The following is a 57671-nucleotide window of genomic DNA, read 5'->3' on the forward strand; positions in this document are numbered from 1 at the left end:
ACACCAGGAATTCCAGTCTCCCCTGCAGTACTCAAGTCTGCCCGTATCGCCTGCAGGCTCACAGTTGAGCTGTGAGTTTTCACAAACGACGCGACAAACCGCCTACGAACTCTTTACGCCCAGTAATTCCGGACAACGCTTGCACCCTACGTATTACCGCGGCTGCTGGCACGTAGTTAGCCGGTGCTTCTTCTGCAGGTACCGTCACTTTCGCTTCGTCCCTGCTGAAAGAGGTTTACAACCCGAAGGCCGTCATCCCTCACGCGGCGTCGCTGCATCAGGCTTTCGCCCATTGTGCAATATTCCCCACTGCTGCCTCCCGTAGGAGTCTGGGCCGTGTCTCAGTCCCAGTGTGGCCGGTCACCCTCTCAGGTCGGCTACCCGTCGTCGCCTTGGTAGGCCATTACCCCACCAACAAGCTGATAGGCCGCGGGCCCATCCTGCACCAGTAAACCTTTCCACCCTCAGCCATGCAGCCGAAGGTCATATCCGGTATTAGACCCAGTTTCCCAGGCTTATCCCGAAGTGCAGGGCAGATCACCCACGTGTTACTCACCCGTTCGCCGCTCGTGTACCCCGAAGGGCCTTACCGCTCGACTTGCATGTGTTAAGCACGCCGCCAGCGTTCGTCCTGAGCCAGGATCAAACTCTCCGTTGAAGACTCTAGATTTCACAGGCGAACCTGCTAATCAGTCATAGACATCGAGTCAAATCACTAGCAATCAAAAACTCAAACTAGCATTTTCAAACACTGACCCCCCTCCGACGGAAGAAGGAGAAGAGCCAGCAAATACCCACACCACAACTCACAACCAAACCCGAAGGGCCAGTTGATCATCCGTGATGCGGAGTACCAAAAACATTTGGCACTGACATTCATCGACACACTGTTGAGTTCTCAAAGAACACGCACACACCATCACTTCTGACGCACTCGCCAGCCGCTCCGGGGCAACCGCTCCAACTTATCTCCTGCCGCTTCCCGGCGCAAACCGGGGCGATCAGGACATCTCGAAAACATCGAACCAAGTTCGGTATTCTCGGGAAGTTCAGGCGCCTGCGTCCAACCTCGTGTCCCCGGCCTCTCGGTCGGGGTTGGTGTCCGTGTCGCTCTGACCTGGAATAAGTTACGCGACGGGAAACGGAGCGTCAAATCCCCAGGTCACACGCATCCGGCAGGTAAAATCCGCTGGTGGCCCGCGCTGCGCGCGGGCCACCGGACCGGAGTCCGCCGAATTACGCCGGTGTGACCCGCCGCACGCTAGTTCGACAGCACCTTGATGCCGGCGAAGTTGCGCTTTCCCCGGCGAATCACGAGCCACGTTCCGTGCAGCAGATCGGTCGGTGCCGGGGTCCAGTCCTCACTCGAGATCTTCTGGTTGTTCACCGACGCGCCGCCTTCCTTGACAGTGCGGCGGGCTGCACCCTTGCTCTCGCACAATCCGCTGAGAACCAGAAGGTCGACGATGCCCGCGGGCTCCCCCGGCGCAAGTTCCGCGACGGACGCCTCGCGGAGGGCGGCACCGAGGGTCGGCTCGTCCAGGTCCTGCAGTTCCGCGCGACCGAACAGTGCCTGGCTCGCGAGCTCCACCGCGCGAGTGTTGGCTTCGCCGTGCACGAGCGTCGTCATCTCGGCGGCGAGCCTTCGCTGTGCCTCGCGTGCATGCGGCCGCTCGGCCGTCGCCGTCTCCAGTTCCGCCAACTCCTCGGCCGTGAGGAAGGTGAACCACCGCAGGTACTTGATCACGTCGGCGTCGCCGGTGTTCACGAAGTACTGGTACCACGCGTAGGGACTCGTCATCTCCGGGTCGAGCCACAGGCTTCCGCCGCCGGTCGACTTCCCGAACTTCTTGCCGTCCGCCGACGTGACGAGCGGGACGGTCAGCCCGTGCACCGACTCGGCGTCGATGCGACGGTTCAGTTCGACGCCCGCGATGATGTTGCCCCACTGGTCGGAGCCGCCGACCTGCAGCGAGCAGCCGTGACTGCGCCGCAGGTGCAGGTAGTCGTTGGCCTGGAGCAGCATGTAGCTGAACTCGGTGTAGGACATGCCGTCGGATTCGAGGCGCCGCTTGACGGTGTCTCTCGCGAGCATCACGTTGACGGAGAAGTGCTTGCCCACGTCGCGCAGGAAGTCGATGGCCGACAGCTTGCCGGTCCAGTTCATGTTGTTCTCGATAATCGCGCCGCTCGCCGAGTCGTCGAAGTCGACGAAACGTTCGAGCTGCCCCCGGATCCGATCGGCCCATTCGGCCACGGTGTCGGCGGAGTTCATCGTCCGCTCACCGACGTCGCGGGGATCGCCGATCAGACCGGTCGCTCCACCGGCCAGCACGATGGGGCGGTTGCCCGCACGCTGGAATCGCTTCAGCGCGAGCAGGGGCACGAGATGACCGGCGTGCAAACTCGGTCCGGTCGGATCGAAACCGGCATAGAGCGTGACCGGTCCGGCGTCGAGATCACGGCGCAGCGCGTCCAGATCGGTTGATTGGGCGATGAGCCCGCGCCAGGTCAGTTCATCGATGATGTTCTCAGTCACGGCTCCGATCATCCCATCTGCTCGTCGGCGGGCATCGCACGCGGGCTTCTCCGGTACGCGGACACGGCCGGCGACTCGGGAATCCAGAAGCGCCACGGCCGGTCGGCGGCCGTGCTGACACCGACCCGGGGGCCACTCACCCAGCCGTCCGACTCCCCGACCTCCAGTCGAACCGGTGAATCGGACTCGAAGAGTGCCGCACCGTTCTCCGCGAGGGTCACGCCGGTCGCGGACCCCAGGTTGCCGGGACCGCGCGCCCACTCCGCGGGTCGCGCGACGCGGGGCCTGCGCGCCTGGACCGTCGAGCAACCGTCGAGCACTTCGCCCGCCCGGAGCAGCACCCCGCCCGCGATTCCGACGGGCCCATACGACACGTTCATACAGAAGTGCATTCCGTAGCTGCGGTAGACGTACAGATGCCCGGCCGGTCCGAACATCACCTCGTTGCGCGGCGTCCTTCCCCGGTACGAGTGCGATGCCGGGTCGGGCCACGGGCCGTCCTTCTCCCCGCCGTACGCCTCCACTTCGACGATGCGGATGCGGACGTCTCCGACGATCAGCGTGGATCCGAGGACGATTCGCGCGGCGTCGACGGGTTCGGCCCGGTCAAGTCGATCGATGGTCACGTCCCGATTCTCCACAACCGTTGACGTCGCCACCCCGGCGGTCGCATAATTCATCAAGCAATGAATTCACCCAGTGATGAATTGAGGCCCGCCATGACCGGCAGCCCGGCGATCGACATCCGAGATCTGCACGTGCGAAGAGGCAAGAACGAAGTGCTGCACGGCATCGACGTCCAGGTGCCGAGCGGATCCATCACCGGCCTCCTCGGACCCTCCGGCTGCGGAAAGACCACGCTGATGCGGTGCGTGGTCGGCACGCAGATCGTGGAATCAGGGACGGTCACGGTGCTGGGCTCCCCCGCAGGCTCGGTCTCGTTACGAAGCCGCGTCGGATACGTCACCCAGTCCCCCAGCGTGTACGCCGACCTCTCGGTCAAGAAGAACGTGGCCTACTTCGCCGCGCTCTACGGCCAGCCCTCGGACGCGGTCACCGACGCCGTCGACGCGGTGGGGTTGACCCGCTTCGCAACCCAGAAGGCCGCGGATCTGTCGGGAGGACAGCTGGGACGGGTCAGCCTCGCCTGCGCGCTGGTGGCACGCCCCGAGATCCTCGTCCTCGACGAGCCGACCGTCGGACTGGACCCACTCCTGCGCGTCGAATTGTGGGAACGGTTCGAAGCCCTCGCCGACGCCGGTACCACCCTGCTCGTGTCGAGCCACGTCATGGACGAGGCCGAACATTGCGCTTCGCTGCTCCTCATGCGCGACGGCTACGTTCTCGCGCAGGTCTCCCCCGGCGAACTCCGGGAGCAGACCGGTGAGACGAGCCTCGAAGACGCCTTCCTGAACCTCATTCGCGCATCACATGTCGGGAGCGAGAACTGATGAACGTCACGATCTTCGCGGCCACTGCAGGACGGATCCTCGCGCAACTGCGAACGGATCACCGCACTGTCGCCATGATTCTGGTGGTACCCAGTCTGCTGATGGTGTTGCTGTACTTCCTGTATCAGAACGTTCCGGCGCCGCCCGGTCAGCAGTCGCTGTTCGAGCGCGTCGCGATCACGATGCTCGGCATCCTTCCGTTCGTCGTGATGTTCCTCGTCACGTCGATCGCGATGCAGCGCGAACGGACGTCGGGAACACTCGAACGCCTGCTCACGACCCCGATGGGCAAACTCGACCTGCTCGGCGGCTACGCTGCCGCGTTCTCCACGGCCGCTGCCGCGCAGGCGGCGCTGGCCTGCGTCGTCTCGTTCGGATTCCTCGGCCTCACCACCGAGGGCAGCGTGACGTGGGTGCTGCTGATCGCCGTGCTGAACGCGATACTCGGCGTCGCCCTCGGCCTGTTGTGCAGCGCCTTCGCACGCACCGAGTTCCAGGCGGTGCAGTTCATGCCGGTGGTCGTGGTGCCCCAGCTCTTCCTGTGCGGTCTGCTCGTTCCGCGAGATCAGCTCCCCACGTGGCTCGAGTGGATCAGCAACGTCCTCCCGCTGAGCTACGCGGTCGAGGCGCTGCAACAGGTCGCCACCCATCCCGGGGCGACGGGGCTCATGTGGCGCGACCTGGCGGTGGTCGCCGCCTTCGCGCTCCTCGCACTGTCGCTGGGCGCCGCGACCCTGAGGCGTCGCACACCATGACCGGCCCCGCGACACGCGCGGACGCCACCCCGGGTCTGCGCACTGGACGACGCCCGGGCAACCCGGACACACGGTCACGAATCCTGGCGAGTGCACGGAAACTGTTTGCACAGAACGGCTTCGACAAAACCAGCGTGCGCTCCGTGGCCACCGGGGCCGGCGTCGACTCCGCCCTGATCCACCACTACTTCGGAACGAAACGAGATCTGTTCCTCGCCTCGGTGGACATTCCCGTGGATCCGACGCAAGTGATCGCTCCGGTGCTCGACCTTCCGACGGGCGAGGTCGGTAGGCACCTCGCCCGGGCCGTCTTCTCCATCTGGGAGTCGCCCCACAAGCCCGCCGTGGTCGCGGCGTTCCGGTCCGCGATGGCGGGAAACGAACCCAATCTCATTCGCACGTTCCTGCTGGAGGTCGTGCTCCGAGACCTCGGACCGCGCGTCGACGAGCCGCCGGGAACCGGGATGCTGCGCATGCAGCTGGTGGCATCCCAGATGGCCGGGGTTCTGGTGACGCGGTACATCCTCGAATTCGAGCCACTCGCGTCGCTGCCCGTCGACGACCTCGTCGCGATCGTCGGACCGACGTTGCAGCGCTACCTCACCGGCGCTCTGCCGGTGTGATCGGGCTCACCCGAGTCAGGTGTGATCAGGCCTCGCCGGCAGCCCGGGCGAGCAACGTCTCGTGCTCGTCCGCGCCGACGTCCCGGGCCTCGTCGATGAGGAGGACGGGAATCCCGTTCTCGATGGGATACGCCCGTCGCAGGCGAGGGTTGTAGAGCAACTCGTCGCCGACCAACAGCAGAGGACCCTTGTCCTGTGGGCACGCGAGAATGCCGAGCAACGTCGGATCAATAACCACGGAAGTCCTCTCCAACCGTTCGGGTGAGCAGTGTCAGGTTACCGCGCGCCGGCAGGCACCCCGGCCGAGCCGTTCTGAAACTCCGCGGCCACCGCCTTCGTCAGTCGCTTGTACTGCTGCGATTCCGGATCGACGTACCACACACGGGTTCCCGGCTTGGGCAGTCCGGCCGCGCTCAGCGCCTCGGCGTTCGGACGGTACGAGGACCCCAGCGGGATGTCCTCCACCACCTGGATGATGTCGGGTCGCAGCGCGGGAGGAAGCACCTCGAAGGCGTCGGAGATTTCCGCCAGCCTCGGCGCCCGCCCTTCGCGGAGGGTGAACGCGGCCACGGCCAGTGTCCGGCCTCCGACCTCCACCCCGTAGGCAACAGCGAGGTCGACGCGATCGACGGACACGAGCGCATCGACGATCGGCTGGGTGAACACGGCTCCCCTCGGAGTCGCGATGACGGTCTTCCGGTGGTCGACCAGCCAGTAGTCCCCGTCGGCGTCGCGACGGAAGAGGTTCTCCGTCGGAATCCAGGCGTCGCCCGCGGCAAAGATCCCCCGCATCGCGCCGCCGGACATCTCGGCGTGCACGCCCGCCCTGCCGAGGAGCAGACCGACCTCGTCGTCCTGGCATTCCCGGATGAACCCCTGCTCGTCCTCCAGCAGTCGGCCGGCGATCGGGTCGTAGGCCGCGAGCCGGACCTCCGCGCTCCCCGGGAGGGGGCGTCCCTTTGCCCCGACCTTCGCGCCTGCGACGTTCGCGAGAACCACGTCGCCCTCGGTGGACGCGTAGAACTCGAGGACTTTCGCCGGTGCGAACCGCTCCGTCGTGCGACGCCACAACCCCTGCGGCATTCCGGATCCGATGAAGAGCCGGACGGGGTGACTGCCGTCGAGCGCGAGGTTCTCGGCGTCGAGGATTTCTCGCATCATCGTCCACGTGTAGCTCACCACGGTCACCCCGTAGCGGTGGACTTCCTCGGCGAACCGCTCGGGATCGACTCCGCGTGAGAGCGCGATCCGGGAGCCACCTGCCACGGCACCACCGATCGCTGCCAGCAGACTCGACGAATGATGCAGGGGTGCAAGGCAATATACGGTGTCGCCACGGTCCAGATCGGCGGCCGATGCCGTTCCGAACGCCGACAGCGCCCACCGGTAATTGGTGATCTGTTTCGTCTCCCAATGGCCGTTGGACTCACTGCAGATGATGAATGCCAGTTCACGAGCCAGACCGGGATCGGGCCGGTACCAGCCCGGCAGTGTCACTGCGGCGGGGTCGATCTTCTCGAGGTCCACGACGTTCGCCGAGGGATCGACGTCGAGGTCGCGCTGGTCGCCACCGCCCAGAACCAGGACCTGCATCCCGGTCGCGATCGCCGCGTCGAGATTCTCCGGGTCGGTGACGATGCGTTCGACACCGTCGATGCGGATCGCGGTGTGGACCTCCCGGCCCGGGGGCAGGAGGACAGCCACGGCACCGAGACGGGACAGCGCCGCGATGGCGGCGAGCGCACTCGGGCGCGTCTGCATCACGACGCCGACGTGAGCGGCGGGACGGACACCGGCCTGGATCAGGCCGCGCACCACGTTGTCGATCCGCTGATTGACCGCCGCGTAGGTGTGGACGCGATTGTCGAAGAGGAAGCACTCGCCGCCCGGCGCCTTCCGCCCCTGTTCGGCCAGCAACCGGCTGAGCGAGATCTGGGTGTGGGGCTGGATCTGACCGAGCCGGGCCAGCCGTGGCAGCGCCCGCGTGGCCTCGCCGGACAGCTCCACCGTTCCCCGCAGCGCCCCCGAAGCGAAATCACTGATCCCCTTGCCGACACCGACGCCGACCTCGGCGACCGACGCCACGGTGTGAATGATGCGGTCGCTGATGGAGACTCCGGATTCGCTGCCGAAATGTTCGTCGTAGCGCATGAGCTCGATATTGGTGGGCCGTGGGCCGAGACCCTCGTTCCACAGCACCCATTTCCCGGTCGTGGGCCACGTGTGGGTCGCCGCAGCCGAACCGACGACGAGGCCGAAATGTCCTGCCCGCAAAGTTGATTCGTACACATTCGCCCGTGGGGCGGCCCGGCGGATACCGCGGACGGCCAACGGCTGACCGATGTCGTCGACTTCCCCGACGAACGCGAGGATGGGGCAGGTCAACTCCGCGAGCGACACGACCTGGTCCTTGATCACGAACCCGCCGGTCATCATGCGGTTGTGCACGATGAACTGCTTGAGCAAATCCGCAACAGCAGGACCGGACCACGCCACCCAGCCCTCCGTCGCGAGGAAGCGCCGCTGCTGCTCCCGCGGCAACAACGCTTCCCGGTCGTGCAACTGACGCAGGAAGTCGAGCCTCGACTTCAGTGTCTTGACGGGATCGAGAAGCTGAAAACCGGTGCGCGCCATCCACCCCGACACCGCGAGCCGGTTGAAGACGTGGTCCGCGAGGAAGCCGGCAGCGTCGGTGGCGAACCCCGCCGGGATGCCGAACGGCAGCCCGGCGAGCGTGTCGACCGGACTGCCGAACGTCACGAGGCCGGCGATGTTGCGACTGCGGCGATAGGCGGCGGCCTGGTAGGCGAACATGCCGCCCTGCGAGTATCCGGACAGGTAGACGTCGCGACCGGTGTGCGCCCGCACCTGGTCGATGATCTCGCTGATCGCGACGATGTGGTCGGCGAGATTCCGATCCCACCCGCCCTCTTCGGAATCCGGCGATCCGAAGTCGACCACCCACGGGTCGATCCCCATCGAGTGCAGGATGCCGACTGCGCCTTGATCCCGGGTCACGTCGTAGACGTCGGCCGACATCATCATCGGCGGGACCAGGACGATGGGGGGCCCGGCGTCGGCAGGGTCGGTGTCGGGGAAATACCTGCGGAGCCGATACATCGGTGCGCGTTCGACCACCTCGAACGGCGACGTGGTGAGGTCCGTCTCGAGTCCGCCGAGGCGAACTACCTCCAACCCGTTCTGCGCCGTCGCCACCACGCGACGGATCGGGCCCATCACCGTTTCGGTATTCAGTCCCACGAACACTCTCCCAGACTCTCGAACCGTGACGCACGTCTCACTGCCGCCCGCCCTCACCCTACTGCGCTCGACGCGTCACACAGCCCCTAATCCGGGGCGTCCGACACGGGCGTCATCGACACCACTCACGCAGCGACTCGGACAGCTGACGGACCCCGCCCAACTGTTCGGCCACACGGATACCGGCCGTACCGCCGCGGGCGTTACGCGAGGCGATCGAGCCCTCGACGGTGAGGACCTCCCGCACGTCCGGAGTGAGCGCCGGATCGACCCCGGCGAGTTCGTCGTCGGTGAGATCCTCGAGTCCGACGCCCCGCGCCTCGGCAACGCGGACGCACGCCCCCGCCGCCTCGTGCGCGACCCGGAACGGGACGCCCTGACGAACGAGCCACTCGGCGATGTCGGTGGCCAGCGTGAATCCCGCCGGTGCCAGTTCCGCCATTCGGTCCGTGTGGAATTCGAGAGTGGAGACCAGTCCGGTGATCGCCGGGAGCAGCAACTCGAGCTGCGCCACCGAATCGAAGACCGGCTCCTTGTCCTCCTGCAGATCCCGGTTGTACGCGAGCGGCTGCGCCTTCAGGGTGGCCAGCAGACCCGTCAGGTTACCGATCAGCCGCCCGGACTTGCCGCGGGTGAGCTCGGACACGTCCGGGTTCTTCTTCTGCGGCATGATCGACGAGCCGGTCGACCAGGCGTCGGCGAGCGTGATGTAGCCGAATTCCGGAGTGCTCCACAGGATCACCTCCTCGGCCATCCGCGACAGGTCGACGCCGATCATCGCGAGCACGAACGCCGCCTCGGCCGCGAAGTCCCGCGACGACGTGGCGTCGATCGAGTTCTCGGCCGACGAATCGAAGGCGAGTTCCGCGGCGATCGCCTCGGGATCGAGTCCGAGTGACGAGCCGGCCAACGCTCCGGAACCGTACGGCGACACGGCCGCCCGCACGTCGAAGTCCCGCAGCCGCTGAACGTCACGAAGCAACGGATGCGTGTGCGCCAGCAGGTGGTGCGCGAGCAGCACCGGCTGCGCGGCCTGCAGGTGGGTCTTGCCCGGCATCACCGCGGAGGGGTGCGCGGCTGCCTGCGTCGCGAGGGCATCGACGACGTCGAGAACACCCGCCGCCACCCGGCGGACGGCGTCCCGCAGCCACATCCGGAACAGCGTCGCCACCTGATCGTTGCGCGAACGCCCGGCGCGCAGGCGTCCCCCGACCTCCGGACCGACCCGATCGATCAGCCCGCGCTCGAGCGCCCCGTGCACGTCCTCGTCGGATTCGCTCGGGACGAACTCGCCGCTCGCGACGTCCGCCGCGAGCCTGCCGAGACCGTCGAGCATCGCCGCCAGGTCCTCGTCACCGAGCAGGCCGGCCTTGTGCAGCACCCGGGCATGCGCCTGGGACGCGCGCACGTCGTACGGGGCCAGCACCCAGTCGAAGTGGGTGGACTTGCTCAGCGCCGCCATGGCGGCGGCCGGTCCGGACTCGAACCGGCCGCCCCAGAGGGCTCCTTCGTTGGTGCCGTGAGCACTCATCCCTAGAGGCCCAGATCGCGCTTCGCCGCGACCTTCGAGGACAGTCCGTGGATCTGCACGAATCCCTTGGCGTAGGACTGGTCGAACGTGTCGCCCTCGTCGTAGGTCGCCAGGTTGAAGTCGTACAGCGACTCGTTGCTGCGGCGGCCGTTGACGATGATCGCACCGCCGTGCAGCACCAGCCGGATGTCGCCGGAGACGCGTTCCTGCGTCTTCTCGATGAACGTGTCCAGCGCGACCTTCAGCGGGGAGAACCAGAGGCCGTCGTACACCAGCTCGCTCCAGCGCTGCTCGGTCTGACGCTTGTAGCGGCCGAGTTCGCGTTCCTGCGTGACGTGCTCGAGTTCCTGGTGGGCGTTGATGAGGACCATCGCTCCGGGAGCCTCGTAGATCTCACGGCTCTTGATGCCGACGAGACGGTCCTCGACGACGTCGAGGCGGCCGACACCCTGAGCGCCGGCGCGGCGGTTGAGCTCCTGGATCGCTTCGAGGACGCTGACCGGCTTGCCGTCGATCGCGACGGGCCGGCCGGCCTCGAAGCTGATGATCAGCTCGTCGGGTGCCTGCCAGTTGACGGTCGGGTCCTGCGTGTAGTCGTAGACGTCCTTGGTCGGCGCGTTCCACAGGTCCTCGAGGAACCCGGTCTCGACGGCGCGGCCCCACACGTTCTGGTCGATCGAGAACGGCGACTTCTTGGAGACGTTGATCGGGATCTCGTTCTCCTCGGCGAACGCGATCGCCTTCTCCCGGGTCCACGCGTAGTCGCGGACCGGTGCGATGACGTCCAGGTCGGGGGCGAGCGATCCGAAGCCGACCTCGAACCGGACCTGGTCGTTGCCCTTGCCGGTGCAGCCGTGCGCGACCGTGGTGCCGCCGTGGGCACGCGCGGCCTCGACGAGGTGCTTGACGATCAGCGGGCGGCTGATGGCCGACACGAGCGGGTAGCGGTCCATGTAGAGGGCGTTGGCCTGGATGGTCGGCAGGCAGTATTCGTCGGCGAACTCGTCGCGCGCATCCACCACGACCGACTCGACCGCACCGCAGTCGAGTGCACGCTGACGCACGACCTCCATGTCCTCGCCGCCCTGGCCGAGATCGATGGCGACAGCAACAACTTCCTTGCCCGTCTCCTTGCCGATCCAGCTGATGGCGACTGAGGTGTCCAGCCCGCCCGAGTAGGCGAGTACGACGCGATCGGCCATGGTCCTTGTGCTCCTTAGGTTGAAGATCTGTAGAGATGATTCAGTTGTCAGGCGAGGGATTCGATCTTGGCCGCGAGTTCCGCCCCGCTCAGCGGCTCCCGTGCCACCACGAGAATGGTGTCATCCCCCGCGATGGTTCCCACGACGTCAGGTAATGATGCCCGATCGAGTGCACTCGCCAGATAGTGCGCTGCCCCCGGGGGAGTTCGCAGCACCGCCATGTTGCCACTGGCATCGGTCGACACCAGTAACTCCCCCAGCAACCGCGACAGCCGGTCGGTTCCGCCGGAGACGCCGCGGACGGGATTTCCGTCCTCGGGCACCACGTAGACCCCGGCGCCGCCGTCTGCGGCGCGAAGCTTCACGGCACCCAGTTCCTCGAGGTCCCGCGACAGCGTGGCCTGGGTGGCGTCGATGCCCTCGGCGGCGAGCAGCGCCGCGAGTTCGGTCTGGCTGCGGACCGGGTTGTTCGACAGGATCGCGACGATGCGTGCCTGCCGTCCCGCCCGTGTGGGTGCCGTCGCCGCGTTCGCGGGGCGCTGCGGCGGTGCCGCACTTGCACGCTGCGGCGGTGCCGCACCTGCACGCTGCGGCTGAGCCGCACCTGCACTCTGCGGAGGTGCCGCACTCACGGACGGTCCCCGGTTCGCTGTGCGAGCAGCCACACCAGCAGTGCCTTCTGTGCGTGCAGCCGGTTCTCCGCCTCGTCCCAGACGACGCTCTGCGGTCCGTCGAGGACGTCGTCGGTGATCTCCTCCCCGCGGTGGGCGGGCAGGCAGTGCAGGACCACCGCGTCGGCGTCGGCCTTTGCGAGCAGCGCCTCGTTGATCTGGAACGGGCGGAACGGGCCGACGCGGTCGAGCCCGTCGTTCTCCTGGCCCATCGACGTCCAGGTGTCGGTGACGAGTGCGTCCGCGCCGACGACCGCCGTCTGTGGGTCACCGGTGAGTGTGATGGTCGCGCCGGTCTCGGCCGCCCGCGCCCGGGCCGCCTCGACCACCCACGGCAGGGGCGCGAATCCCTCGGGGCTGGCGATGGTCACGTCGACTCCCGCGGTCACACCGCCCAGCATCAGCGAGTGCGCCATGTTGTTGGCGCCGTCGCCGAGGTAGGTGAGCTTCAGCCCCTTCAGCGAACCCTTCCGCTCCACGAGCGTCTGCAGATCGGCCAGGACCTGGCACGGGTGGAACTCGTCGGACAGCGCGTTGACGATCGGGACGTCGGCGCCGGACGCCATCGCCTCGAGCCGCTTCTGCCCGAACGTGCGCCACACCACGGCGTCGACGTACCGCGACAGGACACGGCCCGTGTCCTGCAGCGTCTCCTCGCGGCCGAGTTGGGTGCTGCGACCGTCGACGACGATCGCGTGACCGCCGAGCTGCGCGATGCCCATCTCGAACGAGAACCGGGTGCGCGTCGAATTCTTCTCGAAGATCACGCCGACCCCACGGGGGCCTTCGAGCGGACGCTCCGCGAACGGAGCCTTCTTCAGCCTGGCGGCGAGTTCGAGGACCTCGGCCTGCTGTGCAGGGGTGAGGTCGTCGTCCCGGAGAAAATGTTTCACCACGGTCGTCACTGCTTTCCCGGCTGAGCGGCCGATTGCGCGTTGTCGAGAATCGCGGGCAGCGCCGCGACGAAACCTTCGGCCTGATCGTCCGTGAGGACCAGGGGCGGAGCCAGCCGGACGACGCCCGGTTGCGCGGCGTTGATCAGGTATCCGGCCTCGCGCGCGCTGTTCTCCACCGCGGGGGCCACGTCCTGGGTCAGGACGATGCCGAGCAGCAGCCCGGCGCCGCGAACGTGGTCGATCAGCGGATGTCCGAGACCTTCGATGCCGGCCGACAGCGACTTGCCGAGCGTGTCGGCGCGGGAGATGAGGTCGTCCTCGGCGATCGTCCGCAGCACGGCGAGCGCCGCCGACGCGCAGACGGGGTTCCCGCCGAACGTCGTGCCGTGCTTGCCCGGCCCGAACAGGTCCGCGGCCGCGCCGGTCGCGATGCACGCGCCGATCGGCATCCCGCCACCGAGACCCTTCGCGAGGGTCATGACGTCGGGCACGATCCCGACCGCCTGGTGTGCGTAGAACCAGCCCGTGCGCCCGATCCCGGTCTGCACTTCGTCGAGCACGAGCAGGGCGCCGCGATCGGCGGTAATCCGCCGTGCGCCCGCGAGGTATCCCTCCGGCGGAACGACGACACCGCCCTCACCCATCATCGGCTCCAGGAACACGGCAGCGGTGTCAGCGTCGACGGCGCGATCGAGTGCGTCGAGATCGCCGTACGGCACGTGCTCGACACCCGGGGGCATCGGCTCGAACGGCGCGCGCTTGGCGGCCTGGCCGGTGAGCGCGAGAGCACCCATCGTCCGGCCGTGAAAGGAGTTCTCCGCGGCGATGATCTTCGATCGGCCCGTGGCCCGCGCGAGCTTGAACGCCGCCTCGTTGGCCTCGGTGCCGGAATTGCACAGGAAGACACGTCCGGGGGCGCCCAGGTGGGAAAGCAGCTTCTCGGCCAGTTCGATCGCCGGCTCGCTGGCGTACAGGTTCGACACGTGCCCGAGGGTCGACAACTGCGTCGTGACGGCCTCGATGATCGCCGGGTGCGCGTGCCCGAGGATGTTGACGGCGATGCCGGCGAGGAAGTCGACGTACTCCTTGCCGTCGGCGTCGGTCAGCACCGCTCCCTGACCACGCGTCAGTGCCACCCGGGGGACGCCGTACGTGTTCATCAGAGCGCCGGACCAGCGCTGCTGGAGTTCCGGGGTTCCGGTCATGAGGCAACTCCCTCGGTAGGTGAAGTCGGGCCGGGCGTGACCATCGTGCCGATGCCCTCGCCGGTGAACAGTTCGAGCAGAACGGAATGGGCGACGCGGCCGTCGATGACGTGCGCGGTGGGCACGCCGCCGCGGACGGCGCGCAGGCAGGCCTCCATCTTGGGCACCATGCCGGCGTCGAGGCTGGGCAGCAGTTGCGCGAGCGCGTCCACGTCGATCTCGGTGGCCAGCGAATCGCGGTCCGGCCAGTTCGTGTACAGCCCTTCGACATCCGTGAGGACCACGAGCTTCTCGGCGCCGATGGCCTCGGCGAGCGCGGCGGCGGCGGTGTCGGCGTTGATGTTGTGCACCACACCGTCCGAGTCGGGGGCGATGGTGGACACCACGGGAATTCGGCCCGCACGGATCAGATCCAGGACGGCCTCCGGGTTCACCGTCGTGACGTCGCCGACGAGACCGATGTCGGTCGGCGTGCCCTCGACCATCACGGTGCGCTTGGTGGCGGTGAACAGGTGCGCGTCCTCACCGGAGATGCCGACGGCGTACGGTCCGTGCGCGTTGATCAGTCCGACCAGTTCGCGGCCGACCTGACCGAACAGCACCATCCGGACGACGTCCATGACCTCGGGAGTGGTGACGCGGAAGCCGCCCTTGAATTCGCCTGTCATGCCGAGCTTTCCGAGCATGGCATTGATCTGGGGGCCGCCGCCGTGCACGACGACCGGATGAATTCCGACCGTCCGCAGGAACGCCATGTCGGCCGCGAACGCCGTCTTCAGCGCGTCGTCGACCATGGCGTTGCCGCCGTACTTCACGACGACGACCTTGTCACGGAACTGCTGCAGCCACGGCAGAGCCTCCGCCAGGACGTGCGCCTTCTGGTGATCGGTGACGCCGCTAAGTGCCTCGCTGGTCGCTGTCATGACGAATACGCCGAGTTCTCTTCGACATACGCGTGCGACAGGTCGGTGGTCCGGATGGTCACGGCGTGCTCGCCCAGACCGAGGTCGATGTCCAGGGAGATGTCGATGTCGCTCAGGTCCACGTCCCGCGCACCCGGTGCGCCGACGCCGTCGATGCAGACGGGGGCGCCGTTGAACGACACCGAGATCGTGTCGGGGTCCAGTTCGATCGGCGCGATGCCGATGGCGGCGAGTACCCTGCCCCAGTTGGGGTCGGATCCGAACAGCGCCGTCTTGACGAGACTGTCCCGCGCCACCGTCCGGGCGCCGATCAGGGCGTCGTCCTCGCTGACCGCGCCGCGGACCGTGATCCGCACCCGCTTGGTGACGCCCTCCGCGTCGGCCATCATCTGATCGGCCAGATCGTCGCAGACGGCCGTCACGGCCGCATTCAGTTCGTCCTGGGTCGGTGTCACGTTGCTCGCACCGGACGCCAGCAGCAGCACCGTGTCGTTGGTCGACGTGGCACCGTCGACGTCCAGCCGATCGAACGTCACCCGGGTGGCCGCCCGCAGCGCAGCGTCGAGTTGCGCCGCGGTCGCGACGGCGTCGGTCGTCACGACGCACAGCATCGTCGCCAGCGCGGGGGCCAGCATGCCTGCGCCCTTCGCCATTCCGCCCACGTTCCACTTGTCCGCATGGTGCAGGGCGGCCTGCTTCGGCACCGTGTCGGTGGTCATGATCGCGTACGCGGCGTCGGTGCCACCCAAGATTCCCCCGGCGAGTTCGTGCACCGCCTCCGTGACCCCGGCCAGGACCTTCTCCATCGGCAGGCGGTCGCCGATCAGACCAGTGGAACACACCGCGACCTCGACGGCTCCGGTCTCGGTTCCCCAGTTGCTCAGCGCGGATGCCACTTCCTCGGCCGTCTTGTGCGCGTCCTGGAACCCGCCCGCACCCGTGCACGCGTTGGCCCCACCGGAATTGAGCACGACGGCGCGCAGCCTGCCCGTGGTGAGCACCTGCTGCGACCACAGCACGGGGGCGGCCTTCACCTTGTTCGCGGTGAAGACGCCGGCCGCCGCGAGCTCGGGTCCCTCGTTGACGACGAGAGCCAGGTCGGCGTTGCCGCTCGCCTTGATACCCGCCTTGATCCCGGCCGCGCGGAAGCCCGCGGGCCCCGACACTCCCTGGGTTCGGACCAGGGTGCCGCCGGCGACCTCCCGGGTCGGGTGCGGATCGATCGTGCTGTCACTGCTCACGGGGCAACTCCCACTGTCGAGAGACCGGCGGTCTCGGGTAGTCCAAGCGCAAGATTCATCGATTGCACCGCTCCGCCGGCGGTGCCCTTCGCAAGGTTGTCGATCACCGCGACCACGACGATTTGACCGGCGTCGGCGTCGACCGTCACCGCGATCTGGACCGCGTTCGATCCGACGACGGCACCGGTCTGCGGCAGCACACCCTGGGGCAGGACGTGCACGAACGGCTCGTCCGCGTACGCCTTTTCGTAGATCGCGCGCACCTCGTCCTCGGACGCCGTGGTGGCCGCGGTGCAGGTGGCGAGGATGCCGCGCGGCATCGGCGCCAGCACGGGGGTGAACGACACGGTGACGCGCTGACCGGCGAGTTCGGAGAGGTTCTGGATGATCTCCGGGGTGTGGCGGTGCACGCCGCCGACACCGTAGGCACGGACCGAACCCATCACCTCGGAGCCGAGCAGGTCGGCCTTGGGTGCGCGGCCCGCGCCGGAGGCACCGGTGACGGCGACGATCGTGACCCGCGGTTCGACGACACCCGCCGCGACCGCCGGGGCCATCGCCAGGCTCGACACCGTCGGGAAGCACCCGGGGACGGCGATGCGTGTGGCGCCGACGAGTTTCTCGCGGGCACCCGGCAGTTCCGGGAGTCCGTACGGCCAGCTGCCTGCGTGCGGGCTCTTGTAGTACCGCTCCCAGTCCTCGGCGTTCGTCAGCCGGAAGTCGGCGCCGCAGTCGATGATGACCGTGGACTCGGGCAGCGCCTTCGCGTACTGCGCCGAATTGCCGTGCGGCAGACCGAGAAACACCACGTCGTGCCCGGCGAGCGTCTCGACGGTGGTGTCCTCGAGCACTCGTTCGGCGAGCGGAAGCAGGTGCGGATGGTGCGAGCCCAGAGTCGATCCGGCGTTGCCGCCGGCAGTGAGCGCGCCGATGACGAGCGAACCGTCCGCATACGACGGGTGCCCCAGCAGCAGACGCAGCACTTCGCCACCGGCGTATCCGCTCGCGCCGGCGACGGCAATCCTGATCGGTTTTCCCGCGTGCTCAGTCATACGATTGATTATGCATCATCATGCAAGCTAATACACACCGCGGTCTCTCGACGGGACGGAATGCGTGGTCACTGCTTGCCGAGCGACCGCCGAATCTCGTCGAGCTTGGCCTTTCCCGCCTTCTCCCGCTTCTCCCACGCCTCGTCCAGCGACTGCCCCGACGGGCTGTCGTGCGCGAGTTCGGAGGAGCCCATCGCCGTCCCGAACCGGCCCTCGATCCGCTCACGCACGCGGTCGAACGTCGGGACCCCGCCCGGCGTGTAGTCCGGCTCGGGCACAGCGGGCGCGATGTGGGGCACGACCTCCGCGGTCACCGGATCCTCGGCCGGAATCGCCGCGCCCACGTCCACCGCCGCGAGGAGCGCCCCGAGACCCGGACGACCCGCGGCCACCGCGCGCACCACCTCGAGGAACTCGGCGTCGGTCAACTGACTCGCCGCCGCCACGACGTCGCGCACTTCGGTCATCGCACTGCTCCTCACCGCCTCGGGCCCTCCACCCAGGCTACGGGTCAGCTGCGCAGTTCGGCACCCACGGCAGCGGACGCCGCGGCCACCGCGGCGTCGCGGGCGGCGCTCGCCTCGTCCTCGGTCAGGGTGCGGTCGACGCCGCGGAATCGCAGCGCGAACGCCAGCGACTTCCGGCCCTCCCCGACCTGCGCACCTTCGAACACGTCGAACAGCCGGATGTCCTCGAGGAGCTCTCCTCCACCCGACCGCAGGGCCGCCTGGACCTCGGCGGCGGGTACCGCCGTGTCGACCACGACCGCCACGTCCTGAAGGACCGCGGGGAAGGGTGAGACCTTCGGCGCGGGCAGGTTCTCCACCAGCGGCAGGGCGTCCAGATCGATCTCCACGGCACTCGTCCGCGGGGGAAGCCCGGCGCGCTCGAGCACGGCGGGATGCAACTCGCCCGCGTGGCCGACGACGACACCGTTCACGAGCAGTTCCGCGCCGCGGCCCGGGTGCCACGGCAGGTATTGCGTCGCGCGGAACTCCAGTTCGACACCGGCGGCGGCAGCGACCGTCCGGGCGGCGGCGAACGCGTCGGTGGCGTCGGCTGCGCGTCCCGCGCCCCACGGGCCGCTCGGCTCACGCTGCCCCGTGAGCACCGCCGCCACGTGCACCGGCTGGTCCGGCAACGACTGCAGCAGTGCCGTGATCTGTTCGTCGGTCGGGCGGCGATCCACCGGCAGTGCCTCGACCGGCTTGGTGTCGGCGCCGGGCAGCACGACCTGCGCGATGCCGAACAGCGACAGGTCGCGCTGACCGCGGGAGACGTTGCGCGCGAGAACCTCGAGAAGTCCGGGAAGGAGCGTGGTGGCCAGTTCCGGCCGATCCGATTCGAGCGGGTTCAGCACCGTGCTGGTGTTCCTACGCGGATCCTCGGGGTCCAGGCCCCACGTGTCGAATATCGCCGTGGGAAGGAAGACCGGAGGCAGGATCTCGACGTATCCCGAGAACGCCAGAGCCCGGCCGACCGCGCGTTTGCGGCGCTGCGCCGGAGTCAACCCACGACCCGCGGGGGCTGCGGGCAGCACCGACGGAATCTTCTCGAGCCCCTCGAGGCGCAGCACCTCCTCCACCAGGTCGGCGGGCTGCACCAGATCGGGCCGCCAGGACGGCGGACCGGCGACGAGCTGACCGTGTCCGCTGTCGCTGACCCCGACCTCGACGTTGCAGCCGATCTGCGTGAGCCGGCGCGCAGCGGTGCCGGTGGGGTAGTCGACACCCGCCACGCGGTCGGGGAGGTCGATGTCCATGTGGATGGGCTCGTGCGGGGTGACCTCACCGATGTCGGTGAGCGCCGGCTCGACCCGCCCGCCGGCGATGTCGACGAGCAGCGCGGCCGCCCGGTCCAGTGCCGCGACGGGGATCTCGGGGTCGACCACACGCTCGAAACGCTTGCTGGCCTCGCTCGACAGCTTGTGCCTGCGCGCGGTCTTGAACACCGCGAGCGGATCCCACGTGGCCGCCTCGAGCAGGATGTCGGTGGTTTCCGACCCGACCTCGGTGGACGCGCCACCCATGATCCCGGCCAGCGACACGACGCCCGAATCGTCCGAGATCACGACGTCCTCGGGGTCGAGGACGCGCTCGGTCTCGTCGAGAGTGGTCAGCTTCTCCCCCGCCACCGCGCGGCGCACGACGAGTTCGCCGCTGATCTTCGCGGCATCGAACGCGTGCAGCGGCTGGCCCAGTTCGAGCAGAACGTAATTGGTGACGTCGACGGCCGGCGAGATCGGGCGGACCCCCGACAGCAGCAGGCGGCGCTGCAGCCACCACGGGCTGACCGCCTTCGGATCGATACCCGTCACCCGGCGGGCGGCGAAACGCGTCGCCTTCGACTCCGGCTCGACGCGGATCGGCCAGGCCTCCCCCTCCGCCGGGTACGGCGCCACCGACGCCGGGTCGGCGAAGTCGAGGTCGAACCCGCACGCCAGTTCACGGGTGAGCCCGCGGACGGAGAAGCAGTAGCCGCGGTCCGGGGTGATGTTGAGTTCGATGACCGTGTCGTGCAGGCCCATCAACTCGTTGGCGTCCGCGCCGGGGAGCGCGGTGCCCGGCTCGAGGACGAGGATGCCCGAGTGGTCCTTGCCGATGCCGAGTTCGGCCACCGAGCAGATCATCCCGTCGGAGACCTGCCCGTACGTCTTGCGGGACGCGATGGCGAAACCACCGGGAAGGACTGCGCCGGGGAGTGCGACCACCACGAGGTCGCCTACGGCGAAGTTCCGGGCGCCGCACACGATGCCCTGCGGTTCGGCCGCCCCCACATCCACCTTGCAGAAGCGGATCGGCTTCTTGAACTCGGTGAGCTCGGTGATCTCGAGAACCTTGCCGACCACGAGGGGGCCGTCGACGGGTTCGAGCCGGTCGACTTCCTCGACCTCGAGCCCGACCCGGACGAAACCTGCGTCGAGTTCCTCGGCGGTGACGTCCCAGTCCGGGGTGGCACGCTGGAGGATCTCGGTCAGCCAGGATTGCGCTACTCGCACGTCTGCTCAGCTCTCTCGTTCGTGAAGATGTCGTGACTGTGGTGGGCGGGATTCGGGTGACGCGAAGTCAGCCCTGGACACCGAAGGGCAGCGTGAACCGCACGTCGCCCTCGACGATGTCGCGCATGTCCGGGATCCCGTTCCGGAACTGGAGTGTGCGCTCGAGCCCCATGCCGAACGCGAACCCGGTGTACACGTCGGGGTCGATGCCGGAGGCGCGCAGCACATTCGGGTTGACCATTCCGCAGCCGCCCCACTCGACCCAGCCTGCGCCACCCTTCTTGTTCGGGAACCAGACGTCCACCTCGGCGGACGGTTCCGTGAACGGGAAGTAGTTCGGGCGCATCCGGGTGCGGGTCTCGGGACCGAACAGTGCGCGGGCGAACGCGTCGAGCGTGCCGCGCAGGTGGGCCATGGTGAGGCCCTTGTCGACGGCGAGACCCTCCACCTGAGAGAAGACCGGGGTGTGGGTTGCGTCGAGTTCGTCGGTGCGGAACGTCCGCCCGGGGCACACCACGTAGATCGGCACCTCGCGCGAGAGCATGGTCCGCACCTGTACCGGCGACGTGTGCGTGCGGAGCACCTGGCGCGAGCCCTCCGGTGCGATGTGGAACGTGTCCTGCATCGTCCGCGCGGGGTGATCGGGCAGGAAGTTGAGGGCATCGAAGTTGAAGTGCTCGGTCTCCACCTCCGGGCCCTCGGCGACCTCCCAGCCCATCGCGACGAACACGTCCTCGACCTGCTCGGAGATGATGCTGATCGGGTGGCGGGCGCCCACCGGCTGACGCTGCGACGGCAGGGTCACGTCGATGGCCTCGGCCACGAGCACGGCCGCGTCCCGTTCGGCGAGCAGGACGGCGCGGCGCTCGTCGAACGCCGCACTGATCCGGGTGCGGGCGACGTTCACGCGCTTGCCTGCGTCGGCCTTCTCCTTGCCCGGGAGGGCTCCGAGTCCGCGTCGGGCGAGGGCGATCGGCGACTTGTCGCCCATGTGCTCGACCTTGGCCTTCGCCAGGTCGTCGAGATCCGCCACCGACGCGAACGCCTTCTCGGCGCTCTCCGCTGCCGCAGTCAGAGCGTCCTCGGTGAGCGCACTCGCATCGACCGCGCCGCCTTCGACGCCCGTGGAGGCAGCGCCCTCTTTTTTAGCCACGACCGGTGCCACTCCTTAAGTTCTTTCAGTCAACACTCTCGACGAAACCGAAACAGCTCGCCGTCAAATCCTATGCGATCCGATTTTCGCCGGTTCAGCTGTCGGTTCGCTTGCGATTCTGGACCCGTGCGCTCGAATACAGGCAGATCGACGCCGCCGTCGCCAGGTTGAGGCTCTCGGCTCGACCGTGGATCGGAATCCGCACCCGGTAATCGGCTCGCGCGGACGTGGCCGCGTCGAGGCCGTGGGCCTCGTTGCCGAACAGCCACGCCGTGGGGCGGGCCAGCAGTTCGTCGGCGTCGTCCAGATCGACCTCGCCGTCGGCCGCCGTGGCGAGCAATTGAATTCCCGCCGCGCTGATGCTGTCGAGGACCGCCGCGGTGTCCCGTTCACGCACCACCGGAAGGTGGAACAGGCTTCCGGCGGACGCCCGGACGCATTTGCCGTTGTGCGGGTCGACGCTGTCGCCCGCGAGAATGGCCGCGTCCGCGCCCACCGCGTCCGCGACCCGGATGACGGTGCCCGCGTTACCCGGCTCCGCGACCGCCACCGGGACCGCGAGCAGACGGGTTCCGGGTCCGATCGCCTCCGCCAGCGGAACGTCGAGGAGATCGCACACCGCGACGAGACCCGGCGGGGTCACCGTGTCGCTGAGCGCTCGAACCGCCCGGTCCGTCACCAACGACGTACGGACGCCCGCCGTGTGTGCCCGGTCGATCAGCCTCGCGTACCGCTGCTCGGCGTCCTCGGTGTAGAAGAGATCGTGCACGGGACGGGTGTCGAGTGCCTCGCCGACGGAGTTCTCGCCCTCCACCAGGAAGCGCCCGACCTTGCGGCGTTCCGCGGTGCGCAGCAGCTTGACAGCAGAAACGACCCGTGGAGTGCGCTCGGTGAGCGGGTCCACGGGTCGTTTCCGAGGCTCTGAAGGCCGGGGCTCTGAAGGCCGGGGTGCTGCGAGACTCAGGCCGCTTCTCCGGCCGGAGCGTTCACGTCAGCCGGGAGCGCCGCCTTGGCGAGGGCCACGAGGCCGGCGAACGCCGCCGCGTCGGACACGGCCAGCTCGGCGAGGTTCTTGCGGTCGACCTCGATCTCGGCCAGACGCAGACCCTGGATCAGGCGGTTGTACGTGATGTCGTTCGCCCGTGCAGCAGCGTTGATACGCGTGATCCACAGCTTGCGGAAGTCGCCCTTGCGCGCACGGCGGTCACGGTAGGCGTAGGTCAGCGAGTGGAGCTGCTGTTCCTTCGCCTTGCGGTACAGGCGCGAGCGCTGTCCGCGGTAGCCGCTGGAGGCTTCGAGAATCGAACGACGCTTCTTCTGGGCGTTTACCGCCCTCTTTACGCGTGCCACTGAAAAATCCTGTCAATCTTGGGGCGGTGAGCTGCCCCGGGTGGTCAGTAAAAGGGTGTCGACTCAGATGTCGAGCAGGCGCTTGATGCGAGGAGTGTCAGCCTTGCTGACGACAGCCACGCCATCGAGGCGACGGGTCACCTTCGTGGCCTTGTGCTCGAGCAGGTGGCGGCGACCGGCCTTCTGGCGCAGGATCTTTCCGCTGCCGGACACCTTGAATCGCTTCGCGGTGCCGCTGTGGGTCTTCGACTTGGGCATGGAGTCCTCAGTTCTCTGTATCCGGACCGTGATCCGGGTCGTGCTGGTGTAGTCGGACTAGCTGGTCGGCGCTTCGCCGGGCGCACTGTCGCCCGCCTGCTCCGCAGGTGCCGCCGGAGCCTGTGCCGGTGCGGCCGGCGCGGGAGTTGCCCGCTGCGCCGGCGGCGCAGCGGCGCTTTCCTGCGCCTTCACACGGGTCTTCGCGCCCTTGTGCGGAGCGAGCACCATCGTCATGTTTCGACCGTCCTGCTTGGCGGACGTCTCCACGAACCCGAGATCCGCGACGTCTGCACCGAGACGCTGCAGCAGCCGGAATCCGAGCTCCGGACGCGACTGCTCACGTCCGCGGAACATGATCGTGACCTTGACCTTGGATCCCGCTTCGAGGAAGCGCACGACGTTGCGCTTCTTCGTCTCGTAGTCGTGATCGTCGATCTTGGGGCGGAGCTTCTGCTCCTTGATGACCGTGAGCTGCTGGTTCTTGCGCGACTCACGCGCCTTCTGCGCGGCCTCGTACTTGAACTTGCCGTAGTCCATGATCTTGCAGACCGGCGGGCGAGCGTCGGGGGCCACCTCGACCAGGTCGAGATCGGCCTCGAGGGCCAAGCGGAGTGCATCTTCAACACGCACGATGCCAACCTGTTCACCTCCGGGTCCGACGAGGCGGACCTCGGGAACTCGGATGCGATCGTTGATGCGGGTCTCAGTGCTGATGGGGCCTCCTAGGTTGAACGGTCTTGTCTCGAGACCGCCAGCAGCCCGTACGCCCGGATTCCCAACAAAAAAGCCCCGCGGCGGTGAATGACTCTCACCATGCGGGGCCCGATGTCGACCGATCAGACGAACTCACGGCTCACGCCGATCCCTCATCTCCTCACATTCGAGGAACTCGAACCGAGTAACCTCGGACCGAGCGACCGGACCACTGAACTGCAGTTTTACCTGCCGCGCAGAGGTGGGAGTCGGACTCCACTTGCTGCCCCCGACAAATCCGAAGGCGGTCGTTGCGTCAAGAGTAACATTTGCGCACGTCGCGAGCTAATCGATACCGGGACGTTGCGCCACAGGGCCCTGGTGGAATCCTCTAAGGCATGACGGACAACATCGATGACACCCCGAACGACGGCACCCCGACCGGCGGCGACCAGAATACCGACGTCCGGGAACTGGCCGACGTTCCCTCGGTCGAGGTCATCAGCCGCGCCGCGGTCATGCTCATGAGTTCGGCAGCCGAGAAGCTCGGCCTGTCCGACGCCGACCCCGACTCCAGCCCGCACCGCGACCTCGACGAGGCTCGGCGGGTCATCACCGCCCTCGCCGGCCTGGTGACCGCGTCCATCGAGTACCTCGGACCGCACGCGGGACCGATCCGCGAAGGCCTCCAGGCGCTGCAGCGGGCGTTCCGCGAAGCGTCCTCACACCCGGACGAGCCAGGCAAGGGTCCGGGCGAGAAGTACACCGGCCCCGTGTACTGACATGGCGAGCCGCAACAAGACCGCGCAGACGCCTGCCGGCGTCGACGAGTTCCTCGCCACGATCGCCGACCCGGTCAAGCGCGCCGACAGCGTACGACTGGTGGAGCTGCTCACCGCTGCGAGCGGAGAGCCCGCCGCGATGTGGGGCACGAGCATCGTCGGGTTCGGCTCCCGCCACTACAGGTATGCCAGCGGACACGAGGGCGATACCGCACTGATCGGCTTCTCGCCCCGGGCCGCGGCACTCACCCTGTACCTCTCGCTCGACTTCACCGAGCACGAGGCCGAATTCGCCGCACTCGGCAAGCACACACTCGGCAAGGGCTGCCTCTACGTCAAGAAGCTCGCCGACGTCGACGAGTCGGTTCTCGTCTCGTTGCTGAACCGATCCGTGGCCGCCGCCCGCGCGCTCTGATCGAATCTCACCGTTCGAACACGCTGCGCGCGTCGGCAGGCGGTTCGCCGAAAAGGCTCGGATCGCGCGGGACGAACGACCGGCCGGTGAGGGTGGCGTCGGACACCCGGTCCAGCCGGAACCACCGCACACCCGCCCGGCTCAGGCACCACGCGATGAGGAACCACGATCCCCTCGTGTGAGCGAGAAGGTGCGGTTCGACGACCCGTTCGGTGCGCTCGCCGTCCCGGTCCACATATCGGAGCGACACCATCAGTTCGCGCTGCAATCCGTCTTCGACGACGCGGCGGACGCGTGGTTCCGCGCTCGCCGTGTCGGCGTCTCGGCGGATCCACACCTTCGCGCCGAGGCGCTCCACCCGCTCCCTCGACTCGGAATCCATCACGTCGAGCAGCTTGGCCAGCGCGGCGCGGCCGTCGGTCGCGAACGGAGCATCGCGAAACGCCGTCAGGGCCAGTGCCACCGAGACCGCTTGAGCGGGAGTGAAATTCACGGGCGGTAACGTGCCGTTCCCGATGATCCCGTATCCCCCACCCGGCCCGGCAGTGGCCCAGATCGGGGCGCCCGAGGACTGCAGCACGGCGACGTCCCGCTTGATCGTCCGGGCGGTCACCTCGAACTGCGCCGCCAACTGCTCCGCGGTCCGGCCCCGGTCCCCCGCGCGGCGTAGTTCTTCCGTCAGGGCGTGAAGGCGGGCTGGACGGTCCATGAGGGCAGTCTGCCGAACGACCGCGGCAAAGTCCCGATTCTCGCCGACCGATTCCGTTATACGACTGTGACACTTACGGTGACACGCAGATGTCACCGTTGCGGGTTCACTCTTGTCCCATGACCCAGACAAACGAATCACACGACAGCACAGGCACTCACATCATCCTGGCTCCCGGATTCTGGCTCGGCGCATGGGCGTGGGACGCAGTGGCTTCCGACCTGATCCGGCGAGGACACCACGTCACCGCGGTGACCCTGCCCGGGCTTCACTCCGCGGACAGCGACCGCGCCGGCATCCGACTGGACGATCACATCTCCGCAATCGCGGACGTCGTCGCGGACACACCGTCGTCGGAGCGGGTTGTGCTCGTCGCGCACAGCGGTGCGGGACCGGTGGCCTACGCGGCGAGCGACCGGGTGCCCGGCCGGCTGGCCCGCATCGTCTACGTCGACTCGGGGCCATTGCAGAACGACACCGCACTCCGGGAGGATCTCGATGCGTCGGTCACCGAGATCCCGCTTCCGTCGTGGTCCGAACTCGAGGCCGAGGGCAGCAGCCTCGACGGACTGGACGACGCAACGCTCGAGATATTTCGAAGCCGCGCGGTGCCCGAACCCGCCGGCCCGGCGAGGGACAGGCTCGAACTCGTCGACAGCAGCCGTCTGGACGTGCCGACCACGGTGATCTGCACCAGTTTCCCGTCGGAGGTCATCCAGCAGATGGCCGGCGCGGGCCATCCGATGGCCGCCGAACTCGCGCAGATCGCGAAGGTCGATTACGTCGATCTGCCGACCGGCCACTGGCCGATGTGGTCGCGGCCCGCAGACCTCGCGACCGCGATCGACACGGCCGCGAGGGACTGACCGAACTCAGCCGACTGCTGCGGCCTTCTTCGGCGCCCGCTTGCGCGGTGTCGCCGTGGCGGCCGCGGCAGTCTTCTTCGCCGAAGCGGACTTCCGCGTCGACGACGACTTGGCCGCCTTCGACTTCGCCGCAGCGGGAGGCGCCGTCACCTCGAGGACGTTTTCGAGGAACCGCCCCGTGTAACTCTCCGGAACCTGCGCAACCTCCTCCGGGGTGCCCTGTGCGACGACGGTTCCGCCGCCGGACCCGCCCTCGGGCCCCATGTCGACCACCCAGTCGGACGTCTTGATCACGTCGAGGTTGTGCTCGATCACGATCACCGTGTTGCCCTTGTCGACCAACCCGTTGACCACCCCCAGCAGCTTGCGGATGTCCTCGAAGTGCAGACCCGTCGTGGGCTCGTCGAGGATGTACACCGTGCGGCCCGTCGAACGTTTCTGCAGTTCGGCGGCGAGTTTCACGCGCTGCGCCTCACCACCGGACAGCGTGGGCGCGGGCTGACCGAGCCGCACGTACCCGAGACCGACCTCGACCAGGGTCTTGAGGTAGCGGTGGATCGAGGTGATGGGCTCGAAGAACTCCGCGGCCTCCTCGATCGGCATGTCCAGGACCTCGGCGATGGTCTTGCCCTTGTAGTGGACCTCGAGCGTCTCGCGGTTGTACCGGGCGCCGTGGCAGACCTCGCACGGCACGTACACGTCGGGCAGGAAATTCATTTCGATCTTCAACGTGCCGTCTCCGGAGCAGGCCTCGCACCGGCCGCCCTTCACGTTGAACGAGAACCGGCCCGGCTGGTAGCCGCGCACCTTCGACTCGGTAGTGGCGGCGAACAGGGTGCGGATCTTGTCGAAGACCCCGGTGTAGGTGGCCGCGTTGGACCGCGGGGTGCGGCCGATCGGCGACTGGTCGACCTGGACGAGCTTGTCCAGCTGGTCGAGCCCGTTGATGCGGGTGTGCCTGCCCGGCACCTGGCGGGCGCCGTTGAGCTTGTTCGCCATCACCGTCGCGAGGATGTCGTTGACGAGCGTCGACTTACCGGACCCGGACACGCCGGTGACCGACGTGAGCACGCCCAGCGGGAAGCTGACGTCGATGCCCCCGAGGTTGTGTTCGCGCGCACCGATGACCGTGACCTGCCGCTTGCGGTCGACCGGTCGGCGAATGGCAGGAATCTCGATGTGACTGCGGCCCGACAGGTACGCGCCGGTGAGGGATTCCTCGCAGTCGAGTAGTTCCTCGTACGGCCCGCTGTGGACGACCTTGCCTCCGTGCTCGCCGGCGAGCGGTCCGATGTCGACCACCCAGTCGGACGTGCGGATGGTGTCTTCGTCGTGTTCGACCACGATGAGCGTGTTCCCGAGGTCGCGCAGGCGCGTCAGGGTCTCGATGAGACGCCGGTTGTCGCGCTGATGCAGACCGATCGACGGCTCGTCGAGCACGTACAGGACGCCCACCAGGCCCGAACCGATCTGGGTGGCCAGGCGGATACGCTGCGCCTCACCACCGGACAGGGTGCCGGCGGCGCGGGCGAGCGACAGGTATTCGAGACCGACGTCGAGCAGGAAGCCGAGACGTGCCTGGACCTCCTTGAGCACCTGACCGGCGATGGCCTCCTCGCGGCTGCCCAATGTGAGGCTGTTCAGGAAGTCGGCGCAATCGGAGATCGACAGTTCGCAGACCTCGGCGATCGACTTCATACCGAACTTCTCGTTCGCGATCGTGACCGACAGGATCTCGGGGCGCAGACGCGCACCACCACACGCGGGACAGGGGGTGTCGCGCATGTAGCCGTCGTAGCGTTCCTTCATCTGGTCCGACTCGGTCTGCTCGAGGCGGCGGTGCAGGAACGGCATGACGCCCTCGAACTCGGCGTAGTAGGAACGGGTACGCCCGTACCGGTTCTTGTACCGGACGTGGACCTGCTCCTCACTTCCCTCGAGGATCGCGCGGCGCGCCTTCGCGGGCAGCTTGTTCCACGGCGTCTTCATGTCGAAGCCGAGAATGTCGCCGAGCCCGGACAGCAGGCGGCCGAAGTATTCGGAACTCTGCCCCATCGACCACGGCGCGATGGCTCCGTCCTCGAGGGACAGCTCGGGGTCGGGGACAACGAGGTCCGGGTCGACCTCCTTACGGATTCCGAGACCGGTGCACTCGGGGCAGGCGCCGTACGGGGAGTTGAACGAGAACGACCGCGGTTCGAGGTCGTCGATGGAGAGCGCGTGTCCGTTCGGACACGCCAGCTTCTCCGAGAATCGGCGTTCCCGGTCTGCGGCGTTCTCTTCGCGGTCGACGAAGTCGAGGACGACGATGCCCTCCGCCAACCGCAGCGCGGTCTCGACGGAATCGGTGAGTCGCTGCTTGGAGCTGGCCTTGACGGTGAGGCGGTCGACGACGACCTCGATGTCGTGCTTCTCCTGCTTCTTGAGCTTGGGCGGATCGGAGAGCGGATGCACCACGCCGTCGACTCGCACACGCGAATAGCCCTGCATGTTGAGCTGGTCGAACAGGTCGACGAATTCACCCTTGCGGGTCCGCACGACGGGAGCGAGCACCTGGAAGCGGGTGCCTTCTTCCATGTCGAGGACCTGGTCGACGATCTGCTGCGGCGTCTGCCGCGCGATCTGCTCGCCACACACCGGGCAGTGGGCGGTGCCCGCCCGGGCGTATAGCAGACGGAGGTAGTCGTAAACCTCCGTGATGGTGCCGACCGTCGACCGCGGGTTGCGGTTGGTCGACTTCTGGTCGATGGACACCGCCGGCGACAGACCTTCGATGAAGTCGACGTCGGGCTTGTCCATCTGGCCGAGGAATTGGCGCGCGTACGCCGACAGCGACTCGACGTAACGTCTCTGGCCCTCGGCGAAGATCGTGTCGAACGCCAGACTCGACTTGCCCGAGCCCGACAGCCCGGTGAACACGATCAGGCTGTCGCGGGGCAGATCGAGATCGACCCCTCGCAGATTGTGCTCACGGGCACCCCGCACGATAAGGCGATCCGCCACTCCAAGTCCCTTCATTGTTCGACAGCCGAGGACGCGCATGAACGCTGGGCCCTCTGGCCGTGCCATGGTAAGCCGGGGCACCGACACGTTCTGTGGGACGCATGGCCGCCCTGCCACTCACCTGCCTGTATTCGACGGTAGCCTCCCCATCATGACCGAGCAGCCCATGGTGATAGAAGACTCGTACACCGGCCACGTCTCCCCCGGTTCGGCGCCGCAGCGCCGCACGGTTCCGGGAGCCACGATCACGAAGATGTCCGTCGGCCCCATGAACAACAACGTGTACCTGGTCGTCTGTTCCACAACCGGAAAATCCGTCCTCATCGACGCCGCCAACGAGGCGGACCGCGTCAACCAGTTGATCGGCGAACACGCTCCATCCCTCGAGCTGATCGTCACCACGCACCAGCACGGCGACCACTGGCTGGCGCTGGAGGACGTCGCGGCCGCCACCCGCGTGGACACCGCCGCGCATCCACTCGACGCCGACGCTCTGCCCATCCGGCCCGACCGTCTCCTGGAAGACGGTGACACGGTCACCGTCGGCGACGTCACCCTCGACGTGATCCATCTCGCCGGCCACACCCCCGGCTCCGTCGCGCTCGCGCTCACCGAGACCGGCGGCACACGCGTCCATCTCTTCACCGGTGACTCCCTCTTCCCCGGCGGGGTGGGCAAGACCGCCGACGCCGGCAAGTTCGCATCACTGCTCACCGACGTCGAAACCAAGCTCTTCGACCGCTACGGCGACGACACGGTCGTCTACCCCGGCCACGGTGACGACACCACCCTCGGCGCCGAGCGCCCCCACCTCGGGGAGTGGCGCGAGCGCGGCTGGTGAACCGCACCCGATCGCCGATTGCGCGCCGAACGGTCCGCGATTGGCGATCGGCCTCGCTGGGTACTGGTGAATGGGCAGCCCGTCGGTTCGGCAACATGGTCGTACGCCGACGACTGCCCTGAACTCTCGTTAGTGTGAGACGGGAGAACTCGAGATTGGGAGGCCAGGAATGCTTGTCCGTCGTATCGCTCGCCCACTGCTGTCCGCAGTCTTCATCAGCGGAGGGATCGATGCACTTCGAAATCCGGCGCAGAGAGCACAGGCCGCCGCACCACTGATCGACAAGTCCACAGAGACGCTTCCCGAGTCCGTCACGCAGAAGATCCCGTCCGACCCGGAGACGTTGGTCAAGATCAACGCCGCCGTGCAGATCGGCGGCGGAATTCTTCTCGCCACCGGGAAGGCGCCGCGACTCGCATCGCTCGCGCTGGCCGGCAGCCTCGTGCCCACTACCGTTGTGGGGCACGACTTCTGGAACGAGACCGACCCGGCGAAGAAAGCGGCGCAGCGCACTCAGTTCCTCAAGAACGTCAGCCTGCTCGGCGGACTGCTGATCGCCGCCGTCGACACCGAGGGCAAGCCGTCCCTCGGCTGGCGTGGCCGTCGCGCCGCCCGGCACGCACAGGAGGCCGTGGCCGCGGCTCTGCCGCTCGGATCGGGTCACGACCATCACGGTCCCGAGATCGGGGAGGCTTTGGCCGCGGCGTCGGAGCGCGCACGCATCCTGTCCGGTGAGGCCGCCGAGCGCGGGTCCGAAATCCTCGAGGTCGCGAAAGACCGTGGCGCCGAATTCGCGAAGGTCGCGGCGGATCGCGGTCCCGAATGGGCGGACGTCGCGAAGGAACACGGCTCCGAGTGGGCCGAGGTCGCCAAGGAACACGGCTCCGAGTGGGCCGAGGTCGCCAAGGAGCGCGGCGCGGAACTCGTCGAACTGGCGAAGGAACGCGGAGCGGAACTCGTCGACGTCGCGAAGGAACGCGGCCCGGAGTTGGCCGAGGTCGCCCGCGAGAAGGGCGGCGAATGGGCCGGCACCGCCGCAGAACGCGGCGAGGTGCTGAGCAAGCGGGCCCGCAAGCAGGCGGAAGCCGCGCTCGAGAAGGCCCGAGCGAAGCGGGACGAACTGTCCCACTGACCCCGAGCCGCGGCGCCGACCTGCGCCGGATAATCGATCTGATCGGCCCCGGAGATCACCCCTGACCTGCAATGTCAGCGGGCGGCCTCCGGGGCCGACTAGACTGTCCAGGCACTTTTGCAGCCGATCCGGTTGCAGCCGAACCAGTCAAGGAGACCTCTTGCCCGACGAGGACACGTCACGCGACGAGCGCGAGCTCGAGCAGCAGTACGTGACGATGCTCTACACCCGACTGGACGGCCTTCGCCAGTACGCGGCGAACCGGCTGAGCCGTGTACTGCTCGAAACCGGCGGGACCCCGCAGGCCCGCAGCGAGCGGGAGTCGTTCAACCAGCTCTACACCGAAGACCTCGCCAAGTACGACGCCGCCGAGAACGGGCTGTGCTTCGGACGCATCGATCTCGACGGCGAGCACCGCTACATCGGCCGGCTCGGCATCCTCGACGAGGAGAACGACTACGAGACGATGCTCCTCGATTGGCGTGCGCCCCTTGCCCGCCCGTTCTACCTCGCCACCCCCGCAGCCCCCGACGGCGTCTCCCGTCGACGGCACATCCGGACGCGGAGCCGCCGAGTGACGGCCGTCAACGACGAGTATCTGGATCTGGCGGCGGCAGAGGCCGCGGGCACGATCACCGGCTCGGACGGCGTCGCGGGTGAAAGTGCACTGCTCGCCGCGCTCAACGCGGCCCGCACCGGTCAGATGAACGACATCGTCGAGACCATCCAGGGTGAGCAGGACGCCATCATCCGGTCGGAGCACAAGAGTGTGCTGGTCGTCCAGGGAGGACCGGGAACCGGCAAGACCGCGGTCGCTCTGCACCGCGCCGCCTACCTGCTCTACACCTACCGGCAGCAGCTCGCGAAGGCCGGCGTCCTCATCATCGGCCCCAACGCCACGTTCCTCGACTACATCGGCCAGGTGCTGCCGTCGCTCGGCGAGACCGGTGTGCTGCTCTCGACCATCGGCGACCTCTACCCCGGCGTCCGCGCCACCGTCGAGGACAGCCTCGACGCCGGCGAGATCAAGGGCTCGCTCGACATGCTGGACGTGCTCAAGAAGGCCGTCCGGGATCGGCAGGAAGTGCCGTCGCGTCCCGTCGAGCTGACGTTCGACACCTACCGGATCACCCTCGACCGCAAGGTCGTCACCCGCGCTCGTGGCCGGGCGAGGTCGTCGCGGCGCCCGCACAACCTGGCACGGCCCATCTTCGTCTCGTCGGTCATCGAGGCACTCGCCCAGCAACTCGCGGACACACTGGGCGCCAACGTCGTCGACGGCGGGAACCTGCTGAGCCGGGACGACATCGCCGACATGCGGGACGAGATGCGTGAAGACCCGGAGATCATGACGGCGATCAGCGCGCTGTGGCCGGAACTGTCGCCGCAGCAGGTCCTCGCCGAGCTGTACGCCTCACCGAAGCGGCTGGCCGATGCCGCGCCGAATCTGACCGAAACCCAACGTGAGTCGCTGCGACGCCCCGTCATGCGCGGCTTCAGTGCCGCCGACGCGCCACTCCTCGACGAGTTGGCGGAACTGCTCGGCGTCGACGACGCCGCCGAACGGGAGCGCGCCCGCCGCCAGTGGCGGGCACAGATCGCCGATGCCCAGGGCGCCCTGGACATCCTGACCGGTTCGGCGCCACAGGATCTCGAGGACGAGCTGGACCCGGAAATTCTGATGGCCTACGACCTGATCGACGCCAGTCAGCTGGCCGAACGCCACGACGTGGGACAGCACCAGACCACCGCGGAGCGCGCAGCGGGCGACCGAACCTGGACCTACGGCCACGTCATCGTCGACGAGGCGCAGGAACTCTCGGAGATGGCCTGGCGAATGCTGATGCGGCGCATACCGAATCGCTGGATGACGCTGGTCGGCGACACGGCGCAGACCGGCGACCCGGCGGGTACGTCGTCGTGGCAACAGATCCTCGAGCCGTACGTGGCCGCACGGTGGAAGCTCACGGAATTGACCGTCAACTACCGCACTCCGGCGGAGATCATGACGTCGGCACGGCGGGTTCTCGCCGAGATCGACACAGAGCAGACCGTGCCGCGGTCGGTGCGCGAATCCGGATTCGCGCCGTGGGCGCTGCAGGTGTCCGAACCCGATCTCGCGGACACCGTGCGCACGTGTGTGTCCCGGGAAACCGGACCGGGCACGACTGTCGTGATCGGGGGCCACGACCTCGTCGCCGCACTCGCCGATCTGAAGTCGGACACCGTCAGCGTCCTGACGGTGCGGGACGTCAAGGGGCTGGAGTTCGACTCGGTGCTCATCGCCGAGCCACAGGACATTCTCGACGAGTCGCCGCGGGGGATGAACGACCTCTACGTCGCCCTGACCCGCGCGACGCAACGACTCGGTGTGGTGCATACGAAGACGTTGCCCGCGGTGCTGTCCGAACTCGGTCCGGCCGAGGTCGGGATCCTGTCGTGACACCGGGCGGTCGCGGTCGGCTGATCGGGTGTGGGCTCGTCCTCACCGCGATCGTGTCGACCGCGTGTTCGGAGGCCACCGCCTCCGACCCGCCGTCGACGCCCTCGGTTGCCGCCACCACTGCCGCATCACACCTCGACGCCCGTGGCCTGCGCTACAAGGAGTCGCTGACCGGGGCCGGCATACCGGCGCTGCCTGACGACACGGTCATGGCGCTCGCCAACGGGATCTGCGGCCAGCTGTCCGAGGGGACGGACGAGGCCACGATCCTCGCGCATCTGACCCCGATGGCGCAGTTCGCCTCGGCGACGTCGGATATCGGCCTCACCACCGAACAGGTGGCGCAGGTCTATCTCGATGCCGCCGAGGCGAATTACTGCTGATCCGCGTGGTGCGTCAGCGCACCGTGTGGACGATGAGGACGTCGGACGTCGACTTGCGTGCGGCATCCGACGGAACGGAGCCGAGGAGACGCCCGGTAAGGGTGTTGAGTCCGCGGTTGCCGATCACCAGAAGACCGGCCTCGACCTCGTCGACGAGGTTCAGCAGCGACTCGACGGGCGCACCGACGACGGCGCGTTCCACGACCTCCTTGGCGCCGGCGGCGTGGGCGCGCTCCTTCGCGGTGCGGAGGATCTCGTACGTCGGGGCGGAACCGGTGATCTGGTAGGCCTCGTCACCGAGCGCGTCGGCGGCCTGCCCGACGTCCTTCGGATCGGCCGGGTAGTACGCGCAGGCGATGATCAGCTTGGCACCGGCGTCCCCCGCGATGGCAGCAGCCTTCTCGACGGCCAGAAACGACGACTCGGAGCCATCGGTTCCGACGACAACGGTCCGGTAGGCGCTCATTCATTCCTCCATGTCTGCGGTGGTCAATTGGCCGGGGTCCGGACATACGTCATGCCTGGACCCAGCAGCCACTGCGCTGACCCTAGCTGTATCGGTGCCCGCATAGGTGCATTTGCAACACATGCCACAGGGGATATCCCCAGTGCATGACGGATCACATTCCGGAGGCGCTTCGGCTGTGATCAGCGTCAGCGTGACGTGCCGACCTTGGGACCGAACACGCCGGCGGGGAACACGCCCGCCGCGACGATCGCGTCGCGCCACGGGGTTGCGAGTTCGACGAGCCGGGCCGCCCCGTCCTCCCCCAGCGCGGCCCACGGAGCCAGCGCGAGATCGTCGGTGAGATCCTCGACCAGTTCGCGCAACTCCTTGCCGTCGGCGGTGAGTTCGCCCCGCGCATCCAGGATCTCGCGGTCACGCAGACTGTCGCTCGCCGAGTCCCACTGGTCCTGGGTCCAGGCGCGGCGCGTCATCGCGAACTTCTTCTGGAAGCCGAACCCGGTCGCGGTGTGCGTGATCAGCGATTCGAGTCCGCTCAGTCCCGCCGTCTGCAGTGCGGCGACGTGACCGTCGCCGCGGTACTCCCGCAGCAATGTGAGGGCATGCCAGAAGGCGAGGTGCGGTGTGTCCGGCCACTCCACCCCCGCGTACCCCGCGTACAGCGGCCGTCCCTCGACACCCGGGATTCCGCGGGCCGCGATCGACGCGAGTTCGGCGGCCTCGGCCATCTCCGGTGAATTCGTCACCGATTCGCCGAGAAGTCGCACATACGCCTCCCCGACCGCCCGGTACCGCGCGTCGACGACTGCCGCGGGCGTGGCCAGACCCCAGGCACGCGGAATGACCGACTCGATCACGGCCGGACTGAAGTTGTAGAAGGTCGCAGTGACGACGCCCGCACCGACCGCGCCCATCGGCGCGGAGCGGCCCGCGAAGTAGCCCATCCGACCCGGTGCGAGGCCCGCCTCGACCAGACGATTCTCGACCTCGGGAACGAAATAGCTGAGCGAATGAAGCAACTCCAAGGACCGGGCGGTACGACCTGCGTTGTGTGCATCCATGCTTCAGACCGTACTGCCTGGGCGCGCCCGCTATTTCAGGCCCGCGGCATCCATGCCGCGCAGCTCCTTCTTCAGGTCGGCGATCTCGTCGCGCAGTCGTCCGGCGAGTTCGAACTGCAGATCTCGGGCGGCGTTCATCATCTGATCGGTCAATTCCTTGACCAGATCTGCCAACTCCGCCCTCGGCATCGACTTCGTATCGCGGCCCTCGTACACCCCGGCGCTGACCGAGCGCCCGGCCTCGCCCTGGGCGCGGCGCCCGCGAGTGGCGTTGCGGCCGGAACCGCCGACGTCGACTCCGCTGGCCGTGTCCTCGGCTTCCTCGTAGACCTGGTCGAGGATGTCTGCGATCTTCTTCCGCAGCGGCTGCGGATCGACGCCCATCTTCTCGTTGTAGGCGATCTGCTTCTCACGCCGCCGCTCGGTCTCCTCGATCGCGTGCTGCATCGAGTCGGTGATCTTGTCGGCGTACATGTGGACCTGGCCGGAGACGTTACGAGCCGCGCGGCCGATCGTCTGGATGAGGCTGGTCGAGCTCCGGAGGAAGCCCTCCTTGTCGGCGTCGAGGATGGCGACCAACGACACCTCGGGGAGGTCGAGGCCCTCCCGCAGCAGGTTGATACCCACCAGGACGTCGTACTCCCCCAAACGAAGTTGCCGGAGCAACTCGACCCGTCGCAGGGTGTCGATGTCCGAGTGCAGGTACCGCACCCGGATACCGAGTTCGAGGAGGTAGTCGGTGAGGTCTTCCGCCATCTTCTTCGTCAACGTGGTGACGAGGACGCGCTCGTCCCGGTCGGCACGTTCGCGGATCTCGTGCACGAGGTCGTCGATCTGCCCCTTGGTCGGTTTGACGACCACCTGGGGGTCGACGAGACCGGTGGGGCGGATGACCTGCTCGACGAACTCTCCGCCTGCCTGCCCGAGCTCGTACTTGCCGGGTGTGGCCGACAGGTACACCGTCTGCCCGATGCGCTGGGTGAACTCCTCCCACGTCAGCGGGCGGTTGTCGGTGGCGGACGGCAACCGGAACCCGAACTCGACGAGATTCCGTTTGCGCGACATGTCGCCCTCGTACATCGCGCCGATCTGCGGGACCGTCACATGGGACTCGTCGATGACGAGGAGGAAGTCCTCCGGGAAGTAGTCGATCAGCGTGGCGGGCGCCGTACCCGGCCCGCGACCGTCGATGTGACGCGAGTAGTTCTCGATGCCGGAGCAGAACCCGACCTGCTTGATCATCTCGAGGTCGTACTGGGTGCGCATCCGGAGACGCTGCGCCTCGAGCAGCTTGCCCTTGTTCTCGAGGTCGGCGAGCCGTTCCTCGAGTTCGGCCTCGATGTCCTTGACGGCACGTTCCATCCGCTCGGGACCCGCGACGTAGTGCGTGGCCGGGAAGATGCGCACCGAGTCGACCTTCCGCACCACGTCCCCGGTGAGGGGATGCAGGTAGTACAGCGCCTCGATCTCGTCGCCGAAGAACTCGATCCGGACCGCCAACTCCTCGTACGAGGGAATGATCTCGACGGTGTCGCCGCGCACCCGGAAGGATCCGCGGGTGAACGCCAGATCGTTGCGGGTGTACTGCACGTCGACCAGCAGCCGCAGCAGAGCGTCGCGCGGAACCTCCACCCCGACCTCGAGCTGCACCGAGCGGTCGAGGTACGACTGCGGGGTGCCGAGACCGTAGATGCACGACACGGACGCCACCACGACCACGTCCCGCCGCGACAGCAGGCTCGACGTCGCGGAGTGGCGCAGCCGCTCGACGTCGTCGTTGATCGACGAGTCCTTCTCGATGTAGGTGTCGGTCTGCGCGATGTACGCCTCGGGCTGGTAGTAGTCGTAGTACGAGACGAAGTACTCGACGGAGTTGTTGGGCAGCATGTCGCGCAGCTCGTTGGCCAACTGCGCGGCGAGCGTCTTGTTGGGCGCCATCACCAGGGTGGGCCGCTGCACCTTCTCGATCAGCCACGCCGTGGTGGCGGACTTGCCGGTACCGGTGGCGCCGAGCAGGACCACGTCCTTCTCGCCGGCGTTGATGCGGCGTTCCAGATCGGCGATCGCGGTGGGCTGATCGCCGGCCGGCTTGTGGTCGCTGACGACCTCGAACCGCGCTTCCGACCGCTCGATCTCCCCGATGGGACGGAACTCGGAATGTGCCACCACGGGGTGCTCGGATGCAAACGCCATACAACCAGGGTAGGCGCAGGTACCGACAAACTCTCCGACGATCTCCGTCAGCTGAAAAACCCGGTAGGTTCCCCACCATGGCAGGCGCGAGTCACGACATCCACCCACCGAAGGTCGAGTACTTCGACCTACGAGATCACACCAACACCGACCCCAAGGGGTTCGTCCGCCACGTCGATCACTACCGCGTCGAACCGTGGGGGCTGTACATGGCGCGCACCTCCGACCACCGGCAGTTCCACTACCTGGAGTCGTGGCTGCTCCCCGACCTCGGCCTGCGGGCGTCGATCTTCCACTACCACCCCTACCACCAGCGCGATCAGGACCACTACGTCGACATCGGCAGCTTCACCCGGGGTGACGACGTGTGGAAGTCCGAGGACCACTACCTGGACCTGGTCGTCCGCACCGGCCGCGACACCGAACTCCTCGACGTCGACGAGCTGATGGAGGCGCACACCACCGGCCTGCTCGACACGGCGACGGCCGAGCGGGCGATCCTCACCGCCACCACGGCGATCGACGGCATCGCCGCGCACGGCCACGACCTCGGCCGCTGGCTGGCCTCGATCGGGATGCCGATCGACTGGCGGTGACCTACGCGCTCCAGCCGGTCCGCTCGGCCCATTCCCACGCCCGGTGATAGGCACGGTCGAACCACGGGGTCTTCGCGTCCACATAGGCGGTGATCGCGTCCCGGTAGTCCGTGTGACCGGCCGCCTTCTCCGCCGCACCTTCCTTGACCGCGAGGTACTCGGTCCGGGCCTCGGTGTCGGCGCGGAGCCAGTCGCGGAAGACGAGCGCGAACTGCTGTCCGGGCCACCCGTCGACGCGAATGTGGATGTTGACGGGCCGTCCGGGATCGGCACCGCCGTGGATTCGCTTGCCCCACAGGGCCGGGTCGGTCTCTCCGCCCTGGTACGAGGGCTTCGGGTCGTCGGCGGTGATGTGCTCGATGCGGGGGAACCCGGCGTCGGCGAGGGATTCGGCGAGGTCGTCCGCGGTCTCGAGGTTCGCGACGGTCACCTGGACGTCGATGACGTCCTTGGCGGGCAATCCTTCGACGGCCGTCGACCCGATGTGGTCGATCCGGATGGCGCGGTCGCCGCACACCAGTTTCACGCGAGCGATCAGCCGGTCGGCCTGCGCCGGCCACTGCGGATTCGGCGGAGCGAGTTCGGGCAGGACCCGGACGACGGTCCGCGTGCGGATGTTGGACTCGAAGGGCACGAGACGCTCCGACCACAGTGCCCGGATCGCCGGCTCGAGCGCGCCAGGGGCACCGCTGTTGTCGAGCCAGACGTCCGCCGCCGCCCGCCGCTGATCGTCGTCGGCCTGGGCTGCGATCCGCGCGCGCGCATCGGTCTCGGGCATTCCCCGCGATCCGACAAGCCGCCGCACCCGCTCCTCGGCATCGACGAACACGACGACGACCAGGTGGAAGGCCGCGCCCATTCCGCCCTCGACCAGCAACGGAATGTCCTGGACGAGGATGGCGTCCTTGGGCGCCGATTCGATCGTCTCGGTGGTGCGCGCCCCGACGAGCGGGTGAACGATCGCATTCAGCCCGAGCCGCGATTCGTCGTCGGCGAAGGCGCGGGCAGCCAGGGCGGGCCGGTCGAGTGTGCCGTCCTCCGTCAGGATCTCCTCGCCGAACCGGTCGACGAGCGCGACGAGGCCGGGTGTTCCGGGTTCGACGACCTCCCGCGCAATCAGATCGGCGTCGACGATCACTCCCCCGAGTTCGGCGAGGACCTTCGACACGGTGGACTTACCGGCTCCTATGCCTCCAGTGAGGCCGATTCTCAACACGCCTCCCAGTGTTGCACCCGCCGCGCACCGAGTACGCACGTCCCTCGCCGATCTCCACCCTCTCCTCCCTCTGCAGACTCACCTGCCCCAAATACCACAGATGTCCGACACGGTCGGTTATGTTCTAGCGAACGCACCCGACCTGCACCTTCTCGAAGAAGAGGAACGCCATGCGCGATCACCGCAACCAGTTCGGTCGGCACCGCCTCGGCATTGCGGGCGGGGTGCATTGCATGGAGATCCCCGAGGTGGCCTCCGCGCTCGCCGACCACCGCCGGACCTGGCTCACGGCACTCATCAGCCAGGGCAGGCACAGCTTCGCAACGATGCGCAAGCGCGCCGACGTACAGCCGTCGTCCGGTTACTGGATTCCCGCCACCGCGAACTGAGCACCAGCCTCACCCCCCACACCACTGTGGCCCAACCTCCGGAGAGGTTGGGCCACAGTCATGTTCGGACGTCCTGCAACGACGAGACCCCGCCCCTGCAGGGCAGGAGCGGGGTCTTCGGCTTTGCCTGACGAGTCAGGCGGACTTGCTAGGCGTTGCCCGACAGCTTCTCGCGCAGAGCGGCGAGCTGTGCGTCGCTGGCCAGCGATCCGCCGGCAGACTCGGACGACGAGGTGCTGGCAGCCGAAGCGGCGTCGGCGTCGCCGGCACCCGACTCGGAGGAGTAGCCGGCAGCAGCGGTGGCAGCCTCGGCGGCCTCGTCTGCAGCGGTCTTCTCCATCTGAGCGGTGTGCATCTTGTGACGACGCTCAGCCTCGGCGTAGCGGTTCTCCCACTCTTCACGCTGCTTGTCGAAGCCCTCGAGCCATTCGTTGGTCTCGGGATCGAAGCCCTCGGGGAAGATGTAGTTGCCCTGCTCGTCGTAGCTGTCCGCCATGCCGTACTTGGACGGATCGAACTCGGCGTTGTAGTCCTCGTTGGCCTGCTTCAGCGACAGCGAGATGCGACGACGCTCGAGGTCGATGTCGATGACCTTGACGAGCGCATCGTCGTTGACGCCGACAACCTGGTCCGGGACCTCCACGTGGCGCTCGGCCAGCTCGGAGATGTGGACGAGGCCTTCGATTCCCTCTTCGACGCGCACGAAGGCACCGAACGGAACCAGCTTCGTGACCTTGCCGGGCACGATCTGGCCGATGGCGTGCGTGCGGGCGAACTGACGCCACGGGTCTTCCTGCGTCGCCTTGAGCGACAGGGAGACGCGCTCGCGGTCCAGGTCGACGTCGAGAACCTCGACGGTGACCTCGGTGCCGACCTCGACAACCTCGGACGGGTGGTCGATGTGCTTCCAGGACAGCTCGGACACGTGCACCAGGCCGTCGACGCCGCCCAGGTCCACGAAGGCACCGAAGTTGACGATGGAGGACACGACGCCCTTGCGGACCTGGCCCTTCTGCAGCTGGTGCAGGAACTCGCTGCGAACCTCGGACTGCGTCTGCTCGAGCCATGCACGGCGCGAGAGGACGACGTTGTTGCGGTTCTTGTCGAGCTCGATGATCTTGGCCTCGATCTCCTTGCCGACGTACGGCTGCAGATCGCGGACACGGCGCATCTCGACGAGCGAAGCGGGAAGGAAGCCACGCAGGCCGATGTCGAGGATCAGGCCGCCCTTGACGACCTCGATGACGGTGCCCTTGACGGCCTCGTCCTTCTCCTTGAGCTCCTCGATGGTGCCCCAGGCACGCTCGTACTGAGCGCGCTTCTTCGACAGGATCAGCCGGCCTTCCTTGTCCTCCTTGGTGAGGACGAGAGCTTCGACCTCATCGCCCACGGAGACGACCTCGTTGGGGTCGACGTCGTGCTTGATGGAGAGCTCACGGGAAGGGATGACGCCTTCGGTCTTGTAACCGATGTCGAGCAGGACCTCGTCGCGATCGACCTTGACGATGGTGCCTTCGACGATGTCGCCATCGTTGAAGTACTTGATCGTTGCGTCGATGGCGGCGAGGAAGTCCTCGGCGGAGCCGATGTCGTTTACGGCTACCTGCGGCGAGGTCACGGTGGTGGAGGGCATGTGTTGAGTTGCTCCGGACGGGTTGTGGTCGGTTGATGGTGTTCTGTCGGACAAGCAACCTGAACCGACGAAACACTCCGCCGAATCAGATCACCGCAAGCGCAGTGAACGACACCCGACTGGAACCGAACAAACTCGAACTGAACCGAATCCGATGCCGCACACATAGACACTCGCGTGCAATAGGCTACGCGCCCGTGGGCAAGCTGGGCAAACCCGGGCACGTTCCCACGCTCTACTCTGTTGCCCATGCCCGATCCTCGCCCGTCCGATTCTCCTCTCTCCCCGGAAGACGACCGACACGGCACCGCCAACAGCGTGCTCGGAACGTCCGGGGTGAGCCGCGTCCGCGTCGATTCCGAGTCCAGCGAACGCGCGAGCCGTGCCTGGTGGGACGCCGATGCGGACGACTACCACCGCACCCACGGCGAGTTCCTCGGCGTGGACTCGTCCGAGGGTGAGTTCGTCTGGTGTCCGGAGGGCCTCCACGAGGGGGACTACCACCTTCTCGGTGACGTGGCGGGCAAGGACGTCCTCGAGGTGGGATGCGGTTCCGCGCCCTGCGCGCGGTGGCTCGCCGGCCGGGGCGCCCGGGCAGTCGGGCTCGACCTGTCCATGTCGATGCTGACCCGCGGGGTCGAGGCCATGCGGGCGGGCGGCGCGACCGTGCCGCTCGTTCATGCGGGAGCCGAGCACCTCCCCTTCGCCGACGCGAGCTTCGACATCGCGTGTTCGGCTTTTGGAGCGGTTCCGTTCGTGGCGGACTCACAGCAGGTGATGAGTGAAGTGGCCCGGGTACTCCGCCCGGGCGGTGCGTGGGTGTTCGCCGTCAACCATCCGATCCGCTGGATCTTCCCGGACGACCCGGGCCCCCGAGGGCTCACCGCGTCGCTCCCCTACTTCGACCGCACCCCCTACGTGGAGGTCGACGGCGACGGCGTCCCCACCTACGTCGAGCACCACCGGACCATCGGCGACCGGGTGCGCGAGATCGTGTCGGCCGGACTGGAGGTACGCGACATCATCGAGCCGGAGTGGCCCGAATGGCTCGACCGGGAATGGGGGCAGTGGAGCCCGCTGCGGGGACAGATCTTCCCCGGCACCGCCATCTTCAGCTGCCGCAAACCCGTGAGTACTTCTTAACCGCCCGCGGTTGAGAAGTACTCACGGGGCCGGAGGCCACTACAGCAGCTTCGACAAGAACAACTTGGTGCGGTCGTGCTGCGGATTGGCGAGCAGCTCGCGGGGGTTCCCCGATTCGACGACGACGCCGGCGTCCATGAACACGAGCTGGTCGGCCACCTCGCGTGCGAAGCCCATCTCGTGCGTGACGACGACCATCGTCATGCCGCCGGCCGCGAGATCCTTCATGACGGTCAGCACCTCCCCGACCAGCTCCGGGTCGAGGGCGGACGTCGGCTCGTCGAACAGCATCAGCTTGGGGTCCATCGCCAGCGCGCGGGCGATCGCGACGCGCTGCTGCTGACCACCCGACAGCTGCGCCGGGTACGCGTCCGCCTTCTCGCTCAGGCCCACCTGCTCGAGGAGGTCACGTCCTCGCTCGAGCGCCTTCTTCTTGCTCAGCCTCTTCACCTGGATGGGCGCCTCGATGATGTTCTCGAGTGCCGTCCGGTGCGGGAAGAGGTTGAAGTGCTGGAAGACCATCCCGATGTCGCGGCGCTGCTTCGCGGCCGCTCTGGGATGGAGTTCGTAGAGCTTGCCGCCCCGCTCGGAGTACCCGACGATCTCGCCGTCGACGTACAGCCGCCCGGCGTTGACCTGCTCGAGGTGGTTGATGCACCGCAGGAACGTCGACTTCCCCGAGCCCGAGGGCCCGACCAGGCACAGGACCTGACCGGCGTCGATCTCCAGCGACACACCCTTGAGTACCTTCAGCGCCCCGAAGTTCTTGCAGACCCGGTCCGCCTTGACCATCGGCGTCATCGTCGTTCCCCTCCGGGAGTGTCGGGCAAGGTCTCGGGCCCGGGTTCGATCACCAGCGGCTTGCCCTGCGCGTCGGCGAGCGCCTGCAGTTGCCGCGGGGTGAGCTTGCGGGACGCACCCTTCGAGTAGTAGCGCTCCAGGTAGAACTGGCCGATCATCAGCAGGCTGGTGATGGCGAGGTACCAGGTGGCGGCCACCATCAGCAGCGGGATCGGCTGGAAGTTCGCACCCGAGATGTCTCTGGCACGTCCGTACAACTCCAGGCTGTACGGCACCGCGGTGACCAGCGATGTCGTCTTCAGCATGCTGATCAGCTCGTTGCCCGTGGGCGGGATGATCACCCGCATGGCCTGCGGCAGGACCGTGCGGCGCATGGTCTGCGACCATGTCATGCCGAGCGCCACCGACGCCTCGGTCTGCCCCTCGGCCACCGAGTTCACGCCGGCCCGGACGATCTCGGCCATGTACGCGGCCTCGTTGAGTCCCAGACCGATCACCGCGAACAGGAACGCCGCGTTGATCCCCTGCAGGTCGATGTGCACGAACTGGTGGACGAACGGGATGCCCAGATCCAGCTGCTTGTAGATCGACGGGAACAGTCCCCAGAACACCAACTGCACGTAGACCGGGGTCCCGCGGAAGATCCACAGGTAACCCCACGACGCCGCCTTCAGCACCGGGTTCGGCGACAGTCGCATGACGGCGAGGACGACACCCAGGATGATGGCGATCGCCATCGACAGGATCGTCAGCTGGATGGTGTTCCACGCCGCGGCCGAGATCCGTGCATCGAACAGATACCGGGCGTAGACGTCCCAGCGGTACGCCTCGTTGGTGCGCGCACCGTTGACGAACAGCGCCAGCAACAGACCGACGACGATCGCGGCGATCCAGCGGCCGGGCCGCCGCAGCGGGATCGCCTTGATCGGTTCCGGTTCCTGCCCCGCCTCGGTGCCGGACCGGTCCGGAGCCTTCTCCACGTCAGACACTCGTCAACCGCTCAGCTCGTGGCGCCGTTGATCTGGGACGTGGTGATGACGCCCGCCTCGACACCCCAGTTCTCCGCGATCGTCCGGTAGGTGCCGTCGTCGATGAGGTGCTGCAGCGCCTGCTGGAGGGTCTGCGCGAGCGGCGAACCCTTCGCGACGGGCCAGCCGTACGGCGCGGCGTCGAAGACCTCGCCCGCGGCCTCGATCTTGCCGTCGCTCTGCTTGATCGCGTACGCGGTGACGGGCGAATCGGCGGACATCGCGTCGACCTTGCCGAGCGCGACGGCGTTGGCGGCGTCGTCCTGGCTGTCGAACTTCACGATCTCGATGGGCGGCTTCCCGGCCGCCACGCACGCCGCGCTCTTGGCGGGCACCTCCTCGAGATCCTCGATGGTGGTGGTCTGCACGCCGACCCGCAGGCCGCAGGCGTTGGTGGGGTCGACGGACTTGCCTGCGGGCTGCGCCCACTGCACTCCGGCGCTGAAGTAGGTGGTGAAGTCGACCGACTGCTCGCGTTCCTTGGTGTCCGTGAACGACGACATACCCATGTCGTAGCTGCCGGCCTGGATCGACGGGATGATCTTGTCGAAGTCCGCCTCGGTGTACTCCGGTGTCACGCCGAGCACCTTGCTCACGGCGTCCACGAGGTCGACGTCGAAGCCGACGATCTTGCCGCTCGGATCCTTGAACTCGTTGGGCGAGTAGGGAATATTGACACCGACGATGATCTTGCCGGACGACGCGATCTTCTCGGGCAGTGTCGCCGCGATGGCATCCACCTTGTCGACTTCCACGGCGACGGTCTCTTCTCCGGAAGGCGTACCGCCGCCCTCGGTGTTGCTGGCGCATCCGGCGAGCAGCAGAGCACTGCCGCCCGCCAGTGCACAGATGGTGCGGGCCACTCGGCCTCGCGCGAAGACGGATCGACCAGACACTGGCATGTCCTCCAAGGAAATCGTGGTACACCGAGCGAGCTACGGCGACGGAGAACTCTCGAACTCCGAATAGTCGAACGGTAGGTTACGGCACCCGCATCTGCGGACGTCGTTACCGAACATTAACGGCCTGTCCCGGCCCGTGGCGGCGGTTTCAGCGACGCAGTGTCCGGGCGAGGACGGTCTCGGTGAATTCACCGGTCGACGCGAGTCCACCCAGGTCAGCCGTGGCGACTCCGGACGCGATGGTCGCACGGACCGCGTCGCGGATCCGGTGTGCCGCGCCGCCCAGATGCCGGTCTGCGCGGCGGTCCCCGAGCCATTCGAGCATCATCGCGGCCGACAGCATCAGCGCCGTGGGATTGGCCCGGTTGTGGCCCGCGATGTCGGGGGCGGCTCCGTGCGCCGCCTGCGCCATCACCTTGGTCTCGGAACTGTTGATCGACGGGGCGGTGCCGAGCGAGCCGGACAGCTCACCGGTCAGGTCCGACAGGATGTCCCCGAACATGTTCTCCGTCACCACGACGTCGAAGTCGCGCCCCCTGCGGACGAGGTGCGCGGTCATGGCGTCGACGTGCTCGTCGTCGATCCGCACGTCCGGGTAGTCGCGCTCCCCCACCTCCCGGCAGACGTCGCGGAACAGTCCGGTCGTCATCGACAGGACGTTGGCCTTGTGCACGATCGTGACGTGGCGGCCGCGGGTGCGCGCCAGCGCGAATGCGGTGTGCGCGATGCGCTCACACGCCTTCCTCGTCACGACGCCGACCGCCAGCGCCACGTCGGGGGTCGGCATGAACTCGCCGCTGCCGGCGAACATGTTCCGGTCCGCGTACAACCCTTCGGTGTTCTCCCGGACGATCACCAGGTCCATGTCCGGGACCGTCGAGGCGACGCCCTCGAGCGAGCGGGCGGGGCGGATGTTCGCGAAGAGGTCGAATCTCTTGCGCACCACCCCGCCGGGGGTCAGCCGGCCGCGGAACGGTTCCGGGTAGGCGGCGCTGTCGTGCGGGCCCAGGATCCAGGCGTCGAGTTCGTCCAGCGCGGAGAGCGTGGAGTCGGGGATCGGCGCTCCGTGCGACTCGATGGCGCCCAGGCCGAGGGGCAGTTCCACCCAGTCGACGGCGCCGCCGCCCGCCGCGGTCACCGCGGCCGAGACCACCCGCTGGGTTGCCGGGACGATCTCGTGACCGATGCCGTCGCCGAGGAGTACGCCGATCCGGGTATCGAAAATGTTTGCCGTGGCACCGCTCATGAGGCCATCATTGCCTACCATGGTCCAGTCGGTGGAACTGCTGTTCGACGAAGCGACCGACGTTGCCGTGCGCGCGGAGTGGCAACGCCTGTGGGATGCCGGGATGCCCAGCCGCACTCGCGTTCGCGCCGAATCGAATCGGCCCCACATCACCCTGTTCGTGGCACGCCACATCCCACCCGAGATCGACGAACTGCTGGGCCGCCGGATCGCGACGCCCTCGTTCCACATCAGGCTGGGCGGGCTCGTGATGTTCGGCGGCAGGCACGTCACGCTGTCGCGATTGGTGGTGCCGTCGAAGGCCCTGCTGTCCCTGCACCGCAGCGTGTTCGATCTCGCGGCGCACGCCACGGAGATCACGCCGCACATCCGCCCGGGCGAATGGACGCCGCACGTGACTCTCGCGCGGCGACTGCCTGCCGATCAGATCGCGGAGGCCGCGCGGCTGCTCGACGGTGGCGACATCGTCGGCCGGGCGTCGGTGGTGCGCCGGTGGGACGGGGACGCCAAACGCGAGTGGGTGGTCACGGCACCGCCGTGATCACGGTGCGTCCGCGGCGACCGTCTCGGCGGCCTTGCGCGAAGACCGTTGGGTGACGACGATTCCCGCGATCACCGCAAGTGCCCCGACGGGCTGGTTCCACGAGATGTGCTCGTCGAGCGCGACCGCGCCGAGCACGACCCCGACCACCGGCGTCAGGTAGGTGACGGTGGAGGCCGCGGTGGGCCCCCAGCCGCGCACCACGTTCGTGTTCCACACGAACGCCAGCCCGGTGCCGAACGCCCCGAGCCCGATCATCGAGGCGACGATCGCGGGGGTCAGGTGCATCGGCGTGCTCGCGACCCACGGGGTGGCGAGGAGCATGGCGGCCGCGGCGATCGACACCTGCATGAACGCGATGGTGGGTGTTCCGACGCCTCGCGGAAGGATGAACCGCCTCAGGTAGACCAGTGCCACGCCGTACGACGCGGTCGCACCGAGGCACGCGAGCTGGGCGGGGACGCTGCCGATGATCCCCGCCTGCCACGGCGCCAGCACCACGACCACCCCGGTGAATCCGAGCAGGAGGCCGAACAGCTTTGCGTCCGTAAGTTTCTCCCCTGGCAGGAACGCCAGTGCCACCGACATCGTCATGAGCGGTGTGGTCGCGTTGTAGATGCTGGCCAGGCCCGAACTGATGCTCTGCTCGGCCCAGCTGAACAGCAACCACGGCACCACACACTGGGCGACCGCCAGTACCGACAGGTGCGCCCATGTCGCCGCTTCGCGCGGCAACCGCGTCCGGGTGAGTCCGAGGACGGCACCGAGGGTCACCGCCCCGAACACGAGTCGCCACAGCACGACCTGTGTGAAGGACAGGCCCTCGAGCCCGACCTTGATGAAGAGGAAACTCGCGCCCCAGGCGAGCGCCGTGCCCGCGTACTGGACCGCCAGGTTCCCTCTCAAAACCGGAAGTCCCCGTGCTGGATGACTTCGTTGTGCGTGTCGGGCGTGCGGCCGGCGAGCGCCAGCGCGTCGAGCGCCAGGAACACGAGGAGTACCACGACCAGGATTGTCATGTCTTCAGCCTCGTAGCATCGGCGTCCGAGAAATAGTGGCAGAAACGACATTGTTGACCATATTTCTGCCATAGTGGGATGGTGCTGAAAAAAGTCGTAGTCCCGCTCATGCCGCTCACCGAAGCGTTCGAGCTCGGAGTCGCCTGCGAGGTGTTCGGTTTCGACCGATCCGACGACGGACTCCCCACCTACGACTTCTCCCTCGTCGCCGGCTCACGGGAACCCATCCGCACCCGATTCGGTTACGGCATCGACGTCCCGTACGACCTCGACCGGCTCGACGACGCCGACCTCATCGTGGTTCCCGCGGGCGGAACCTACGCCGAGGCGGACGGCACCTTCGTCTGCGCGAAGGACCCCGACCCGTGCATGGACCCCCTCCTCGACAAACTCCGGGCCGCGGTGGACCGGGGCGCCAAGGTCGCCAGCCTCTGCAGCGGCGCCTTCGTACTCGGCGCGGCCGGACTGCTGGACGGACGCAAGTGCACCACCCACTGGCGGCACGCTCAGCGGCTCGCCGACCTCCACCCGGCTGCGACGGTCGACCCGAATGTCCTGTACGTCGACGACGATCCCGTCCTGACCAGCGCGGGCACCGCCGCGGGTATCGACCTGTGCCTGCACATCGTGCGCAAGGAGCAGGGCAGCCGGGTGGCCAACGGGATCGCGCGGCGCATGGTCGTCCCGCCGCACCGGGACGGCGGTCAGGCGCAGTACGTGGCGATGCCGCTGCCGTCGACGACGATCGACACCCTCGGCCCGCTGCTCGACTGGATGACCGAGCACCTCGCCCTCGACCTGTCCGTGACCGCGGTGGCGGCCAAGGCCAACATGTCGCCCCGCACGTTCGCGCGGCGGTTCCAGGCCGAGACCGGAACCACCCCGGCCCGCTGGCTCAGCGATCAGCGGGTGCTGGCCGCGCAGCACCTGCTGGAGAACTCGGACCTGTCGGTGGACGTGATCGCCGAACGGGTCGGTTTCGGCGGCGGCGCCGTGCTGCGGCAGCATTTCCTGCGGCTGCGGCACACCACCCCGCAGGCGTACCGCCGCACGTTCCGGGACACGGAGCGCACCGGCTGACGGCGCCGCAGGGAAGAATCGACGGCGGCGCGGCGTTGCACACGCAAAGCAGTCACCGAACGAAAGGACCCTCGTGGCCACCAAGACTCTGACTCAGCAGAACTTCGACGAGACCGTGACCGGCAACGACGTCGTTCTGGTGGACTTCTGGGCATCGTGGTGCGGTCCGTGCCGCTCCTTCGCCCCCACCTTCGAGGCCTCGTCGGAGCAGCACCCCGACGTCGTGCACGCCAAGGTCGACACCGAGGCGGAACAGGGCATCGCCGCCGCCGCGAACATCCGGTCGATCCCGACCATCATGGCGTTCCGCGAGGGTGTGCTGGTGTTCAGCCAGCCGGGTGCGCTGCCGCCTGCGGCGCTCGAGGATCTGGTCACGCAGGTCAAGGCCCTCGACATGGACGAGGTGCGCAAGCAGATCGCCGAGCAGGCGCCGGCCGAATAGGGCGGAGGACCGCCGCCGCCTAGTGTGCGGCGGCGTCCCAGCTGCGACCGGTGCCGACGGACACGTCGAGCGGCACCGACAGCTCGATGGCCGAGGACATCTCGTCGCGGACCAGCTGTTCGACCTGTTCCCGTTCCGAATCGACGACCTCGAGCACGAGTTCGTCGTGGACCTGCAGCAGCATCCGCGACTTCAGGCCCGCGTCGCGCAGTGATCGCTGCACGTTGATCATCGCGACCTTGATGATGTCGGCGGCCGTGCCCTGGATGGGGGCGTTGAGCGCGGCGCGCTCGGCGACCTCCCGCCGCTGGCGGTTGTCACTGGTGAGGTCGGGCAGGTAGCGGCGACGCCCGTACAGCGTCGACGTGTAGCCGTCCTTGCGGGCCTGCTCGACGACCTCGTGCAGGTAGTCGCGGACCCCGCCGAACCGGGCGAAGTACGCCTCCATCTGCGATTTGGCCTCTTCGGTCGAGATCTTGAGCTGGGCGGCCAGACCGAACGCGCTCAGCCCGTACGCCAGCCCGTACGACATCGCCTTCACGCGGCGGCGAAGCTCCGGTGTGACCTCCTCGATCGGCACGCCGAACGCACGCGCGCCGACGAAGCTGTGCAGGTCTTCGCCGGTGTTGAACGCCTCGATCAGGCCCTCGTCGCCGGACACGTGGGCCATGATCCGCATCTCGATCTGGCTGTAGTCGGCCGTGAGCAGCGAATCGTAGCCCTCGCCGACGACGAAGCCGTCCCGGATCTGCCGGCCTGCATCCGTGCGCACCGGGATGTTCTGGAGGTTCGGCTCGGTCGACGACAGCCGGCCGGTGGCCGCGACGGTCTGGTTGAACGTCGTGTGGATCCGCCCGTCCTCGGCGACCGTCTTGAGCAGACCGTCGACGGTGACCTTCAGCCGCGTCGCGTCGCGGTGCGCGAGCAGGTGCTCGAGGAACGGGTGCGACGTCTTCTCGAACAGGTTCTGCAACGCCTCGGCGTCCGTGGTGTACCCGGTCTTCGTCTTCTTCGTCTTGGGCATCTCCAGCTCGTCGAACAGCACGACCTGCAGCTGCTTGGGCGACCCGAGGTTGATCTGCTTGCCGATGACCCCGTAGGCCGCCTCCGCCGCCGCGGAGACCTCGGCCGCGAATCGGCTCTGCAGGTCGTGCAGGTGGGTGCCGTCGACGGCGATACCGGACGCCTCGATGTCGGCCAGCACCTCCAGCAGCGGCAACTCCATCTCGGACAGCAGAGCCGTCGATTCGATGTTGTCGAGTTCGGTGTCGAGCGCGGCCGCGAGGTCGAGGACGGCGCGGGCGCTGAGAATTTCGGTCTCGGCGGCTTCCGCGTCGACCTGGTCGGCGTCGTCGAGCAGCGACAGCTGCTCCTGGCCGGTCTCCTCCACCCGCAGCTCCCTGCGCAGGTACCTCAGCGACAGGTCGTCGAGGTTGAACGTCCGCTGCCCGGGACGCACCAGGTAGGCCGCCAGCGCGGTGTCGCTGGTGAGACCACCGAGCACCCAGCCGCGTCCGCGCAGCGCGTGCATCGCCCACTTGGCTTCGTGCAGGGCCTTCGGCTGACCGGCGTCCGCGAGCCAGTCGCCGAGCGCCTTCTCGTCCTCCGGGGTGGCGGACGCGGTGGCGATGTAGGCGCCCTCGCCGTCTGCGGCGGCGATGGCGATCGCCGTCACGTCACCGCCGTACGGGGTGCGGGTGCCGACCACCGACACGCCGGATCGCTCGCCCGTCGACGCGTGCGCCGACAGCCAGTCCGCGACCGCCCCGGGATCGAGCGCGCTCCCCCGCACCTCGAAGCCCTCCTCGGCCTCGGCTTCGACGGGGGCCAGCGTGGCGAACAGCCGGTCGCGCAGCACCTTGAACTCGAGGTCGTCGAACAGCGCGTGGATCTTCTCCCGATCCCACTGCGCGAGCATCAGCTGGTCCGGGGTGTACGGCAGCGGGACGTCGCGCACCATTTCGGTGAGTTCCCGGTTGAGCAGGACGTTCGGCAGGTTCTCGCGCAGCGCGTCACCGACCTTGCCGCGGACCTTGTCGACGTTGTCGACCAGGCCGACGAGATCGCCGTACTCCTTGATCCACTTGGTGGCGGTCTTCTCCCCCACCCCCGGGATGCCCGGCAGGTTGTCGCTCGGGTCGCCGCGCAGTGCCGCGAAGTCGGGGTACTGCGCAGGTGTGAGCCCGTACTTCTCCTCGACGGCCGCGGGGGTGAACCGGGTGAGGTCCGAGACGCCCTTCTTCGGGTACAGCACCGTGACCCCGTCGGTGACCAGCTGGAGCGAGTCCCGGTCGCCGGTCACCACGAGGACGCGGTACCCGAGCGCCTCGGCCTGGGTGGTGAGCGTGGCGATGATGTCGTCGGCCTCGAAGCCTTCCTCGGCCATCACCGGGATGCCGAGGGCCCCGAGGACGTCCTTGGTGATCTCGACCTGCCCCTTGAACTCGTCCGGAGCCTTGCTGCGATTCGCCTTGTACTCGGGGAACTTCTCCGCCCGGAACGTCTGCCTGGACACGTCGAACGCCGCCGCCACGTGGCTCGGCTGTTCGTCGCGCAGCAGGTTGATCAACATCGACGTGAACCCGTAGACGGCGTTGGTGACCTGACCGCTGTGCGTCTTGAAGTTCTCGGCGGGCAGGGCGTAGAACGCACGGAAGGCCAGCGAGTGGCCGTCGAGCAGCATCAGGGTGGGGCGATCGTCGGACGACGCGGCGGCGCCGGACGCGGGGGACGTGGTGGACCGGGGGGTGGTTGCAGGGCTCACGGTTGCCCAGTCTAGGGAGCGGATCCGACACCGATCAGCCGGATGGTTCGATACCCAACCGAAACGTGCCGGAAATCCGAGAACCCCATTTCGCGCGACCGGAGCCGTTAGAGTCCGGAAATTGCGGCACGGGCGGTAGTCGAGTCCGTCGCAGCACGTTCCTGACCGATCTACACGTCCCCGGAGGACCTGCGTGGCCCCAACCGTGAGGAAGCGACTCCCAGCAGTGAGGACGCGACCGACATCCGCGAGGAAACGCACGAGGCGAGGGTCGGTCACCCGGCAACTCGGCCGTGCGTTCGTCCTCGTCCTGCTCGGCCTCGTCGCGGCGATCGCCTTCGGCGGTCCCGCGGCGGCGCAGGAACCCACCCCGCCGCCCCCACCGCCCGCGACGAGCGGGCAACCGGCGCCCCCGGAGAACGCGGTGCGGGTCAGCGGCAATCTGAACAACGCCGGCGAACGGCTCGCGGACGTCGAGGTACGCGCTCTCGATTCGTCGGGCAACGAGGTGGCGAAGGCGACGTCGGAGTCGAACGGCCGCTGGGAACTCCAGGTCGCGCCCGGCACGTACACGTTCGAGATCGTGGCGGACTCGCTTCCCGACGACGTCAGCGTGCAGGCCACGGTGCAGCGGGAAGTGGTGGCCGGTCGCACCAACACGGTGATCTTCTCGTTCGGCGAGGCCCGTACCGGTTCCGCGGTCCCGTTCTACGAGAAGCTGATTCGCCAGACCATCGACGGACTCCGGTTCGGTCTCGTGATCGCCATCGCCGGAGTCGGGCTGAGCCTGATCTACGGCACCACCGGCCTGACGAACTTCGCGCACGGCGAACTCGTCACCCTCGGCGCGGTCGCGGCGTGGGTGATCAACGTGACGTTCGGTGTGCAGCTGATCCCGGCCACCATCCTCGCAGTGTTCGTGGGCATCCTGATCGGACTGCTGAACAACGCCGGGATCTGGAAACCGCTGCGACGACGCAAGACCGGCCTGATAGCGCAGCTGGTGGTGTCGATCGGGCTCGCGATCTCCCTGCGCTACCTGATCCTGATCTTCTTCTCCGATCGCGCGGAACCGTTCGTCGACTACCAGGCCCAGGTCGAGCGGCACTGGGGTCCGATCGCGATCACCGACGCCAACCTCGTGAGCATCGGCATCAGTCTCGTCGTTCTCGTCGGAGTGGCCCTGCTGCTGCAGAAGACGCGCATCGGCAAGGCCATGCGCGCGGTGTCCGACAACCGCGACCTGGCCGCGTCGTCCGGCATCGACGTCGAACGGGTGATCCGCTTCGTGTGGGGTCTCGGCGGCGGTCTCGCCGCGCTCGGCGGCGTCCTGTTCGGCATCTCCGAACTCGGCGGCCGCGTGCAGTGGGAGATGGGCTTCAAGCTCCTGCTGCTGATGTTCGCCGGCATCACGCTCGGCGGACTCGGCACCGCATACGGCGCGCTGCTCGGCTGTGTGATCGTCGGTCTGCTCGTCCAGCTGTCGACGCTGGTGATCAACCCCGACCTCAAGTACATCGGAGGACTGCTCATCTTGATCGTCATCCTGGTGGTCCGGCCTCAGGGCATTCTCGGCAGCCGGCAAAGGATCGGGTGAGGGCATGGACATCGCAGGAGCACTCCAGGTCTCGCTCGCCCAGCTGATCGGCCCGTCCGCGATCTTCTACGCGCTGCTGGCGATCGGCCTCAACCTGCACTTCGGCTACGCCGGACTGCTCAACTTCGGTCAGATCGGTTTCGCCCTCCTCGGCGGCTACGGCGTCGGGATCATGACCGTCACCTACCAGCAGCCGCTGTGGGTCGGCATCCTCGTCGGTCTCGCCGCGGCCGGACTGCTGGCCGTCGTCCTCGGTATCCCGACGCTGCGGTTGCGGGCCGACTACCTCGCCATCGTCACGATCGCCGCATCCGAGATCCTCCGCCTGATCTTCCGCTCCACCGCATCGGATTCCATCACCGGATCCACCAACGGGTTGTTCGGTTTCGCGGACCCGTTCACGACGCTCAGCCCGTTCGACTCGGGTAAGCAGTACAACTTCCTCGGCGTGAAGTTCTACGGCGACGACCTCTGGTCGATGGTCGTGGGGTGGACTCTCGTCCTGGTGCTGTGCGGGTTCGTGTTCCTCCTGACGCACAGCCCGTGGGGCCGTGTCCTCAAGGCCGTCCGCGAGGACGAGGACGCCGCACGCGCCCTCGGCAAGAACGTGTTCGTCTACAAGATGCAGGCGCTGGTCCTCGGCGGCATGATCGGCGGGCTCGGCGGCGTGTTCAACGCACTGCAGACCAAGTCGATCAACCCCGACTTCTACTCCACCGCACAGACGTTCTTCGCGTTCGGCGCCCTCATCCTCGGCGGCGCCGCCACGGTCTTCGGACCGGTGGTCGGCGCGATGCTGTTCTGGTTCCTGCTGGCCATCCCGGACGCCCTGTTGCGACAGGCGATCTCCGGGCCGGAGCCGCTGCTGCCGCTGACGGAACAGCAGGTCGGGGCCATGCGGTTCGTCCTGCTCGGCATCATGATCGCGGTGCTGATGGTCTTCCGGCCACAGGGCATACTGGGCAACAAGCGGGAGGTGCAGCTCAATGCCTGACCACAGACTGCCGGATCATCTGCAGACCGACACCGTGCTCACCGACGAGGAACGGGCCTCGATATTCACCGACGTCCCGCACTCCCCCGGCGCACCGAAACCCGACCCGATCCTCGTGGTCGACAACGTGTCCCGGACGTTCGGCGGGCTCAAGGCCGTCGACGTGGCGCATCTGGAGATCCAGCGCGGCTGCATCACCGGACTGATCGGTCCGAACGGTGCAGGCAAGACCACCCTGTTCAACCTGCTCACCGGTTTCGACCGGCCGGACAGCGGCACGTGGTCGATGGATGGTCAGTCGCTGGGCCGGATGTATCCGCACCAGGTGGCCCGCCGCGGCGTCGTCCGCACGTTCCAGCTCACCAAGGCGCTGTCGAAGCTGACGGTGCTCGACAACGTTCGGCTCGGCGCCACCGGGCAGCGCGGTGAGCGGATCTTCAACACGCTCCTGCCGTGGACGTGGAAGGCGCAGGAACGGGCCGTCACCGAACGAGCGAACGAACTGCTCGCGCGGTTCAAGCTCGACACCAAGTCCGACGATCTCGCCGGCTCGCTGTCCGGTGGTCAGCGCAAGCTGCTCGAGATGGCGCGGGCGCTGATGACCGAGCCGACCGTGGTGATGCTCGACGAGCCGATGGCCGGCGTGAACCCGGCGCTCACCCAGAGCCTGCTCGGCCACATCAAGTCGCTTCGGGACGAGGGCATGACCGTCGTGTTCGTCGAACACGACATGGACGTCATCCGCGACATCAGCGACTGGGTGGTGGTGATGGCGCAGGGCAGTGTGATCGCCGAGTCCACACCGGGACACCTCTCGTCCAACAACGCGGTGGTCGACGCCTACCTGGGCAGCCACCACGATCAGGCGCTCGAGTTCGACGACGAGGGGAATCCGGTGGGCGCGACGGCCGTTCTGGCCGAGGCACTCGAAAACGCGGAGGCGGCAACCCTCGAGACCGGCGGCGACCTCTCCGAACCCGACATCACCGAGCTGAGGCGTGAGAACTCATGACCGAACTGACCCCAGCGGAATTCGCGGCCACACCCGAGGAGCATGCCCGGCTCGCCGAGGGTGCCCTCGTCCGCGCGGACGGTGTGGTGGCCGGGTACATCCCCGGCGTCAACATCCTCCGCGAGTGCAACTTCTTCCTGCGCGAGGGTGAGATCGTCGGCATCATCGGTCCCAACGGTGCCGGGAAGTCCACGCTCCTGAAGTCGCTGTTCGGGCTGATACCGGTGCGTGAGGGTTCGGTGACCCTGCGCGGTGAGGACATCACGTCCAAACCCGCCCACGTTCTCGTGCAGAAGGGTGTCGGCTACGTCCCGCAGACGCAGAACGTCTTTCCGTCGCTCACCATCGAGGAGAACCTCGAGATGGGGATGTATTTGCGGCCCAAGCTCTTCGCGCAGAGATTCGCGTTCGTCGGCGACCTCTTCCCGCTGCTCGTCGAGCGGAAGAAGGTGAAGGCGGGCGCCCTGTCCGGCGGTGAACGGCAGATGGTCGCGATGGGCCGGGCACTGATGATGGAACCGTCCGTGCTGCTGCTCGACGAGCCGTCCGCCGGACTGTCCCCGATGTTCCAGGACGAGGTGTTCATCCGCTGCAAGCGAATCAACGCGGCGGGCGTCTCGGTGATCATGGTCGAGCAGAACGCCCGCCGGTGCCTGCAGATCTGCGACCGCGGCTACGTCCTCGACCAGGGCCGCAACGCGTACACCGACTCGGGACCCAACCTGATGCACGACCCGAAGGTGATCGAGCTGTACCTCGGGACCCTCGCGGGAAGTCAGGAGAAGAAGTAGGTCCGGTGGTTCCGGACACGACTGTGGGCCAGGTTTCCCTGGCCCACAGTCCGTTTCAGGTGAGTGCGATCATCCGCCGACGACGATGTATCCGTCCGTCGTCAGCTTGTTGTCGGCACCGAACTTCAGCTTGCCGTACGAACCGATGGACGGCTCGCCTGCGGCGGTGAAGTCGAGTTTGCCGGTGATGCCGTTGTAGTCGACGTCCGTGCCGGCCTGCACGAGCGGCAGGCACTCCTGGTAGGACGTGCACGGGGTTCCGCCCTCGGTGACGGCGTTGATGTTCGCGGCGATGTCGCGACCGGCCGTCGACTTCGCGGCTTCCGCGGCGAGCGCGGAAACGACTACCGCGTCGTAGGACTCACCGGCGTAGTTGAAGTC

Annotated in this window: 53 protein-coding genes and 1 rRNA gene (1 of these 54 running past the window's edge); 20 read left to right on the forward strand and 34 right to left on the reverse strand. The window is 67.6% G+C overall.

Features of this window, described 5'->3' with window-relative positions; genetic code table 11:
* From QM693_RS12530 to QM693_RS12540, 3 genes are all read right to left on the reverse strand, one after another.
* Nucleotides 1-658: ribosomal RNA gene (locus QM693_RS12530) — 16S ribosomal RNA — on the reverse strand; the annotation flags it as partial.
* 603 nt (nt 659-1261) lie between these two features.
* Entirely contained in the window at nt 1262-2539 is a 1278-nt protein-coding gene (tyrS, locus tag QM693_RS12535) for a tyrosine--tRNA ligase (RefSeq protein WP_280782467.1), read from the reverse strand.
* Between the two features lie 8 nt (nt 2540-2547).
* On the reverse strand, nt 2548-3219 hold the full coding sequence (locus QM693_RS12540) for a DNA-3-methyladenine glycosylase (protein ID WP_283352502.1): 672 nt from the start codon (nt 3217-3219) through the stop codon (nt 2548-2550).
* 39 nt (nt 3220-3258) lie between these two features.
* Between QM693_RS12540 and QM693_RS12545 the strand changes: the two genes are divergently transcribed.
* Genes QM693_RS12545 through QM693_RS12555 form a run of 3 tightly spaced genes read left to right on the forward strand, consistent with a single transcriptional unit; the run spans nt 3259 to nt 5368 of the window.
* Nucleotides 3259-3990 (forward strand): ABC transporter ATP-binding protein, encoded by a 732-nt coding sequence (locus tag QM693_RS12545; protein WP_283352503.1) that lies wholly within the window; start codon nt 3259-3261, stop codon nt 3988-3990.
* Complete coding sequence (locus QM693_RS12550; protein WP_280782470.1) at nt 3990-4745, forward strand: ABC transporter permease; 756 nt, start codon at nt 3990-3992, stop codon at nt 4743-4745. The genes QM693_RS12545 and QM693_RS12550 overlap by 1 nt, the downstream gene beginning before the upstream one ends.
* Nucleotides 4742-5368 carry a TetR/AcrR family transcriptional regulator gene (locus QM693_RS12555; protein WP_283352504.1) on the forward strand — a complete coding sequence of 209 codons (627 nt, stop codon included), beginning with the start codon at nt 4742-4744 and terminating at the stop codon, nt 5366-5368. The genes QM693_RS12550 and QM693_RS12555 overlap by 4 nt, the downstream gene beginning before the upstream one ends.
* Nucleotides 5369-5393: 25 nt before the next feature.
* Here the strand turns inward: QM693_RS12555 and QM693_RS12560 are convergent, their stop codons facing one another.
* The 17 genes from QM693_RS12560 to infC all read right to left on the reverse strand — a co-directional run bounded on the left by QM693_RS12560 (nt 5394) and on the right by infC (nt 23823).
* Entirely contained in the window at nt 5394-5606 is a 213-nt protein-coding gene (locus tag QM693_RS12560) for a Trm112 family protein (RefSeq protein ID WP_005247353.1), read from the reverse strand.
* 38 nt (nt 5607-5644) lie between these two features.
* Nucleotides 5645-8635, reverse strand: a complete 2991-nt coding sequence (locus tag QM693_RS12565) for an acyl-CoA synthetase (protein WP_283334329.1) — start codon at nt 8633-8635, stop codon at nt 5645-5647.
* Nucleotides 8636-8741: 106 nt separating this feature from the next.
* Entirely contained in the window at nt 8742-10160 is a 1419-nt protein-coding gene (gene argH / locus QM693_RS12570; protein ID WP_280782473.1) for an argininosuccinate lyase, read from the reverse strand.
* 2 nt (nt 10161-10162) lie between these two features.
* A complete protein-coding gene (locus QM693_RS12575; protein WP_009473614.1) occupies nt 10163-11362 on the reverse strand; it encodes an argininosuccinate synthase in 1200 nt (399 codons plus the stop codon).
* Between the two features lie 47 nt (nt 11363-11409).
* Nucleotides 11410-11994 carry an arginine repressor gene (locus tag QM693_RS12580; protein ID WP_280782474.1) on the reverse strand — a complete coding sequence of 195 codons (585 nt, stop codon included), beginning with the start codon at nt 11992-11994 and terminating at the stop codon, nt 11410-11412.
* Nucleotides 11991-12938: an ornithine carbamoyltransferase gene (gene argF / locus QM693_RS12585; protein WP_283352505.1), complete on the reverse strand. Its 948-nt coding sequence runs from the start codon at nt 12936-12938 to the stop codon at nt 11991-11993. Before argF ends, QM693_RS12580 begins: the two co-directional genes overlap by 4 nt.
* On the reverse strand, nt 12935-14134 hold the full coding sequence (locus QM693_RS12590) for an acetylornithine transaminase (RefSeq protein WP_280782476.1): 1200 nt from the start codon (nt 14132-14134) through the stop codon (nt 12935-12937). Before QM693_RS12590 ends, argF begins: the two co-directional genes overlap by 4 nt.
* Entirely contained in the window at nt 14131-15057 is a 927-nt protein-coding gene (gene argB / locus QM693_RS12595; RefSeq protein ID WP_283352506.1) for an acetylglutamate kinase, read from the reverse strand. The genes QM693_RS12590 and argB overlap by 4 nt, the downstream gene beginning before the upstream one ends.
* Nucleotides 15054-16298: a bifunctional glutamate N-acetyltransferase/amino-acid acetyltransferase ArgJ gene (gene argJ, locus QM693_RS12600; protein WP_283352507.1), complete on the reverse strand. Its 1245-nt coding sequence runs from the start codon at nt 16296-16298 to the stop codon at nt 15054-15056. Before argJ ends, argB begins: the two co-directional genes overlap by 4 nt.
* The gene (argC, locus tag QM693_RS12605) at nt 16295-17350 is read right to left on the reverse strand and encodes an N-acetyl-gamma-glutamyl-phosphate reductase (protein WP_283352508.1); all 1056 of its coding nucleotides are present in this window, start codon (nt 17348-17350) and stop codon (nt 16295-16297) included. The genes argJ and argC overlap by 4 nt, the downstream gene beginning before the upstream one ends.
* A gap of 68 nt (nt 17351-17418) precedes the next feature.
* Entirely contained in the window at nt 17419-17817 is a 399-nt protein-coding gene (locus tag QM693_RS12610) for a hypothetical protein (protein WP_280782479.1), read from the reverse strand.
* A gap of 44 nt (nt 17818-17861) precedes the next feature.
* Nucleotides 17862-20348 carry a phenylalanine--tRNA ligase subunit beta gene (gene pheT / locus QM693_RS12615; RefSeq protein ID WP_283352509.1) on the reverse strand — a complete coding sequence of 829 codons (2487 nt, stop codon included), beginning with the start codon at nt 20346-20348 and terminating at the stop codon, nt 17862-17864.
* A 67-nt stretch (nt 20349-20415) separates the two neighbouring features.
* The gene (gene pheS, locus QM693_RS12620; protein ID WP_283334325.1) at nt 20416-21501 is read right to left on the reverse strand and encodes a phenylalanine--tRNA ligase subunit alpha; all 1086 of its coding nucleotides are present in this window, start codon (nt 21499-21501) and stop codon (nt 20416-20418) included.
* Nucleotides 21502-21595: 94 nt separating this feature from the next.
* The gene (locus tag QM693_RS12625; RefSeq protein ID WP_283334324.1) at nt 21596-22405 is read right to left on the reverse strand and encodes a TrmH family RNA methyltransferase; all 810 of its coding nucleotides are present in this window, start codon (nt 22403-22405) and stop codon (nt 21596-21598) included.
* Nucleotides 22406-22461: 56 nt separating this feature from the next.
* Nucleotides 22462-22851: a 50S ribosomal protein L20 gene (gene rplT, locus QM693_RS12630; RefSeq protein ID WP_005247385.1), complete on the reverse strand. Its 390-nt coding sequence runs from the start codon at nt 22849-22851 to the stop codon at nt 22462-22464.
* Between the two features lie 63 nt (nt 22852-22914).
* Nucleotides 22915-23109 carry a 50S ribosomal protein L35 gene (gene rpmI, locus QM693_RS12635; RefSeq protein ID WP_005247390.1) on the reverse strand — a complete coding sequence of 65 codons (195 nt, stop codon included), beginning with the start codon at nt 23107-23109 and terminating at the stop codon, nt 22915-22917.
* 57 nt (nt 23110-23166) lie between these two features.
* The gene (infC, locus tag QM693_RS12640) at nt 23167-23823 is read right to left on the reverse strand and encodes a translation initiation factor IF-3 (protein WP_080606194.1); all 657 of its coding nucleotides are present in this window, start codon (nt 23821-23823) and stop codon (nt 23167-23169) included.
* Nucleotides 23824-24200: 377 nt separating this feature from the next.
* On the opposite strand from infC, the gene QM693_RS12645 reads away from it, so the two are divergent.
* Both QM693_RS12645 and QM693_RS12650 read left to right on the forward strand, forming a co-directional pair.
* Complete coding sequence (locus tag QM693_RS12645; protein WP_009473626.1) at nt 24201-24584, forward strand: DUF1844 domain-containing protein; 384 nt, start codon at nt 24201-24203, stop codon at nt 24582-24584.
* A 1-nt stretch (nt 24585) separates the two neighbouring features.
* The gene (locus QM693_RS12650) at nt 24586-24999 is read left to right on the forward strand and encodes a DUF1801 domain-containing protein (RefSeq protein ID WP_283352510.1); all 414 of its coding nucleotides are present in this window, start codon (nt 24586-24588) and stop codon (nt 24997-24999) included.
* 7 nt (nt 25000-25006) lie between these two features.
* On the opposite strand, the gene QM693_RS12655 is transcribed toward QM693_RS12650, so the two are convergent.
* Nucleotides 25007-25708 carry a helix-turn-helix transcriptional regulator gene (locus tag QM693_RS12655; RefSeq protein ID WP_280782484.1) on the reverse strand — a complete coding sequence of 234 codons (702 nt, stop codon included), beginning with the start codon at nt 25706-25708 and terminating at the stop codon, nt 25007-25009.
* 119 nt (nt 25709-25827) lie between these two features.
* Between QM693_RS12655 and QM693_RS12660 the strand changes: the two genes are divergently transcribed.
* Nucleotides 25828-26574: an alpha/beta fold hydrolase gene (locus QM693_RS12660; RefSeq protein WP_283352511.1), complete on the forward strand. Its 747-nt coding sequence runs from the start codon at nt 25828-25830 to the stop codon at nt 26572-26574.
* Nucleotides 26575-26580: 6 nt separating this feature from the next.
* Here QM693_RS12660 and uvrA read toward each other — a convergent pair whose 3' ends face one another.
* Complete coding sequence (uvrA, locus tag QM693_RS12665; protein WP_105413723.1) at nt 26581-29577, reverse strand: excinuclease ABC subunit UvrA; 2997 nt, start codon at nt 29575-29577, stop codon at nt 26581-26583.
* Nucleotides 29578-29728: 151 nt separating this feature from the next.
* Between uvrA and QM693_RS12670 the strand changes: the two genes are divergently transcribed.
* The 4 genes from QM693_RS12670 to QM693_RS12685 all read left to right on the forward strand — a co-directional run bounded on the left by QM693_RS12670 (nt 29729) and on the right by QM693_RS12685 (nt 34376).
* Nucleotides 29729-30418: an MBL fold metallo-hydrolase gene (locus tag QM693_RS12670; protein ID WP_283352512.1), complete on the forward strand. Its 690-nt coding sequence runs from the start codon at nt 29729-29731 to the stop codon at nt 30416-30418.
* A gap of 169 nt (nt 30419-30587) precedes the next feature.
* On the forward strand, nt 30588-31550 hold the full coding sequence (locus QM693_RS12675) for a DoxX family protein (protein ID WP_283352513.1): 963 nt from the start codon (nt 30588-30590) through the stop codon (nt 31548-31550).
* A 160-nt stretch (nt 31551-31710) separates the two neighbouring features.
* A complete protein-coding gene (locus tag QM693_RS12680) occupies nt 31711-33993 on the forward strand; it encodes a HelD family protein (protein WP_283352514.1) in 2283 nt (760 codons plus the stop codon).
* Nucleotides 33990-34376, forward strand: a complete 387-nt coding sequence (locus QM693_RS12685) for a DUF732 domain-containing protein (protein WP_283352515.1) — start codon at nt 33990-33992, stop codon at nt 34374-34376. The genes QM693_RS12680 and QM693_RS12685 overlap by 4 nt, the downstream gene beginning before the upstream one ends.
* A gap of 13 nt (nt 34377-34389) precedes the next feature.
* On the opposite strand, the gene QM693_RS12690 is transcribed toward QM693_RS12685, so the two are convergent.
* The 3 genes from QM693_RS12690 to uvrB form a co-directional block, all read right to left on the reverse strand.
* The gene (locus tag QM693_RS12690; protein ID WP_005247414.1) at nt 34390-34842 is read right to left on the reverse strand and encodes a universal stress protein; all 453 of its coding nucleotides are present in this window, start codon (nt 34840-34842) and stop codon (nt 34390-34392) included.
* A gap of 188 nt (nt 34843-35030) precedes the next feature.
* Nucleotides 35031-35903, reverse strand: coding sequence for an SCO6745 family protein (locus tag QM693_RS12695; RefSeq protein ID WP_280782490.1), 873 nt, complete (start codon nt 35901-35903; stop codon nt 35031-35033).
* A 30-nt stretch (nt 35904-35933) separates the two neighbouring features.
* Nucleotides 35934-38096, reverse strand: a complete 2163-nt coding sequence (gene uvrB / locus QM693_RS12700; protein WP_280782491.1) for an excinuclease ABC subunit UvrB — start codon at nt 38094-38096, stop codon at nt 35934-35936.
* Nucleotides 38097-38173: 77 nt separating this feature from the next.
* Between uvrB and QM693_RS12705 the strand changes: the two genes are divergently transcribed.
* A complete protein-coding gene (locus QM693_RS12705) occupies nt 38174-38692 on the forward strand; it encodes a ribonuclease FAU-1 family protein (RefSeq protein WP_105413716.1) in 519 nt (172 codons plus the stop codon).
* A gap of 1 nt (nt 38693) precedes the next feature.
* Here QM693_RS12705 and coaE read toward each other — a convergent pair whose 3' ends face one another.
* Nucleotides 38694-39908 carry a dephospho-CoA kinase gene (gene coaE / locus QM693_RS12710; protein WP_283334317.1) on the reverse strand — a complete coding sequence of 405 codons (1215 nt, stop codon included), beginning with the start codon at nt 39906-39908 and terminating at the stop codon, nt 38694-38696.
* 170 nt (nt 39909-40078) lie between these two features.
* Here coaE and QM693_RS12715 point away from each other — a divergent pair, with 170 nt between their 5' ends.
* Nucleotides 40079-40297 (forward strand): hypothetical protein, encoded by a 219-nt coding sequence (locus QM693_RS12715; protein WP_280782493.1) that lies wholly within the window; start codon nt 40079-40081, stop codon nt 40295-40297.
* A gap of 148 nt (nt 40298-40445) precedes the next feature.
* Here the strand turns inward: QM693_RS12715 and rpsA are convergent, their stop codons facing one another.
* On the reverse strand, nt 40446-41930 hold the full coding sequence (rpsA, locus tag QM693_RS12720; RefSeq protein ID WP_005260398.1) for a 30S ribosomal protein S1: 1485 nt from the start codon (nt 41928-41930) through the stop codon (nt 40446-40448).
* A 249-nt stretch (nt 41931-42179) separates the two neighbouring features.
* Here rpsA and QM693_RS12725 point away from each other — a divergent pair, with 249 nt between their 5' ends.
* Nucleotides 42180-43073 carry a class I SAM-dependent methyltransferase gene (locus QM693_RS12725; RefSeq protein WP_283352516.1) on the forward strand — a complete coding sequence of 298 codons (894 nt, stop codon included), beginning with the start codon at nt 42180-42182 and terminating at the stop codon, nt 43071-43073.
* Nucleotides 43074-43112: 39 nt separating this feature from the next.
* Here QM693_RS12725 and QM693_RS12730 read toward each other — a convergent pair whose 3' ends face one another.
* From QM693_RS12730 to QM693_RS12745, 4 genes are all read right to left on the reverse strand, one after another.
* On the reverse strand, nt 43113-43874 hold the full coding sequence (locus QM693_RS12730) for an amino acid ABC transporter ATP-binding protein (protein WP_005247428.1): 762 nt from the start codon (nt 43872-43874) through the stop codon (nt 43113-43115).
* A complete protein-coding gene (locus QM693_RS12735) occupies nt 43871-44854 on the reverse strand; it encodes an amino acid ABC transporter permease (RefSeq protein ID WP_280782602.1) in 984 nt (327 codons plus the stop codon). Before QM693_RS12735 ends, QM693_RS12730 begins: the two co-directional genes overlap by 4 nt.
* A gap of 20 nt (nt 44855-44874) precedes the next feature.
* Complete coding sequence (locus QM693_RS12740) at nt 44875-45804, reverse strand: ABC transporter substrate-binding protein (RefSeq protein ID WP_050787246.1); 930 nt, start codon at nt 45802-45804, stop codon at nt 44875-44877.
* 148 nt (nt 45805-45952) lie between these two features.
* Entirely contained in the window at nt 45953-47050 is a 1098-nt protein-coding gene (locus QM693_RS12745) for an isocitrate/isopropylmalate dehydrogenase family protein (protein ID WP_283352517.1), read from the reverse strand.
* A 19-nt stretch (nt 47051-47069) separates the two neighbouring features.
* On the opposite strand from QM693_RS12745, the gene QM693_RS12750 reads away from it, so the two are divergent.
* Nucleotides 47070-47591, forward strand: coding sequence for a 2'-5' RNA ligase family protein (locus QM693_RS12750; protein ID WP_280782496.1), 522 nt, complete (start codon nt 47070-47072; stop codon nt 47589-47591).
* On the opposite strand, the gene QM693_RS12755 is transcribed toward QM693_RS12750, so the two are convergent.
* Nucleotides 47592-48497, reverse strand: a complete 906-nt coding sequence (locus tag QM693_RS12755; RefSeq protein ID WP_280782497.1) for a DMT family transporter — start codon at nt 48495-48497, stop codon at nt 47592-47594. It lies immediately after the preceding gene.
* Between the two features lie 191 nt (nt 48498-48688).
* On the opposite strand from QM693_RS12755, the gene QM693_RS12760 reads away from it, so the two are divergent.
* Both QM693_RS12760 and trxA read left to right on the forward strand, forming a co-directional pair.
* Nucleotides 48689-49690, forward strand: a complete 1002-nt coding sequence (locus QM693_RS12760; protein WP_009473645.1) for a helix-turn-helix domain-containing protein — start codon at nt 48689-48691, stop codon at nt 49688-49690.
* Between the two features lie 73 nt (nt 49691-49763).
* The gene (gene trxA, locus QM693_RS12765; RefSeq protein ID WP_005247443.1) at nt 49764-50132 is read left to right on the forward strand and encodes a thioredoxin; all 369 of its coding nucleotides are present in this window, start codon (nt 49764-49766) and stop codon (nt 50130-50132) included.
* Between the two features lie 19 nt (nt 50133-50151).
* Here the strand turns inward: trxA and polA are convergent, their stop codons facing one another.
* Nucleotides 50152-52896 carry a DNA polymerase I gene (gene polA, locus QM693_RS12770; RefSeq protein ID WP_283352518.1) on the reverse strand — a complete coding sequence of 915 codons (2745 nt, stop codon included), beginning with the start codon at nt 52894-52896 and terminating at the stop codon, nt 50152-50154.
* A 226-nt stretch (nt 52897-53122) separates the two neighbouring features.
* On the opposite strand from polA, the gene QM693_RS12775 reads away from it, so the two are divergent.
* The 4 genes from QM693_RS12775 to QM693_RS12790 are packed head-to-tail and all read left to right on the forward strand — an operon-like array spanning nt 53123 to nt 57290.
* On the forward strand, nt 53123-54493 hold the full coding sequence (locus QM693_RS12775; RefSeq protein ID WP_283334311.1) for a branched-chain amino acid ABC transporter permease: 1371 nt from the start codon (nt 53123-53125) through the stop codon (nt 54491-54493).
* A 4-nt stretch (nt 54494-54497) separates the two neighbouring features.
* Nucleotides 54498-55487, forward strand: a complete 990-nt coding sequence (locus QM693_RS12780) for a branched-chain amino acid ABC transporter permease (protein WP_009473649.1) — start codon at nt 54498-54500, stop codon at nt 55485-55487.
* Nucleotides 55480-56499, forward strand: a complete 1020-nt coding sequence (locus QM693_RS12785) for an ABC transporter ATP-binding protein (RefSeq protein ID WP_105413707.1) — start codon at nt 55480-55482, stop codon at nt 56497-56499. Before QM693_RS12780 ends, QM693_RS12785 begins: the two co-directional genes overlap by 8 nt.
* Entirely contained in the window at nt 56496-57290 is a 795-nt protein-coding gene (locus QM693_RS12790; RefSeq protein ID WP_283352519.1) for an ABC transporter ATP-binding protein, read from the forward strand. Before QM693_RS12785 ends, QM693_RS12790 begins: the two co-directional genes overlap by 4 nt.
* 69 nt (nt 57291-57359) lie before the next feature.
* Here the strand turns inward: QM693_RS12790 and QM693_RS12795 are convergent, their stop codons facing one another.
* Nucleotides 57360-57671, reverse strand: partial view of an ABC transporter substrate-binding protein gene (locus QM693_RS12795; protein ID WP_007295814.1) — the 3' portion only. The gene runs 1011 nt beyond the window's last position; only the last 312 of its 1323 coding nucleotides appear in the window; the start codon falls outside the window, past its right edge; the stop codon is at nt 57360-57362.

It is taken from the genome of Rhodococcus sp. IEGM 1305, from assembly GCF_030058635.1.
Lineage (GTDB): Bacteria > Actinomycetota > Actinomycetes > Mycobacteriales > Mycobacteriaceae > Rhodococcus_F > Rhodococcus_F opacus_D.

Coding starts and splice junctions, on each gene's coding strand:
- QM693_RS12540 (WP_283352502.1), bottom strand. CDS start 3,219: ATGAATTATGCGACCGCCGGGGTGGCGACGTCAACGGTTGTGGAGAAT.
- QM693_RS12545 (WP_283352503.1), top strand. CDS start 3,259: ATGACCGGCAGCCCGGCGATCGACATCCGAGATCTGCACGTGCGAAGA.
- QM693_RS12550 (WP_280782470.1), top strand. CDS start 3,990: ATGAACGTCACGATCTTCGCGGCCACTGCAGGACGGATCCTCGCGCAA.
- QM693_RS12555 (WP_283352504.1), top strand. CDS start 4,742: ATGACCGGCCCCGCGACACGCGCGGACGCCACCCCGGGTCTGCGCACT.
- argH (WP_280782473.1), bottom strand. CDS start 10,160: ATGAGTGCTCACGGCACCAACGAAGGAGCCCTCTGGGGCGGCCGGTTC.
- QM693_RS12575 (WP_009473614.1), bottom strand. CDS start 11,362: ATGGCCGATCGCGTCGTACTCGCCTACTCGGGCGGGCTGGACACCTCA.
- QM693_RS12590 (WP_280782476.1), bottom strand. CDS start 14,134: ATGACCGGAACCCCGGAACTCCAGCAGCGCTGGTCCGGCGCTCTGATG.
- argB (WP_283352506.1), bottom strand. CDS start 15,057: ATGACAGCGACCAGCGAGGCACTTAGCGGCGTCACCGATCACCAGAAG.
- argC (WP_283352508.1), bottom strand. CDS start 17,350: ATGACTGAGCACGCGGGAAAACCGATCAGGATTGCCGTCGCCGGCGCG.
- QM693_RS12610 (WP_280782479.1), bottom strand. CDS start 17,817: ATGACCGAAGTGCGCGACGTCGTGGCGGCGGCGAGTCAGTTGACCGAC.
- rpmI (WP_005247390.1), bottom strand. CDS start 23,109: ATGCCCAAGTCGAAGACCCACAGCGGCACCGCGAAGCGATTCAAGGTG.
- QM693_RS12645 (WP_009473626.1), top strand. CDS start 24,201: ATGACGGACAACATCGATGACACCCCGAACGACGGCACCCCGACCGGC.
- QM693_RS12650 (WP_283352510.1), top strand. CDS start 24,586: ATGGCGAGCCGCAACAAGACCGCGCAGACGCCTGCCGGCGTCGACGAG.
- QM693_RS12655 (WP_280782484.1), bottom strand. CDS start 25,708: ATGGACCGTCCAGCCCGCCTTCACGCCCTGACGGAAGAACTACGCCGC.
- QM693_RS12660 (WP_283352511.1), top strand. CDS start 25,828: ATGACCCAGACAAACGAATCACACGACAGCACAGGCACTCACATCATC.
- QM693_RS12670 (WP_283352512.1), top strand. CDS start 29,729: ATGACCGAGCAGCCCATGGTGATAGAAGACTCGTACACCGGCCACGTC.
- QM693_RS12675 (WP_283352513.1), top strand. CDS start 30,588: ATGCTTGTCCGTCGTATCGCTCGCCCACTGCTGTCCGCAGTCTTCATC.
- QM693_RS12690 (WP_005247414.1), bottom strand. CDS start 34,842: ATGAGCGCCTACCGGACCGTTGTCGTCGGAACCGATGGCTCCGAGTCG.
- QM693_RS12695 (WP_280782490.1), bottom strand. CDS start 35,903: ATGGATGCACACAACGCAGGTCGTACCGCCCGGTCCTTGGAGTTGCTT.
- uvrB (WP_280782491.1), bottom strand. CDS start 38,096: ATGGCGTTTGCATCCGAGCACCCCGTGGTGGCACATTCCGAGTTCCGT.
- QM693_RS12705 (WP_105413716.1), top strand. CDS start 38,174: ATGGCAGGCGCGAGTCACGACATCCACCCACCGAAGGTCGAGTACTTC.
- QM693_RS12715 (WP_280782493.1), top strand. CDS start 40,079: ATGCGCGATCACCGCAACCAGTTCGGTCGGCACCGCCTCGGCATTGCG.
- rpsA (WP_005260398.1), bottom strand. CDS start 41,930: ATGCCCTCCACCACCGTGACCTCGCCGCAGGTAGCCGTAAACGACATC.
- QM693_RS12725 (WP_283352516.1), top strand. CDS start 42,180: ATGCCCGATCCTCGCCCGTCCGATTCTCCTCTCTCCCCGGAAGACGAC.
- QM693_RS12730 (WP_005247428.1), bottom strand. CDS start 43,874: ATGACGCCGATGGTCAAGGCGGACCGGGTCTGCAAGAACTTCGGGGCG.
- QM693_RS12740 (WP_050787246.1), bottom strand. CDS start 45,804: ATGCCAGTGTCTGGTCGATCCGTCTTCGCGCGAGGCCGAGTGGCCCGC.
- QM693_RS12745 (WP_283352517.1), bottom strand. CDS start 47,050: ATGAGCGGTGCCACGGCAAACATTTTCGATACCCGGATCGGCGTACTC.
- QM693_RS12750 (WP_280782496.1), top strand. CDS start 47,070: ATGGTCCAGTCGGTGGAACTGCTGTTCGACGAAGCGACCGACGTTGCC.
- QM693_RS12760 (WP_009473645.1), top strand. CDS start 48,689: ATGGTGCTGAAAAAAGTCGTAGTCCCGCTCATGCCGCTCACCGAAGCG.
- QM693_RS12780 (WP_009473649.1), top strand. CDS start 54,498: ATGGACATCGCAGGAGCACTCCAGGTCTCGCTCGCCCAGCTGATCGGC.
- QM693_RS12785 (WP_105413707.1), top strand. CDS start 55,480: ATGCCTGACCACAGACTGCCGGATCATCTGCAGACCGACACCGTGCTC.
- QM693_RS12790 (WP_283352519.1), top strand. CDS start 56,496: ATGACCGAACTGACCCCAGCGGAATTCGCGGCCACACCCGAGGAGCAT.